Source organism: Paenibacillus xylanilyticus (assembly GCF_013359935.1).
Lineage (GTDB): Bacteria > Bacillota > Bacilli > Paenibacillales > Paenibacillaceae > Paenibacillus > Paenibacillus xylanilyticus.
Window position 1 is genome coordinate 230,687 of the sequence record NZ_JABMCB010000192.1, and the last position, 57,671, is coordinate 288,357.

A 57,671-nucleotide genomic window follows, 5' to 3' on the forward strand; every position below is an offset into this window, starting at 1 on the left:
TACGATTGTGGAAGAAGTTCATGAATTGCTGCGCAAATCCGGTCAGCGCCCGCCTTACATTATGGTGGGTCACTCTCTGGGATCGCTGGAGACGGTTCGGTTTGCACAAATGTATCCGGATGAAGTGGCAGGCATGGTCATGATCGATGGAGGCAGTCCTGAATATTACAGTACGGTGGAGATGGATACGCCGGAATGGTATTTTGATTCAGCAAGGTTCCTGGTGAAAACAGGTATTGCGCGTACTTTGCTGCATTCGGATCGAATGATGGCAACGCTGGTCATTGACCCGGAGCTGGTTGCTGAACCGATGAAAAAAGCCGCCACCATCTCCACGCTGAAGCATGCGTACAATGACAACGTGATGGATGAGATTCGTCGTTCCAAGATCAACGCAGCCCGCGTGCTGGCGAACAAACAGGAGTTTTCTTTCCCGCTGACCATCCTGACGGCCGGTTCCGATCAACCCAGTGAGGGAAGCCGGGCATGGGAGGCAGACCAAGCAGATTTTGCCTCATGGTCCAAACAGGGAAACCAGCAAATTGTCCCTCATGCCCAGCATTATATTCATAACAGCCAACCGGATGTCGTAGCGGGTGCCATTCTGAAGATGGCTATGGCACCTGGCAGCCAATTAAAAACAGGACACCGGAAACATACGGCGAACAGGAGGCAGGATGGATGAGAAAATTGGGAATCGTAACGAAGTTCACTTCCTTGCTCCTGGCGAGCTGTCTACTCTCTTTCTTGATTTTAACCCTATCCTTCTTGTGCTTCACGTCCAGGGTGGATGCAGCACCTGTTACGCTTTTTGCTGAACAGTCGGATTATATAAAACATGCGCTCCATACATTTTTCTAGATTGGAAATAGGGATGAATGGCTCTTGCCTTGCATGAAAGCAGCCGATAGCTGCTATTCTTGCGAGGTATTTTTAGTTTCGACTGGAAACCTAACAGGTTACATGGTATGTTATATCTTTATACTAGAGTAGTAGGCAACTATAGAAGAAGACAGGAGAGGATCGAACATGGTTAAAGTTGGTATCGTAGGTTACGGAAATCTGGGTAAAGGCGTGGAGAAAGCCATTGTGCAAAACCCGGATATGGAGCTTGTTGCTGTATTTACACGGCGTAATCCGGAGCAGATGGTTGCAGAAGGTACAGAAGCTCGTTTTGAGCACATCTCTGCTGCCGAGCAATACATAGGCAAGATTGATGTCATGATTCTGTGCGGTGGTTCGGCAACGGATCTTCCGGAGCAGACACCTGCCATTGCCAAATTGTTCAATACGGTGGACAGCTTCGATACACATGCGAAAATTCCTGAATTCTACGCGGAAGTGAATGCTGCAGCAGAGCAAGGCGGTCATGTAAGTGTGATCTCCACAGGCTGGGACCCAGGCTTGTTCTCCATGAACCGGCTGCTCGCCCAATCCATCCTGCCAGAGGGTAAAGAGTACACATTCTGGGGTAAAGGGGTCAGCCAAGGCCACTCCGACGCGATCCGCCGCGTTCCGGGCGTGAAAGCAGGTGTTCAGTACACCGTACCTGTAGAAGAAGTCATCAACCGAATTCGTGCAGGAGAGACACCGGAATTGTCCACACGCGAGAAGCATTTGCGTCAATGTTTTGTGGTGGCTGAAGAAGGTGCCAATCAGGATGAAATTCGTGAAACGATTGTATCCATGCCGAACTATTTTGCAGATTACGATACAACAGTAACATTCATTACCGAAGAGCAGCTCAAGTCGGAACATGAAGGTATGCCGCACGGTGGATTTGTTATTCGCAGCGGTGTTACGGGTACAGGGCAAAAGCAAATCGTGGAGTTTGGTCTGAAGCTCGACAGTAACCCTGAATTTACAGCAAGCGTACTGGTAGCATATGCGCGAGCTGCACAGCGTTTGAGCCTGGAAGGACATAAGGGTGCCAAGACGGTATTTGATATCCCACTCGGTCACCTGTCCCCGAAATCCGCTGAGGAACTTCGCCGCGATCTTCTGTAATATCTGAACGATAATCATTCTTTCATCGTAATAAAAAATAAGCAGCCCGTCCTTCGTTAACGAGGGACGGGCTGCTTGCTGTGCATTGCATGAATGCAGCTTGATTTTTTCTTACGACCAGTGCTCAGGGACATTAAGATGAGCGGGCAGTTTCGTACGCGCATTGCCCTTGGCTGCATTAAGCTGGGATTGCGTCAGAAAAATACTTCCGGTCAGATCTGCTCCGCCCAGATCCGCATCACGCAAGTCGGCACCGATCATATCGGCAAATCTTAAGTCGGCATTGCGCAGGTCACAAGCAATCATTAACGCGCCTCGAAAGCTGGCTCCCCGAAGGTCGGCTCCTCTCAGATTCGCTCCCAGGAAGTCTCTTCCTTTCAGTTTCTTGGTCTTGGACTTTCCTTGTTCATGATTCTTGGATGGCGCATGCGCACGAACCATTTCACTGGCCTGTAAGAGCAGTTCGTTCACGACCGCCCGATGAGCGGGAATATCCAGACACAAGATGGCGGAAGGCTCCAGATCAGTAAGGCGCTCCGTCTCCTGATATAAGCCACGGAGAGCCTCGTGAAGAGAAGTGGCCTCCGGACGCATGAGCATTTCGTTCATATAACTGAGCAGCTCATGAAGTTGTCTCATGACAGGCAGACAATCGAACATTTCGGATGCAGTTTCCGGATGATCCCGCCAATCTCTGCCTGCATAGGTCACTTGGGACAATTTCTGCCCTGCACCAAAGCAATCATAAACGGTGCAGCCTTTGAAGCCCTTTTGCCGGAGCTGTGTATGAATGCCGCAGCGATTGTCTGGACGCAGGTTGGGACAGGGGGTGCCACTGGATTTGTCAAAAGCGAAGTCGGATGATTTGCCATAGGGCAAGGCAACACAGCACAGGCCAAAACATTGCTCACAGTCTGTGTATAGATGTGGGCTCATCGTGCTGCTCAAGGGGTGGTTAGACAATGTGTACACTTCCTTTAATAAATGAAAAAACTGGCTATAGAATGTTAGTATCACTTTACCATTACACAAGAATTTGATCAATTCCTATAAAGAGTCATAAGGAGGGCTAAATAGGCAGCATAAATAGGAACTGGCATTGATAAGATAGATAGAGATAAAAAAATATATGCAAACTTTATGTAAGTTACTTGACTAAATAAATTAAATCACTTATCATCAATACTAAGCTAATCAACTAAACGGATGCAGGATGGTGTGAATATGGGATTTATGGATAAGTTATTTGGAAAAACTAGCAACAACACACAAGAGGAGGAAACAATCATGTCGAAATTGAACATTGGGATTATTCTTGGGAGCACACGTGAAGGGCGGTTAAGTCCGCAGGTCGGAGAATGGGTGAAACAGATTGCAGATGCGCGTGGAGATGCCAACTACGAAATCGTGGATATCGCTGATTACAAGCTGCCGTTATTGGGCGAAGCCGATGCAGCAGAACAGGCTGCTGCCTGGAACACGAAGCTGGCAAGCCTGGACGGGTTCGTGTTTATCGTGCAGGAATATAATCACAGCATCTCGGCATCGCTGAAGAATGCATTGGACTATGCCCGGGAGGCATGGAACGATAAAGCTGCAGGGATTGTCAGCTATGGCTCGGTAGGCGGTGCACGTGCTGCAGAACATCTGCGCGGCATTCTCGGAGAACTGTCGGTTGCGGACGTGCGTGTCCATCCGGCATTGTCGTTGTTTACGGATTTTGATAACGGAACGTTCAAACCGGCTGATCTGCATTTGACCAATCTGAACGGCATGTTGGATCAAGTGTTGTCCTGGAGCGGAGCGCTCAAAACTGTTCGTTCATAAGCCATATTGTCTTTAGATAGCCGCCGCCATTTAGGCGGCTTTTTTGCATTAGTAAGAACAAGATCACATTGTATCCACATGTCCTGTTGAACTTTAATACGTCTCTCTTCAGTTAAAAGAAAAATGAACAAAGGACAGCTCTCCTCATGGAGAACTGCCCTTCATCAATAAAGTTAAGATTCATTATGATGTACACATTCTTCGAGTAGAATGGCCCAATTTCTTGAACTTAGACTACGCCTTGAGCGAGCATGGCATCGGCAACTTTCAGGAAACCTGCAATGTTGGCTCCCGCCACGAGATTGCCTGTACAGCCGTATTGATCCGCTGCCTCTACACAGCTTGTGTAGATGTTCCGCATGATCTCATGCAGCTTCGTGTCCACTTCTTCAAATGACCAGGACAGCCGCATGCTGTTCTGGGACATTTCAAGGGCGGATACCGCTACTCCACCTGCGTTGGCCGCTTTTGCCGGACCGAACAGAACGCCTTCTTTTAAGAAAAGCTCAATTGCAGCCAGTGTGGAAGGCATGTTGGCTCCTTCACCGATGGCTTTGACTCCGTTTTGCACGAGCAGCGCTGCAGACTGTTCATCAATCTCATTTTGCGTTGCACAAGGCAACGCGATATCACATGGGATGGACCAAATGCCGGCACAGCCCTCCGTATACACCGCATGCGGGTGTTCTTTGACATACTCGCTGATCCGCAGACGATCCACTTCTTTTAATCGTTTTACGGTTTCCAGGTTGATTCCTTCCGCGTCATATATGTATCCTCCCGAGTCACTGCAAGCGACGACCTTGGCTCCAAGCTCCTGAGCTTTTTGAATGGCGTAGATCGATACATTGCCTGAACCGGAGACAACAACCGTGCTGTCCTGGAAGCTCAAGCCTTTGGATTTCAGCATCTCGTTCACGAAGTACACACAGCCGAATCCGGTGGCTTCCTTGCGTGCCAGACTTCCGCCGTACAGCAGGCCTTTACCGGTCAATACAGCTGCATCATGTCCGCTGCTAATGCGTTTATACTGTCCGAACATGTAACCGATTTCCCTCGCGCCTACACCAATATCGCCTGCAGGTACATCGGTATCTGAACCGATGTATTTATACAGCTCAGTCATGAAGCTCTGCGTGAAACGCATCACTTCGAGATCGGATTTCCCTTTGGGATCGAAGTCGGAACCGCCTTTACCGCCGCCGATCGGCAGTCCGGTCAACGCATTTTTAAAAATTTGCTCGAAGCCCAGGAACTTCACGATCCCCGAATAAACAGAAGGATGGAAGCGAAGTCCGCCCTTGTAAGGGCCGATGGCACTGTTGAATTGTACGCGGAATCCACGGTTCACCTGAACCTTGCCTTGGTCATCCACCCAAGGTACACGGAACGTAATGACACGTTCTGGCTCAACCAGCTGTTCGAGCAAGCTGTTGTTCATATATTTTGGATGAGCTTCAATGACAGGAATGAGTGAGTCCAGAATCTCTTTTACAGCCTGATGGAATTCATGTTCTTGCGGATTTCTGGCGATAACCGATTCATAAACGGAATGAACATATTCTGCAGCAGTGACTTGAGTTGATTCTTGAGTTATAGTGGACACTTTTTCGATGCACTCCTTTATTGTGTTAAAGTCTGTCGATGGGTATTTGCATAAATTGCATAAAAGTTTGTAGTTAAATATACAGGAAAGAAAATAAAAATACGAGATGAAAACCCATAAAATGTTTTTTATGACGTTATTAAAATGTTCTATAGACCTACCATACAGTGTAAAGATTTATTTTAATAATTGGATAATATAACTAATATGGAATTTAAAACGGGAAGTTAGATGAATACACTGGATTAAAAAATTAGTTTTGGTAAGATGGTATGAAGGCCCCGTTTTTCGGGGTTTTTATCTAATGAAGGAGGAAAATAGGATGATGAACAGAAACATGCGAATCAACGTGGAGAACAAAGCATGTATAGGAGGTGAGATCTATTATGAACCATAGGTCATCCCTTCACAATTGCAGAGAAATGTTGGTGAAACAGCTGATTACATTGGGTGAAGAGAAAAGGACATTTCTCGACGCCTATTTCGACGTGCGTGAACCCGAACGAATGCAGATGGACAAATTATTGTCCGTATACACCGAGTATCTTCAAAAGCTGCTACTTGGACCCGATGAACTTCTCCATTCGGTCGTCCTGATCGGGAGCGAGATTCGCTTCGATTATATTGATTTTCATACGTCCGATACATTTATGATTGTCATGCCTGACGACGCAGATCCGGATACCGGGCGAATCTCCTTTCTCTCACCTGTAGGACGCCAATTATTGCTCGCCAGCAAGGGGGAAGTGAGGTCGGTTACGATACCGGCGGGTTCCATGAGGGTACGCATAACGGAAATTGAATGGAAAAGTACGTCCTTAAACGGGATGTCTTCAGGCGGTGTGGATCATGCACTTTAAAGAGACGGATTTACCGGGAATTGGACGCAAGTATTGGCTGCATACCCGCAGCGGCGAGCATTTGGTCATTGTGATTCATAATGATGAACGGCGTGACCTGTTTCATATGGAATCCGGAGATGTACCCGATGAACTGGGAGATATGGTGTCTCTTGTGACCCTTGATGATGAAGAGGCTCGGGCGGTAGCTGCCATCGTGGGTGGCATGACATACAAACCCAAGTTCCAGGATGAACGGGAAGTCATGCTTGAAGGCCTGCTTATCGAATGGCTGCGAATAGAACCTCATTCCAAGAGCATTGGAAAGACAATTGGGGATTTGGATATCCGTCGAGCGACAGGGGCTGTCATTCTGGCGGTGGTGGAGAAGAACAGGGAAAAGCAGTTTAATCCTGGCCCGAATTATGCTTTTGCCGTAGGGTCTACCATTGTTGTTGCAGGTGAGCGTGACCAGATTAGACAATTAAAACGGTTGTTGTCCGATGGACGGCTCTAGCCTATGGATATGCTCATATTCGAAGTGGGAATTGCTGTTGCGCTAATTACACTTACGGGACTAATATCTGCACGATTACGATTCTCGGTCATTCCCTTCTATATTCTGATCGGAATGGCTGTTGGACCGCATGCACCACAGATCGGCATTGTGGATTTGCGTTTTATCGAAAGCTCGGCATTTATTGAATTTATGGGCAGGCTCGGCATTTTATTTCTTCTATTCTATCTGGGACTTGAATTTTCGGTCTCCCGGTTGCTGAAGTCCGGCAAAGCCATTCTGACCGGAGGCATATTCTATGTTGGACTCAATTTTGCATCCGGTCTGCTGCTTGGCTGGTTTATGGAACTGCCGTTAAAAGAGACGCTGGTGGTGTGCGGCATCATGACCAGTTCTTCTACAGCAATTGTGGCCAAAGTACTCGTTGACCTGAAGCGCACGGCGAATCCCGAAACAGAGATTATTATGGGCATGATCATGTTTGACGACCTGTTCATTGCCATTCATATTTCGATCCTGACGGGGCTCGTTCTTAGCGGGGCGACTTCATTCCTCAGCGTACTGCTGGTATCCTTGTCTGCCATGCTGTTTATTGTGCTGTTTCTGATCATAGGACGGAAAAGCATCAAGTATATTGACAAGGCATTGAACATCAAATCATCCGAACTGTTTCTGCTTACGGTGATGACGCTGCTCTTTTTGGTAGCTGGTTTTTCGGAAACGCTGCATGTTGCCGAGGCCATCGGTGCATTAATGATGGGACTGGTACTGGGGGAATCGAGACACGCGAGCCGAATTGAGCATCAGGTGATGCCGTTCAAGGATTTTTTTGGTGCCATTTTCTTTTTCAGCTTTGGGCTGACCATTGAGCCCTCTACCCTTGGGGGTGCAGTGGGTATGACGATCATAGCGGTCATCCTAACCATCGCCAGCAATTATGGCGCGGGCATGATTGCTGGCAGAATGTCCGGAATGACGCCCAAGGCTTCACTCAAGGTGGGATTTACTTTGGTTTCGCGAGGGGAGTTCTCCATCATAATGGCGAACATTGGCAAGGCAGGGGGACTGATGGTTTCCATCCAGTCATTTGCCGTGCTCTACGTGTTGATTCTGGCGGTGCTGGGTCCCATTCTGACGAAGGAAGCGCCGTGGATATATGGGCAATATGAGCGTCTGAGGAATCGATTACGAAGGAAAGAGACGGGTTAGATCAGAATTTAATAGCAGCGTCACACCACGTAGAGAAATTCATCTCTCAGGTGTGGCGCTTTTTTGTTTCTTTTGCTCTAGGAAAGATGAATTTGAATATTCTCTATATGCACGGCCACACCGCCGATCTGAACCTGGGTGATCTCGTTGGAATTGCCGAGCGATATTCTGCCCTGTATTTTAGAAGGTCGGTTCATCGTGTACCCTTGTTTGATCGTAAACGTCTGATCATGTGGAGCTGGAAGCTGTTCATACTTATGCAGGTAACACAGCAATGCCCCATTGGATGTACCCGTTGCGCTCTCTTCCGGGATGTCGTACAGAGGGGCAAAGTTCCGACATTCTGCCAAAGCTGCATTGTCCTGCGCTCCAATCGCAAACACGTGGTAGCCTACCACTTGATGAGCTTTACTGATGTCGGCAATAGCCCGAAGGTCAGGGTTAATGACTGCCAAAACATCAGGATGCCTAACCGGAATTAATATATCGCGCAGCCCGGTAGACACGATCTGAACAGGCAGTTCAGGGTGTAGATCCTGCAACAGAATCTGCAGGGAGTCTGCGATGTCCTGCCGGTTAACCAGCTCTCCGAACTGGGGAAGCGTCTGGGACAGATAGACCTCACCGCTTTTCTCAACGGTTACTTCAAGAATTCCTGCCAGTGTATCAAGCGTATATATACCCACGTCGACCATCTGCTCCGCCTTCATCAGATAGAATAGCGCCACCGTCGCATGTCCACATAAGTCAACTTCATGGTTTGGGGTAAAGAAACGTACTTTGTAATCGGCAAAATCCGAGGGCATAACGAATGCTGTTTCGGAAAATCCGACTTGTCTGGCAATCTCCTGCATCTGCACTGCGGACAAATGCTCTGCTTGTAGAACGACCCCAGCGGGGTTACCTCCCTCTGCTATATCAGAAAATGCATGTAAGGTAATGACCTCAATTTCCATTTTGTTTTCCCTCGCTTGTCAGTTAGTTCATGAAGAATGAGAATGTTCCTAATTATACCATGCTTAATAGCCAAATTGATGGAACGACGAAGACGGTAAGCAATTGTTGATCCGAGGTCAAGTGAACGTCTGCACAGGGTAATAGAGAAGAAGAGCACAACGATAAACCAATGGAAAGGCTGGGATTTTGAATGAAAGCTATTGTTATTGAACAGTTTGGTGGAGCGGAACAATTGAAGGAAAAGGAAGTGCCCAAGCCGGCATGTGGAACGAATCAGGTGATCATCCACATTCATGCTACATCGGTGAACCCGGTTGACTTCAAAGTCAGACAAGGGCATATGGAAAAGGCAGCTAACTCCTTTCCCTTGATATTGGGCGGAGATGCTGCGGGTATTGTGGCAGAGGTCGGTTCCAATGTCACGCAGTTCAGGGAGGGAGACCGCGTATTTGCCCGTCCCCGCAGCTTCGGAACATATGCGGAATATGTGGCAGTAGATGCTGACATTGTATCCCGCATTCCGGACAATCTGAGCTATGAGGAGGCAGCAGCCATACCACTTGCGGGCATGACAGCCTGGCAGGCACTTATTGATCATGCGCATCTTGCCAAGGGGCAAAAGGTATTGATTCACGCTGGAGCCGGTGGGGTGGGGACTTACGCGGTGCAGATTGCCAAATACATTGGTGCTGAAGTGGCAGCCACGGCGAGCGAGTCGAATGAAGAACTGCTTCGCTCCCTGGGCGTGGATCATTTTATCAATTATAAAAAGGAAGACTTCAAGGAAGTGCTCTCCGGGTATGATGTGGTGCTGGACACAATGGGCGGCGATATTCAGCGCAGCAGCTTCAAGGTATTGAAGCCTGGCGGGCATCTGGTATCCCTGGTGGAACAGCCGGATGAGAATCTCGCGAAGGAAGCAGGGGTAACCGCCAACGTATTCATGATGGAACCGAAAGGGGAGCAGTTGGACCAACTTGCGAAGCTCGCCTCAGAGGGGAAACTCAAACCTGTAATTGATGAGACTTATGATTTAAGCGAACAAGGACTCCGGGAAGCGCATGAAAAGAGCGAAACGCATCATACACGCGGGAAGCTCGTCATCCGTGCACAATAAGGTGTTAACACGCAAATAACAGTTATATTATAGTAAAATTCGGAGTCTGAAATGATGGCCATCTTCCGTTCGGGAAGGTGGCTGTTTCATTGTTGGTGGCGAGGACAGTACTGCATTCCCATATGTAGGGGATTAAGATATAATAGTAGAAATTTATTCCATTCTGCGTATGAGGTGATCCAGTTGTCCAATGAACTCATTCAAGCCATTCAACTGTTAAAAGAGAAAAAATGGGTTGACCTGACCCATACCTTTGGGCCGGAGTCTCCGCACTTCTCTGCTTTTGATGCAGCCCAGTTTGATACGTTGTTTAATCATGATCAAGGTTTCTTTGCTCAGAGCTTCAAATTCCCCGGTCAATATGGCACGCATCTGGATGCGCCGATTCACTTTGTCCGTGACACGCGTTACTTGGATGAACTGGGGCTGAAGGAACTTGTGCTGCCGCTTGTGGTCATTGACCAGTCTGCTGCTGTGGCGAGCAATCCGGATTTTACGCTGGATGTCGAACATATTCTGGCATTTGAGAAGGAACATGGGGTTATTGAAGAAGGCAGCTTCGTGGCACTTCGTACAGATTGGAGCAAACGCTGGCCCAGTCATGAAAAATTCGACAACAAGGATGCGGAAGGCAACAGCCATGCACCCGGATGGTCGGTTAGTGCACTGATGTTTTTGTTTGAGGAGCGCAAAATCAAGGCCATTGGCCATGAAACCTTCGATACCGATTCGGCGGTTGACTATCAAAAAAATGGCGCACTTCTGGCAGAATATTATGTTCTTGCTCAGGATACATATCAGGTAGAACTGTTGACCAATCTGGACCAGGTGCCAGCAAAAGGGGCTATTATTTTCAATATTGTACCCAAGGTTGAAAAGGCTTCCGGATTTCCGGTAAGGTCCTTTGCCATCTTGCCCTGAATCGGTAGATTCCAGGTGAGTTAAGTCAAGCTCTATGAAAGTAAATGACTATTAAACATCAGACACTATTGTTCAAGAGTAGTTTTCTCGTATGTAAACGCAAGGGAGGCATGTTCTGCCTCCTTTTTTATATCTTACTTTTGATCCGGGTGGGGATCCTGATTGAATCTTTGTGAGATTTTCTTCTCTGCTTTCTTGCGCCGAATCCAGCGCTTAAGTATGTTCTGTTGCTTTCTTTCTTCTAGTGTTTCTTTCATGCCTTGAATCATGAATTCGGATCTTCGTCTGTCATCCCGACTAATCTCGCGTAATTCCTTGATAAATTTGTCGTCCATATCTGCCTCTCGCTCATTCAGGATAACTCCATTATACCGAACGTACGTTCCATTATCAAGTTTTACCAGGATCCATTTTACCCGGGGCGGATTTTGTGAAAAAGAGCACAGGCTCAGTCTCCTTCATATGTGAAAATGGAATAGAAAAATTCAGTGATATCGGTACACTTGTCTGGAGGGTGAGGTATGGAAGCAGGTGAAGAGCGAATCAGGCGTGAACTGGGTCTGGGCAGGTTATCATGGGTACTCATTATATTGCAAGGATTTTTAGGCATTGGTGCGATCGTTGGAGGGGGAGCCCTTATTATCGATCCATCAGGAAGTCTCCTCAATATGCCAAATTCGTTGTTGGAGCATTCCCCGTTTGGCAATTTTTTGCTCCCGGGAATCATACTATTGTTAGTTCTTGGTGTAATGCCGATCGTGATTGCTATTTCGCTTATTGTTCCCTTTCATTGGGGAATTGGGGGAAAACTTAACCTCTATCCGGATCGATATTGGGCATGGACGTTCTCTTTGTATACGGGGTTCGCACTTCATATCTGGATTATGGTTCAGGTGTACTGGATACAGAATGTGACAGTCATTCATCTGATCTATTTTGCATGGGGCGTCGTAATTCAGGTCGTTACTCTGCTGCCTGGAGTGCAGCGAAGATATTCCAAGTAGACCATCCAACACTATTATATAATCTTCATCATATGAAACGAACGGCTGCTGACAGGACTATGGAGTGATCCTGTCAGCAGCCGTTTTGGGTTTCATTTTACTTGGATGCGTTGTAATTGCTTAAGAACTCTTTTACTTTCGCCGGATCAGACTTCAATTCATTGCCGGTCTGAACGAGCGGACTTACCGTTGAGTAGGCTTTGAGTTTGTTGTTCTTATAGAACTGCAAAATTTCATCCTGATTGATGGAGTACAGCACCGCTTTTCTCAGGTCACTGCTCTTCGCCACATCCCTATTCTTGGTGTTAAATAGCAGATAGGAAACGGCGTTGCTCGGAATACTTTGCAGCTTCAGCTTGTTGTCACTTTCAATGATGTCATATTTCGTTTCAGGTACCCCGTAATACAAATGAATTTCACTGCTGCGAAGGGCAGACAGGGCACTGTCGGCATCCGCGATAAAGCGCACGTTTACCTGTGAAATTTTCGGTGCATATTCGGAGCCTTTGCGGTATCCGGGATTTTGATAGAATACGCCCTCGTAGTCATTTTTGTAAGCCAGAATGTACGGACCGCTTGCATACAGTGTGTTGTTGTACGAAGCACCTTCTGTTACCGTGTTTTGGTCACCGTATGGAATATCCTTGTTTACATCAAAAGATGCCACGTCATAGGTGTTGATGCTCTCCACCTGCTTTTTGGACACAATCCCCGCAGACTGGTGAGCCAGATAGTTCAGAACCTGAGGGAAAGGTTCCGTTGTGGACAGTTTTACGACCTGATATTTCCCTGCACTGTTGTCCGCTTTGGTTTTATCGGAGACCAGTTCGGTAATTTTGGAATCGAGTCCTTGCTCCAGTGCATCTTTGATGGTTCCGTTACCGCCGGATGTCTGGATGGATTCCAGAGCACTCAGGTCGGTTACCAGCTCGGCCTCTTTGATATGCTCGTGCAGGCTGTATGTCCGGTGATCCGGTACGGAGTCTTTATTTTTGGCACGATCCAGAGAGAAGATGACATCATCAGCACCAACGCGCTCACCGGTATCTACTGCTTTTTTGTTTTCGATTTTCGCGAAATTGATGTCGTCTCTAAGAATGAAATAATAATCCGAATTTCCTTCGGCAATGCCGAAATTATGGGAAAGTGATCCTTCGGCTGTCAGCTGATCATCATCAGTGAGGTTCACCAGACGAACATACATGTTGGTGTTCAACTGGTTGATCGAACCGTCGTTTCCTTTGATCGGGTCAAGGGAAGTCAGTACAGACGCGCTTTGAGTCAAAATCAGCGGATCTTTTGTATTTTTGGACTTGTCCTTGAATTCAATCGGTTCCCAAGCCATGGCGCGGGATTTGGACAGGCGTACCGTATCCGGGTTCAGAATGTCCTGATTTACCGCCTGACTCTTCAGGGAAATGTACAATGGAGCAATGTAGGCTTGATCCGTTACCAGGCGATCCTCCAATTGTTTGTACGTATCCTTGTATTCTTCGGGCGTTTGGGTAGCTGCCTGGTCAATGAGTTTGTCGATTTCCTCATCCGCCAGAATGCTGTAGTCACCACCCGTTTTGAAAAGGGAACGAACGGCATAGTCCGGGTTACCGGTGACTGTTGTCCAGCTGGAGAGAGCAATATCATAGTTGCCCGCATCCTGCTGGGATTTGTAGCTGCCGTAATCCGGCTGCAAATTCAGCTTCACATTGAATCCGTTTTTGGTGAGCTGATCGCGGATAATGTTAACGTCATTTTCGGAAGAGCTCTGGGCGAGCAATTCAATGTCAACTGGAGCTTGATTCTGAGCGTTCTCTGCTGGTGAAGTCGGGGCCGTATCCGATTGGGATTCGGACTTGGTCTTCACGCTGCAACCGGAGATCACGATGACGAGAATGAGCAGCAATGAGATCAATGAACGTTTTTTCATGGTATTACCTCCTGATAAGTTTAAGTCGAATGAATGAGTGGAATCTGTACAAATTAAGCCTTTTCCAGTTTCGGATCGAGTGCGTCGCGCAGACCGTCACCGAGAAAGTTGAATGACAGAACAAGCAGGATAATTGCCAGACCTGGATAAATGGCCAGATAAGAGTGCGTTTCCAGATACGTGCTGCCCAGTTTGAGAATGTTGCCCCATTCCGGGATATGTGGTTCAACACCGAGTCCCAGGTAGCTCAGGCTGCTGGTGGCAATGACCGCCCCACCGATGGTAAGCGTGGATTTGATGATCATTGGAGCAAGCGAATTGGGAATGATGTGTTTGAAGATGATGGAACGGTTGTTATAACCCAGTGCGCGCGCAGCCTCCACGAATTCAAAAGTAGAGACATACAGGACGCTGGCTCTCATGGTCCGTGCATAGGTCGGAATGGAGCCCAGACTTAGTGCCAGAATCAGATTGACCGTATTGGCACCAAACGCAGCAATAATCGCAATGGCCAGCAAAATGCCTGGAATGGCATAGAGGACATCGAGCAGCCGCATGATGATATTATCCGTGTGTCTTCCATAGAATCCGGAGAAGGCCCCAAGAACCCCACCGATGATCACGGGAATAATGGTCGACAGGCAGCCTACGATCAGCGAGATGCGGGCACCAAATACGATTCTGGAGAACAGGCATCGCCCGAAATCATCCGTTCCCAAGGGATAAGCCAGAGATGGCGGCTGAAGCAGGGCGGAATAGTTGTTTTCAACCGCCATGCTGTAATCAAAGGTGAAGAAGCTGCAGATCGAGATGGAAAACAGGAAGATGATAAAAAACATACCGGACATCGCTGTTACGTTGGGAGCCAATCGGTCCCACAGGTCGTTCCAGAAGTTTGATTTTTGCTTCCCTTGTCTCCGGTAGCGTCCGATGATGGAAATGCCGAGCAGCAGTGCAAATACGTTTCCTGTGACCGAAGTCAGGATCAGTAGGATGCTGACACCCATCATCCAGCGCGGAATGATCGAAGCTGCAGTATATTGTGCAACAATGATCAATACGACCAGGTCAATGACCAGAATCAATAGCAGTGCTGCCATGGCTGGAAAAAAAGTATCGGAAACGTAAGGTTTAAACATATTGAGTGCCGAAACGCCAATAACGAACAGCTGCGTCAGCAGCATATACACCGCAAAGGTATACTCCACCTGTTTTGCTTTCTTGATCAGGTGGAACGCTGCTGTGACGATAAATATGTTCCCCGAGCAGATGGCCAGCAATTGAATCCAGGCCACTCTGCGGGTTGATGCTGAAACATGTCCGTGCCTGATCAAGTCTTTACGGATGAGCAGCATCAGGACGCTCTGAATAATGGTGAAAAATAGGTAGATGAACAGTGCAGTCAGCAGAAAGGGTCTGAACTCCTGACGGCCCAGATCATAGCTGTTGAACAGCAGCAATACCGTCAATAAGAGAGAGGTGACCCAAGCGAAACTGGCTTGGCTGTATTCTGATGAAGACTTAAGCCGGAAACGCGCTTCTTGTGTTAAGGAACCCGATTTTGTCATAATGCACCTGCTTTAATATTGTTTCATCTTGGAACGTACTCTCGGATCGATAAAGGCATACAACAGATCAACAATGACGTTAATGATGGAAATGGTAATCGCTGTATACACTACTCCGCCCATGATACTCGGAATATCAGGAATAAACTGCTTATCTACAATGTAACTGCCGAGTCCACTAATATTGAACACTTTCTCCGTTACGGCCGCTCCGCCGAGCATACCCCCGAATTGCAGTCCAACTACCGTTACGATGGGAATCAAGGCATTGCGTACCGCGTGTTTCAGCAGAACTTTTCGTTCGCTCAATCCTTTGGCGCGAGCCGTCATCACGTAATCCTCATGAATGACCTCCAATGTGGAAGAACGGGTCATCCGTGCCACGGCTGCTGTTAATCCCGTTCCCAGAACAATGGTTGGCATGATGATGGACAGCCAGTTCTGAGGATTAAATGTCGCGGGAAGCCACTGCATTTTGATCGAAAAGTTCAGGATGAAAATCAGTCCCTGCCAGAAGTTCGGAATCGACAATCCGATCAGGGCGATGAACATGAACGTGTAATCAAACAGCGAATTGGGCTTGATCGCCGAGATGATCCCGATCGGAAGTGCGATGACAAGGGCGAGCAGCAGGGAGATGACAGCCAGCGTTAATGTAATCGGAAACTTTCTGGCAATGGTCGCTGTCACATCTTCATTTCCCGAAAAAGACTTACCCAGGTCAAACAGTGCAATTCCCTTAATATTGTTCCATAGCTGAACGAGATAGGGCTGATCCAGGCCGTATACATGATTAAAGGCTGCAATCTGCTCCTGTGTTGCCGTCTCTCCGAGAATGTTCGCTGCCGGGTTGAACGGGGACAGGTATAAGATGGTGAATACCAGTGTAGCTACGCCGAGAATGACGAAAACTGTCATCAGTATTCTTTCGAATATGTACTTTAAATATGGATTGCCATAGACCAGCAGAATGATATACATCAGACAGCCCGGAATAATAGACAGGGTGAAAAACCAGGGTTTGTCTAATAGTGAATGGAACGTATCGGCCATGGTCAGGCGCTGTTCTCCTTGTTCCTGCAGCCTTCGTGACGTCCGTTCATTCAATTCTTTCCGGTAGGTCTCTTCCAGCCATTCCTCTGCCTGACGCTTGAATTCAATTTCACTGACCTGCTGCTGAAAGAAGCGATGTTTACGCCTCAGCTGTTCTTCTACTATTGCTCGAAGCTTATCCCGGTAAGAAGAGGCAAGCATCTCCTGTTCTACCGCTCGCTCAGCGGATTGCCAGCCATCCTTTTGCCGTCTGGATTGCCACACGAGAAGCACAACCAGGTTGATCGGCAGACCCAGAATAAACAGAACATATCGATAGGAGGGATGAAGCAGCATTTTGCCATAAATAAAACTTACATACTGTACAAACCGTGACGTTTTGCTGCCTACTGCAAGATTCAAACCAAGCAAACCTCCTTTCATTCAGGTTTAAATTGCATTATTCCGATGGATATAGTATATATTATTTAGGGTCTAGTTAATTGTCAAGGTATGGAATTGTATACATATACAGATGCGCCGTAAATATGGATGAAAGCAGGTGTTTACATGCAGCCTTTGCTAAAAGTAAGTGATTTGTCCGTTTCTTTTCATTCCGGAGAGAGTGAATTTCAGGCGGTGCGGGACGTTAGTTTTGAAGTTCGAAAAGGGGAGACGCTGGGTATTGTTGGAGAGTCAGGGAGCGGCAAAAGCGTAACTGCCCGTTCCATAATGAGGCTGCTTGCTTCCCCTCCATCTCAAATGAAGAAGGGCGAAATCCTGTTTCGTGGGGTCAATCTGGCGAATAAAACGCAAAAAGAGATGGAAAGCATTCGCGGCCGTGACATCGGCATGATCTTTCAGGATCCCATGAGCTCTCTTAATCCGACCATTAAAGTTGGAAAACAAATCTCGGAAAGCCTGATCAAGCATCAAAAGCTGTCCCGCAGGGAAGCGAAGAAGCAGGCCATTGCCATGCTCGAACTGGTCGGCATATCGCAGAGCGAGGCACGTTATAATCAGTATCCGCACGAGTTCTCGGGAGGCATGCGTCAAAGGGTCATGATTGCCATTGCGCTCGCTTGTCGTCCTGAGCTTCTTATTGCGGATGAACCAACGACTGCTCTGGACGTGACCATTCAGGCCCAGATTCTGAATCTGATGAAAGATATGCAGGAACAGCTGGGGACTTCCATCATCCTGATTACACATGACCTGGGGGTCGTTGCCGGGATGTGTGACCGTGTTGTTGTCATGAAAGAAGGACAGATTGTGGAATACGGGACAACAGCCGAGATCTTTGCGAATCCGAAACACGAATATACATCCAGACTATTGAACGCCTTGCCGCGATTGGATGAGAAGAAGAAACCCAAGCCGGTTTCATTGGTCCCTAGGGATCTGCAGGACGATCAGCCCCTGCTTGAGGTGAAATCCTTGCGGCAGCATTTTAATCTCGGTAAAGGCAATACACTGAAGGCAGTGAATGATATCAGTTTTTATATCCGTCAAGGCGAGACACTGGGAGTCGTAGGAGAGTCTGGAAGCGGAAAATCCACGACAGGGCGTGCCATTTTGAGACTGCATGAGCCTACAGGTGGGGATGTTTTATTCAAAGGTGTACCGCTGAATCGTCTGTCTGCCTCGGAAATGAAAACGATGAGACGGCATATGCAGATCATCTTCCAGGACCCCTATGCTTCGTTGAATCCGAAATTGAGAATTATGGACATTATCGGTGAAGCTCTTGATATTCACCAGCTGACCAAGAGTGCAGCGGAAAGAGAGAAGCGTGTGGAAGAACTGCTGGAGATGGTGGGTCTAGATCCATCACATGCCTTACGATACCCTCATGAGTTCTCCGGTGGTCAGAGACAAAGGATCGGCATTGCCCGGGCACTGGCTGTGGAACCTGAGTTCATTGTGTGCGATGAGCCGCTGTCTGCACTCGATGTGTCCATTCAGGCACAGATTGTACAGCTGCTTGAGGAATTGCAGCAGCGCCTTGGTCTGACCTATCTGTTTATTGCACACGACTTGTCCATGGTCAAACATATCAGTGATCGTGTCGCTGTGATGTACAACGGCAAAATTGTGGAGCTCGCTGAAAGTGAAGAGCTGTATTCCAATCCTCAGCATGCCTATACGAAGTCGCTTCTCTCGGCAATTCCGGTTCCTGATCCGGCTGTGGAAGCGAAGAAAAAACGGATTGTTTCAGAAGAAAGCGGCAGGGAGCAGCTTGCGGATCGTTACAATCTGGAGCAGTCCAAGTGGGTCGAGGTTACGGAAGGGCACTGGGTGGCTGTTTCGGGTTAGAGTCGAATAACAGTACTGAATCATACTGGTATAAAAAAGAACCCCGGCAATGATCTCTGCAAGATCAACTGCTCGGGGTTCAATCATGTGAAGTGCTCATTTACTTAAACGAACTGCTTATTTAAATTGTACGGATTTCTTGATGTTGTCGATTTCGGCTTTGCTTGCATCATCCAAATAAGTGAAGATGAAGTTGAATGCATAACCGTCAATAATGGTGCTGTAGTAATCTTGCGTGATGGTTGTTCCGTCACCAGCATCCATCGTGATTTGCATAACATCCATCTCTTTTCCGCCGATGGTTTCGGTTGTGATTTCTTTATAATCATAAGGGAACTGGCTGTCGACCATGAATTTCTTGGTTGCTTCCAGATAGTCTTTACCTGTACGAATACCTTGCAGCAGGCTGACTTTTTCAGCAATGGCCATAGCGGAAGGACCAACTTCCTGACCACCCAGCGGCAATTCGGAAGCCATCAACAGGTTCAATGTTTTGGCTTGGGACAGTTCAAGCTGTTTTTTCTTCGTATCGTCGTCGCCGGCAATGGCATCAGAAGAAGCACTTGTCAGCTCGTTCATTCCTTCTGCATCCTGGAACTCCCATTCTTCAGGGAATTTCAAGGATACGCCGAAGTAGTCATTCGTGTAGGAACCTTTTTCGGTTGTACCCAGTTCAACATTTTGGGAATTATCTTCTTCATCCGCTGCTGGTTCTGTAGACGCTTCCGTGTTTTCTTTATCCTCAGTCTTCGTTGCATCCGTGTCCGCAGCGGCAGCCGTTTCTGTCTTGGTGGTGTCTTCCGTTTGTGCGTTGTTATCTGCCTTGTCACCGCAAGCGGCTGCAACCAGCATAACCATGATTAACATTGCAAATAGTGATGTTCTTTTTGTGATAGACATAAAACCCTCCTGAAATAAATGTGTGTGTGTTCTCTCTCTGTAATGTTGCGTACAATAAAATTGTAGCACAAGCGTTCTTCTTTACCACCTATAGGAAACTATAGGGGTTCCTCTATAAATAAGACAATCGGCTCGCAATTGAAACAGCTTCTGTACTTGATTGCACACCTAATTTGTTGAAGATCACTTTTTTGTGATGATTTACAGTACATTCTTTGATTTTTAGCTTCAAAGCAATGGCCTTGACGGTTAACCCTTTTGAGATCATCTCAAGGATGGTTAACTGGCGCTCGGTGAACTCCACGGATGGTTTCTGAGAAGGAGCTGCGCACATCAGGCTCTGGTAGCTGTTCTGCATATGGGCAGGAATAAGCTTGGCGATGGCAATCAATTCGCTCTGCATGTCTGCGTTAATAGTGGACACATCCAGATAGCCTGAATGGTGAAGTCCAACAGACAAGGGCGTGGCGTAACAGTGCCATTGTTGAAAAAGCGGGCTCTCATGCTGCTCTGGCGGCAGCAATACCGGTTCATTCTTTTCCATCGTTGCCGATATGGCATTGACTCCGCAGCTCTGCGCAGTGAAAACCATGCCTGGACGGATCGGTGACAGCTTCACTTCATCCTCCAGATCAAGGCTGTAATCCATGGCAAGCAGCACGCCATCCGCGTCCGTGAGCAGAAACAGATAGGTGCTGGATAGATTCTCCCGGATGTCCGAGAGACTCCGCTGGAAGGCGCTGATTAGAAAATGATTGATTTTGCGCAATCTTTCCAGGCTGGTTCTGGAGATGTATTTAATATGTGCGATGCTGGGTTTAGGTGTCCTGATGTCGGACCAATGTTCCAGCAAGGCAGATGTACTGACAGACATGGTTTACCTCCTTACGATTAACCTATCGTTTCTACGACTTGACCTTCCTGGTCAGTAATTTCGGTTCGGACAATCCGGAAAAGCATGCCGCGAAGTGATGGAATCTCGAACGTCATTTCCGAAGGTTTCAGATTTGCTGCAAGTTCGTTGACCGCCTCCGCATTCACTGTTACGGTAACTTGATTTTCTTCCTCATGAAAAGAGGGGGTTTCCCCGGCCTCGAAGGTGACGTTTACACCTGAACCGATGAGTGATAACGGAGCACCTTTTGCAATACGGCTGCGCAGTATTTTTCCGATCAGAACAGCCTGCTTGGCTCCAAACTGAAGTTCGGCTGGAACGTTTTTTTGCAGCATTCTTTTGCGAGAGGGCGTCCAAGCCAGTTGTTGTATGAATAAAAAGGCCGTGCTGGACCCTTCAAGCTCAATTCCACGCTGTACCGCCTGTGCCACCGAAGGAATATCCACATAGGAATTACGCATGAGATCCGTAACATATTTGGGCATAAATGCTTCGCATGCACGAAGGAATCCACGTGTGTTCCACGTCTGCATCATTTCCATTTCCCGACCGGTAATACCAACCATTTGAATGAAATCCACTGTGCCATTAGGAGTGGACAGCTGTTCCAGGTCCGGATCTTCCATGAAGGAAAGGGCAGTTAGCAGCGTATCTGAGCCCAGACAGATCGGTCCATTGGCATCCAAGTAGTCACCTGCGCGAAATACGTTTCCACTATTAAAGACATAACGCCCCATATTCTGTAACAAGTTAAGGGCCCATGCGGGCGGTTCGGTTTCATCTTCTGTTCGGGTCAGACGAAATGTCAGTTCGAATCCATATCCGCTGTGCGCCGGATCATTGGTTTCTTTGTCATACAGCTCGGAAAAACCGTACGTAACAAAGTGCCAGTGAGGCGTTGGGTGTTCCACTTTATAGGCACTGATTCCATCCAGAGGGTCAGGTCCTCCGAGTGCATAAGGGATGGCCGTGCCATAATGTTTAGGTTCCTGTTCCCCGTAAAGTTCACTAAATGCTGTATCAATTGCATCCCAGCCGGCTGTGCTTGCTTCATCAGTCATAATGGGTTCCTCCTTCACTATCCAATCTCCCAAAAAACATTTAAAATTAAGTTTACCTTTCTCAGGTATCGTTTCAAGCGGCTTTAGGCTGAATTATGTCAGATAGGACTTCGGGGTATTAAACCGCATTTCAGGGAGGTAATTTACATGAGTATGAAAGATATCTTTCTTGCCGAATTCAAGCAGGAGAGTTGGGACTCATCTGTTGTGAGCTTTGCAGATCGCTTGCTGCAGAATGATCCGAAACTGGTGGAAAGTGCGAGGCAGCAGGGAATTCCGGCAGACATAAGCCACGTGCTTCTATGCGAAATGGGGGAGTGTGCACTGGACTGGATGAGCAAAGATGTGCCAGCTTTAGGCGACCAAAGTCCTGCAAGCTTTCTGGGTCTCGCAGGTGGTGGAAATGCATTAAGGGCAGCCATTATGCGTATGCCGCGTTGAAGTTCTTCTATATATAATAAGCCTGTTGCATACTAAAGTTGATTTTGAAAAACAGATATGTTACGCTTACATCACTGAGGAAAACAACAGAATAATCAATACATCGTTTGATGGATTGTTACTGCGAAGACAGGCAAAACCTAAACTGATGGTGAAATGAAAGCTCCTTTTTTGGGCGCTATTTTACCTTGAGTTTAGGTTTTTCTTGTTTTCTGGCCTGTTTTGGGTCAATGGATCAGGAACAACCTCAACGAGATTTACTGATTATCGTGTGGGTTTGCTCGAAACAGGACATTCTATCTTTCTGACTTGTCATTACCAAATAAATTGTTGAAAAGAGGTTGTTGTTCATGACCACAGCAAAAAAAGGATTCCCCGAAAACTTCCTGTGGGGTGGCGCTACAGCGGCCAACCAATTGGAAGGTGCATTCGATAAGGACGGCAAAGGACTCTCCACAGCAGATATGATTGCGCATGTTCCAAAAGAGAAGCGTACAGGCGGGCATGCCATGGAAATTTCCTCATCCCGAATCGAAGAAATTCTGTCAGGCAAAATCGAAGAGCGTTTCCCTAAACGTTTCGGTATTGATTTCTACCATCGTTTCAAGGAAGATATCGCCTTGTTTGCCGAAATGGGCTTCAAAGTATTCCGTTTGTCCATTCACTGGGCTCGTATTTTCCCGAACGGTTACGATCAGGAGCCGAACGAAGCAGGTCTGAAATTCTATGACGAAGTCTTCGACGAACTGTTGAAATACGGCATTGAGCCGCTGGTTACCTTGTCTCACTACGAGACTCCGCTCGGTCTGACACAGAAATACAATGGCTGGGCTGGCCGTGAAGTCATTCAACACTATGTGAGATATGCAGAGACGGTATTCAACCGTTATAAAAACAAAGTGAAATACTGGCTGACTTTCAATGAAATCAACGTAATGCTATTCAGCCCGTACACTGGCGGCGGCATTCTGATCGATAAAGTGGACAACCAACTGCAAACGACCTATCAAGCATTGCATCACCAATTTGTAGCAAGTGCCATGGTAACGAAGCTTGCGCATGAGATTATTCCTGGTTCCCAAGTGGGCTGTATGCTCGCCCGCATGGAGACGTATCCGGCGACTTGTAACCCGGTAGATGTTCGTCTGGCTCAACACGAGAATCAGATTAACCTCTTCTTCACAGACATGCATGCTCGTGGTAAATACCCGAACTACATGGGCCGTTATTTCGAAGAGAATAACGTTGTAATTCACAAGGAGCCAGGTGATGACGAAATCCTGCTCAACAACACCGTGGATTTCATCTCCTTCAGTTACTACATGTCTGTGACCAAATCAGCTTCTGCTGACCTGGAAGAAACAACAGGGAACCTGACTGGCGGCGTGAAAAACCCTTATCTCGAAGCCTCCGACTGGGGTTGGGAGATCGACCCAATCGGATTGCGCATAACGCTGAACAACTTCTGGGATCGTTATCAAAAACCACTTTTCATCGTTGAAAATGGACTTGGAGCCTATGACAAGGTAGAGGAAGATGGTTCGATCCATGACTCCTACCGTGTGGATTACCTGAAAAAACACATTGAGCAAATGAAGGAAGCCATAAAGGATGGTGTGGATCTGATCGGATTCACGGCTTGGGGTCCAATTGACCTCGTGAGCATGTCCACTTCCGAAATGTCCAAACGTTATGGCTTCATCTATGTGGATCTAGATGACGAAGGTAACGGAACGCTTGAACGTTCGAAGAAAGATTCATTTGACTGGTACAAAAACGTAATTGCAAGCAATGGTGAGCAGCTGTAATTCGGGCCTGATTCGGATAGCACGATCGCTTTTGACAAAGAATGAAAAGATGACGATAAGAGAGGAATGATTGAGATGACAACACCATTTCCGAAGGACTTTCTGTGGGGCGGCGCTGTAGCTGCCAACCAGCTTGAAGGAGCTTATAATACAGATGGTAAGGGCTTGTCTGTTCAAGATGTAATGCCGCACGGGATTACAACGCCGAGAACGGAAGGACCGACTGAAGATAATCTGAAACTGATTGGTATCGATTTCTACAACCGTTACAAAGAGGACGTTAAACTGTTTGCCGAAATGGGCTTTAAAGTGTTCCGTACTTCTATTGCCTGGTCACGGATCTTCCCTAAAGGGGACGAGCTTGAGCCGAACGAGAAAGGTCTGCAATTCTATGATGATCTGTTCGATGAGTGCCACAAATACGGGATTGAACCACTTGTAACGATCTCTCACTATGAGACACCGCTGCATCTGTCCAAAACGTATGACGGCTGGGTTAACCGTAAAATGATCGAGTTCTACGAGCGTTATGTAACGGTCCTGTTTAATCGCTTCAAAGGTAAAGTGAAATACTGGTTGACCTTTAATGAAATCAACTCCATTTTGGAGGAGCCATTCATGAGCGGCGGGATCTACACGCCGAAAGACCAGTTGTCCAAGCAGGATCTGTATCAGGCAATTCACCATGAGTTGGTAGCAAGTGCACTCGCTGTCAAACTGGGTCATGAAATTATGCCGGAAGCCAAAATCGGCTGTATGGTACTGAGCATGCCTACGTATCCGCTGACTCCTAATCCGGATGATGTGGTTGCAGCGATGCATGCAGAACAGCGCAATGATATTTTTGCCGATATTCACGCACGTGGTTATTATCCAAAATACATTAATCGTTAGTTCAAAGCGAACAATATCAATATCAAGTTTGAAGACGGCGATGCAGAAATTCTGAAGCATACGGTAGACTTTATCTCGTTCAGTTACTATGTAAGTCTCTGTGAGACAGCTGATCCGGAGAAACGCGTTGAAGGCAAAGGGAACCTGTTTGCAGGGGTACAAAACCCTTACCTGAAAGCGAGCGAATGGGGCTGGCAGATTGACCCGCAAGGTCTTCGTGTAACGCTGAATAAATACTGGGATCGATATCAAAAACCGTTGTTTATCGTCGAGAACGGACTGGGTGCTGTGGATGAATTGATCACAGATGAGAACGGCAACAAAACGGTGAACGACGATTACCGTATTCAATATCTGAATGATCACCTGGTGCAGGTTGGTGAAGCGCTTGAAGATGGTGTCGAAGTTATGGGATACACTTCATGGGGCTGTATCGATCTGGTCAGCGCATCAACTGCAGAGATGAAGAAACGCTACGGGTTTATCTACGTGGATCGCAACAACGACGGAACTGGTTCTCTGGAACGATATAAGAAAAAATCATTCCATTGGTACAAAGAAGTCATTAGTACAAATGGTGCGAGTTTGAAGGGTGTTAACGAATAATAGTGGTTCAAAAGGCATGGTTGACAAGCATATTCTCGTGTCGTAATTAGTCACATTAACCGCTTTCACAAAAACATTGTCATATGGATGATTATATGGTAAGATGGGCCTAAGGCTAATGAATAACTGGATTGTTACTGTTCAATCAGGCAAAACCAGAAGCAGGGCATATTTCGTGACCTGCTTTGGTTTTGCCTTTTACTACTTTGACGGTGCAAGGTGATGTGAAGAAATGAAAATTGAGAAGGTGCTGAACAACAACGTAGTTACCGTGATTGATCCGGGTGGGAACGAACTGGTCGTCATGGGACGAGGAATTGCCTTCAAAAAGCATGCTGGTGAATCGATAGACGAAAGTCTCATCGAAAAAATATTCTCATTGGAAAGTAAGGAAGTATCGCAGAAACTGAAAACGCTTCTGTCCGATATTCCAGTTGAATATGTTGAATGCTCGGATGAAATTATCCGTTATGCGGAGACGGTGTTAGGTGAGAAGTTGCATGAGAGCATCTATATTTCCCTAACGGATCATATTCATTTTGCCATTGATCGACATCGTCAAGGATTGCAAATCCGTAACGCATTGTTTTGGGAAATCAAGCGCATGTACCGTAAGGAATATGCTATTGGGCTCAAAGCACTTCAGATTATTGAAGAAACTCTGGGAGTACTGCTGCCCGAAGACGAATGCGCATTCATTGCGATGCACCTGGTTAACGCTCAGATGAACGGTGAGATGCGAGAAACCATCAGCATTACGAATATTGTTAAGGATATACTCAACATTGTAAGGCGTAGTTTTGTTATTGAGCTGGATGAGGATTCGCTGAGCTATTATCGATTCTTAACCCATCTGAAGTTCTTTGCTCAACGTGTGCTGCAAGGTACAGCCATTGAAGACAAGGAAGAAGATAATCCGCTTCATGACCTGGTGAGTAAGCAATACCCTGAAGCGTATGCTTGTGCAGTCAAAATTAATGATTACACTCGGAAGATTTATAATCGGGTTTTATCCAAGGAAGAAATACTGTATCTAACGATTCACATTGAACGTGTTGTCAGAAATGAACAACCAATTGAATAAATTTGGGATTGTTACTGCTAAAAAAGGCAAAACCTAAACGTTGAATAATGATAAGCTGAAACTGCTTTGTCATTATTCAGTGTTTAGGTTTTTTTTAACTTTCATTACACTTTAAAGGAGCAAAACACAATGGATAAACAACAATTGTCCAAAGATATTTTGAAGCTGGTCGGTGGGGAAGAGAACATTAATCAAGTCACACACTGTATGACAAGACTCCGATTCAACCTTAATGACAACGGAAAAGCGGACAAAGCAACATTGAAAAATACACCGGGCGTTATGGGTGTCATGGAGAATGGTGGTCAATTCCAGGTCATTATCGGAAACGATGTGCCTGTTGTGTATAACGCGCTTGTGGGCAACATGTCCAAAGCTCCTACATCTGAGTCGGCAGGAGCTTCTACTGGAGAGAAGAAAAAGAGAAATCCGATAAGTGCCCTGTTTGACTTTATCTCGGGTATATTCACCCCAATTCTGCCTGCGATTACTGGCGCGGGGATGATTAAAGGAATTATCGCTATTCTGGTTGCTGTGGGATGGATGTCCGATACCAGCTCCACGTATATTATTTTGTCCGCTATTGGTGACGGCGCATTTTACTTCCTGCCAATCATTTTGGCGATTAGTGCTTCCCGCAAGCTGGGCAGCAACATGTATATTGGCGCAGCATTAGCTGCTGGTATCATGCATCCAACGATTACAGCACTGCTGGAACCAGGCAACAGCTCGTTTGCTGGTATTCCAGTCGTAGCAGCAACATATTCTTCTACGGTTATTCCAATCGTAATTGCAATATGGATTTCATCGTATGTAGAGAAAGCAGTTGACCGTGTAACACATGCTTCTTTGAAGCTGTTGGTGGTACCAACCGTAACATTGTTGATTATGGTTCCGTTGACGCTGATTGCAATCGGACCTCTGGGTTCCATTATTGGTAACGGATTGTCAGGTGGTATTTCATGGTTGTTTGACAATGTATCTATTCTGGCAAGTATCTTGATTGGTGGTACAATGTCACTGTTGATCATTACAGGTATGCACTATGCATTGCTGCCAATTATTGTTGCATCGATGACATCGCTTGGATATGACTTTATTATTCCATTAATGTTTGCGGCTAACTGGGCACAAGCGGGTAGCGCATTCGGTGTAGCATTGAGAGCAAAAAACGGACAAACGAAGTCCCTTGGATACTCTACCGGTTTAACAGCAGTTATGGGGATTACTGAACCTGCCATGTACGGGATTAACATGAAATTCAAAAAGCCGTTTATCGCAGCCCTCCTAGGGGGAGCTATCGGCGGTGCGTTTATGGGAATCTTCCAGGTTAAAGCCTTTGTAATGACAGGTCTGGTGGGTCTGCCAAGCATTGCAGCCTATATCAGTCCATCTATCAGTACATTGATCTATGCGATTGTCGGTGGTGCGCTTGCGCTCGTGGCAGCAGCAGTGATTACGTATATCCTTGGATTCCAGGAAGAAGCAGCACCAAAAGCAGCTGAAGCTCCGGCTCAACCGGCTGCTGAAGTAAACAACACTGCACCTGCAGCAATTGAAAGAGAAGAGGCAAAAGCACAAGATCAAGAAGTGTTCAGCCCGATTACAGGCGAAGTAAGACCACTGAGCGAAGTACCGGACCCAGCATTTGCAGAAGAAATTATGGGTAAAGGATTTGCGATTCAGCCGACCGAGGGTCGTGTCGTTTCTCCGATCAACGGAACCGTATTCTCCTTGTCCAAGAGTGGACATGCCATTGGTCTGGTTAGTGACAACGGCGCAGAGATGCTGATTCATATCGGTATTGATACCGTGAAGCTGAAAGGCCAATTCTTCTCACCTAAAGTTCAGGCAGGAGCGAAAGTTGCTGTTGGTGATGTGCTGATGGAATTCGACCGCTTGGAAATTGAAAAGGCCGGTTACACAACCATTACGCCAGTCATTATCACAAACATGCATCAGTATGAGTCAATCGTATCTGCAGGTCGTACTTCGATTAAAGAGCAAGAGCTGCTCTACACGGCAAAAGTCTAAACATATGAAAAGCAGCAGTGTTTCCGGAAGCACCGGAAACACTGCTGCTTTTTTGTTGTACACCACTGCAATGTCCCCGGTTACTTTTCTGTAGTTCAAGTCGGGGTTCTGTTGGTGCTCCTATGGAAGCATCTCCCTTACCAATTGCACGAATTGCTGGGCAGGCTTGGACAGGTACCGATGATGAAGCCAGACAAGTGCTGAACCGACGGTGGAGTTGGGGTCCAGGATCCGATATACATGGAATGATTGTTCGTGATGAAGCTGCAGTACCGTGCGCGGCACGATGGAACTCGCGAATCCGAGCCGGACCAGCTCAAGCAGCATGGCAACATCCGAGCATTCACCCATAATCGAAGGTTTCACCTGATGTTCACGGAACTTTTCGAGAATCAGTTCAAACATCCCGAGCCCTTCTGTACTGGGGAGCAAGAGAGGAATGTCTGCCAGCTGATTAAAATAAGTGCCGGTATCGACCGCAGTATTCAGCGGCACGGGAGAAATGTAGAAGAGCGGCTCTTGCGGCAGATGCAGCACTTCATAGTGTTCAGTCTTCACGGGCATGCGAACGCAGGCCAGTTCAATGAGTCCGTCATCCAGCAGACGGCATAATTGAGAGGATTCATTCTGCTGAATCTTATAGGTTACCTGCGGATGGCTTGTCCGAAACTGCTGGAGTGCTTGCGGGATCAGACTGTCGGATATGGTATTTATGCCTAGAGACAGCTTTCCCCGGATACCGTAACGGAAGCTTTGCATTTCCATGATGGCTTCTTCCATATATTTGGTCAAAGTGACAGCATAGTCGTAGAAGTTTCGACCCGCTTGGGTCAGTTCCATCATGCGCACTTTGCGTTCAAATAGCGCTACGCCAAGCTCTTCTTCCATCAGTTTCAACTGCTGACTGAGTGGAGGCTGGGCCATATGCAGCCTTCGGGCAGCAGCTGTAATTTGTTTTTCCTCGGCAATGGCAATAAAATAGCGACATTGTTTGATATCCACTTGTTTTCACCCTCGTTGCAAAGTATATGTATTTCGTATAGTAAGCCAACAAAACATGTATTTTTAATATACTATCATCCTATGTTAACATACATTAGATTTGCACACCTAGTTAACAAGATTCGATCTCTAAAATGAACTGTGCTCATGAGAAAGACGATGAATTGGAGGATGAAGCACGTTGGCGTTGGCTAAAAGGATACATGCCGCTGCTGAAGCTGGGCATACAGATGAAGTTATTCGGTTTATTACACAAGGAGCCGGATTGAATGAACGGGATGAGCTTGGGCGGACACCACTGATGGCTGCGGTGCATGGCAATAAGGTGCAGACCGTACGCATGTTGATCGATGCAGGAGCCGATATTAACCTTCAGGATGGGCGGTTGGATAATCCGTTGTTGTACGCGAGTGCCGAGGGCCTCAGAGAGATTGTTGAGTTAGCCATTGCAGCGGGGGCAGATACAAAATTAACGAATCGTTTTGGCGGAACAGCACTTATTCCTGCCGCAGATCGGGGTCATGTAGACATTGTGGAGCTCCTGCTGACAAGAACCGATGTGGACGTAAATCATATCAACAATCTGGGCTGGACAGCGCTGCTGGAGGCCGTCATTTTGGGGGACGGCGGTGCCAGGCATCAGCAGATCGTGGCATTGCTGTTGCAGTATGGTGCTGATGCCGAGATTCCCGATCGGGACGGAATTACACCGCTTACGCATGCCAGACGAAATCGATATATCGAAATGGAACGGCTGCTATCGAAGGATTGAATGAAGGTGGTCCATTCCATATGAAAGCGCGAAAGGAAATAAACTATTCATGAACAGACAGCAAGAGCATTTTATATCAAAATATATGAGCCAAACATCCTCGCTTGTTTTGGCAGGTATTCAGTGGTTCTTCTTCCTGTTTACCAATACTGTAGTGGTGCCCTTATCCATCGGACATAATTTTCAGCTGTCTCCGGATGCTATCGCAGCATCGATGCAGCACGCATTTCTACTTACCGGAGCCGTGTGCATTCTGCAGGCTGTCTTTGGACACCGCTATGCAGTTATGGACGGTCCTTCGGGTCTGTGGTGGGGATTAACCCTCAGCCTAACCGTTTCGGCATCTTCTGCCGGTATGAGTTTGGAGCGAATCGGGGGAGGGCTTGCTACCGGTTTCCTGTTAGCCGGTTTCACCATGATGGTCCTTGGCAGATTAGGTGCAGCCCATGTATTGCAGAAGCTGTTTACACCCATGGTCAAGAGTGCGATGCTGTTTCTCATGACGATCCAGCTGACCATGAATTTCTTCAAGGGTATGGTGGGCTATACCGAATTTGGTACATTCAACCTGCCTGTAGCCGCCTTATCGGTTGCAATTGCGTTTCTGGTCGCCTTGATCCAGCTGAAGGGCAGGGGCAGACTGGGCAATTACTCCATTCTCATTGGCATAGTGTCAGGATGGATTGCCTACAGTTTTGTGTTTCCAGGTCAACACGCAGGGCTATCGAGTGATTCTGGGAGGAGTTTGTTTTCTCTGTTTCCATGGGGGGCACCGACGTGGGAGCCGGGGATTGTCATTACGGCGTTCTTTGTCGGATTGGTCAATATGACGAATTCAATCACAACATTAAGCACGGTGGAAAAAATATACGGAACACAGACGACAGACCAACAATATAAACGCTCCTATATGCTGACAGGATTGTTTAGCATGCTCTCTGCATGTGTGGGCGTGCTGCCATTTGGTCTATTTGCATCGTCAATCGGTTTTCTGGAAAGTACACGTATTTTGAAACGTGCTGCTTTTATTATTGGGGCAAGCATGTTATGTATTTTGGGGCTAACCTCTTCAGTCACTGCCTTTTTTGCGCAAATACCGCCAAGTGTAGGCAGTGCCGTATTGTTTGTAGCCTACTTGCAAATGTTCGGAACAGCACTCAGAACCATTGAAGGGACAACGTTTAATTCCAAAACGATATACCGCGTAGCTCTGCCTGTTCTAACCGGGGTTGCCGTAATGAACATCCCTGCCGAAGCTTTTCAGGCATTGCCCATTTACCTCATTCCCATAATTAGCAATGGACTCGTGATCGGTGTTCTTGTCTCACTGATTCTGGAAAGAAGCGTGAACTGGTCCAAAATGGAGAATGCCTCCACCGCGAATAAAGCTGCTACTTCACCATGATCTTTCCCTGTCCGGCAAGCATGCGCATCTCTCTGGACAGGCGATCGTGATTGCCATCCGGAATCTCAAGCTGCACGCCGTAATGCCATGTTTCGTTCTCCTCTATGCCCCAGCGCAGTGTTCCTTCCAGATATAAGGGATCTTCAAAAAGAAGCAGATTCATTCCGATCCGGATTTCATTGGACTCGACATGCAGGCTTAGCGGAAACGAAAGCTGGCAGCCAGAGCGGCTGATATCAATCAATTCGGCCTGAATGGGTTTGTGTGGTGCAGATACACCGTTAATGCTGATGATGTAAATTTCAAACGTGATGGGTTCCTTCAATGTATAACGAAAGGGTTCTCTTCTAAGGTTGATTGACATAGTTTCCTCCACAAAGTTCAAAAAATTCATGTTATGGTTATATCGTCAATTTGCACCCGAAAATGAAGAGATACAGCCTGTTTACGTGGAGGAAACCGTCATAACCTCAGGTAAATGTGAACCCAATGCTTGCACTGGCAGACCGGGGATCATAGCTGGAATAGATCGCTCCCCATGGAAAGCTGTATTCCATGTAGGGATAGGGTTTGGAGCGTACAATTTGCGGTGTACCAGAAATCTGCTGCTTCAGCCATTCATCATGGGCCGCTTTGCGCTTCATCTCACCTGCCTCGGTCCAGTCATCCCATGAAGACGGAAATTCGCTGCCGTCCAGTGCCAGACTGGCATGAACTAGCCTGGACTGATAGAAACACAAGGCGAGGTAATATGTTTTTCCACCCGAAGAAGCGACTGATTTGAATCTGTACCACGTATATCCCGTAGTGAGCGTTTGAACTTCTGTGCTTTTCTCCTTATAAAAAAGACTTGCCTTCAATTCCTCCTCCGTGAGACCGGAATACAATTTTAGACTATCGTCAACCTGAATGACGCCGCTTTCCCATCCATCCATATTACAATCCCTCATTCATTGCATTTTTTCACAAGTATAGCATAAACAGATATAGCCCCTGGGTTCCTTTAACCCCGGTTCCCGGCTTGATATAATGGTTGGATATGGTTCTGATTCCTTACCTGGATCAGATGGGAAGGAGCGGGTGAACGTGCGTCAATTGTCTTCTGAGTTAAAGGAAGAACTCAATCAGCTGGGAACAGGAACTGTTCAGGAAACGGTGCAGCAACTTCGTCAGATTGGCCAGTCTGGAGTCTATGCCGCGATTCCGGTCATGTTACGAATGATGGATCATGAGTGTGCCGACATTCGTCGGGCAGCAGAGCAGGCGGTTACCCGTTTGCTTGCGGTATGTCCCGTATCCGAATTGGTTTGGCTGAACGAACATGTAAGGGAATGGCGTCCCTCTCCTGTGGATGGGAAGCGGGTAGTGGAACGTGAGATGCATACGCTGGATCAGGCCAGTCCCACACGTTTATCCATGCTGACGATGCACTGGAGTGGATACATAAGAGAGGCAGCAGTTAAAAGGATGATCCGGGATGATGAGGCAGATAGCTTTGCTTATTTGCTGCTTCGTTTGAATGATTGGGTGCCCGAAATTCGCAATCTGGCCAGAGCGGCACTTGAACTTAAACTGATGCCCGAGTATGCCAAGCTGTGGATGGAACATATCATGCTTGTGGAGCGACTTCGGATCTGTGGCCGGGATTCATTCGAGTCTTTCATTGAATCCGTGCATCACCTGCTGCGACAGAAGGAATGCCGATATGTCCTTCATACGGCACGGGTATCACCGGAGCCCGGCATCCGCCGATTGGCTTTTTAATATTTCGATGGAAGCAGAAGGAACGGATACGGAGATGCTTATGGAGCAAGCACTGCGTGATGAGGATCCTTCCATACGGCGCTGGGCAGCACAGAGAGTGGATCGCATGTTGTCCGGTCAGAAGCTGAGAGAGGTCCTTCTTCGCATGCAGCTGGATAGTGTGCCTTCAATCCGCCGGAAAAGTCTGGATGTGCTTGCCACCGTGTATCCCGCTGATGCGAGGGAGATTATAATCGATCGGCTCCTGGAATCGAACTTGCCTGTACGGGACACGGCGCGCAGGCACGGTAAGCTGTGGATGAAGATGAGTTATGCGGAGTGGTATCTTGACGCGATCTGGAGCGAAGGGCAAGACCATCTTGCTGCTGCCCTTGCCGGTCTTGGCGAGACGGGGGAAAAGGCAGACGCTGAGGTCCTGTTTGAATATGCGCAGCATCCATCCATTGCAGTACGGAAAGTAGTTATACGCGGGTTAATGCGGCTGGACGCTATATCCTATGGAAACTATTTTGTATGTTCGCTAAGGAGCCCGCAACCAGGCATCTCGCGGGAAGCCTGCCGGGCACTCATGCGCCATCCATATCTCATTAAACCTGATGAAGCCGCTGTTCTATTGTCGGGAGCCGATGTCTTGCCTCATGTTATTCGAAATGTGCTGCGCATCATCTCTGCCATGGGCAGATGGACTCAACTCGGATTGCTGCTGCAACAGCTCCCAACAGCCAAGCAGGAATGGGTGAAACGCACAATCCAGCGCCAATTGCACAACTGGGCCCAATTCCCGAATCGCAGCTACGGGGGCAGAATGTCCACGGCTGAACGGGAACGTCTTCATACGCAGCTGTCGTTATGCAGGCAGGAATTGGACAGCGATCTGCTGCAGCGCTTGGAGTGGCTGATACAATAAATGATTACAATCAGAGAGGAAGATGAAGGATGCGTGGGACATTTCAATTTGATACGGATACGGCAACGCTGTGTCTGTATGATCTGGCTTCGTTAAAACACCGTGTGGAAGAACCGTCGGACTGGTGGTCCCTTCCGGAAGATGAACTGGCTGAGGTGAACGCAGGTCATTGTCTCTTTTTCAATCTGGGAGCGGATGGATTGTATGAGGTAACGTGGAGTGTGGATATCTCGGACACAGCTAACGAAGTGCAAGAAACACAAGGAGTGCAAGTGTTTTATCTGCAAGTTCCCTCCGGCAATGTATTTCTGGGAGCGGCCGAGGACGTCAGTGGCGGAGATCTGGAGCCGGATGAGTCATGCGATGGGATAACCTTGCCGCTGCAGCCCGGAAACTATGCGTGCTTGGTCTCTAGAGAAGGCAATCACATTTCGATGTCTATAAAACCAAGTGCCCAGGGCCATAACATACTGGATAGTCTGATCCGTGTTTAGAATGTTTTTATGAATGGTACAGGAATGGGTAAGTCCTAAAGAACAGTAGACAGTATATCGGGAGGGTTTCACATGCTGAATTGGAATTTCACGTCGATAACGAATTCAGATACACTGCATCAACACATGCGCATACTTGCAGCGTTGGATATCATCATGTCAGAGGAAGAATGGCTCCGCGTACACCGTTATGAAGCCGAGCTGCAGCCTGGTGTGGCATGGGGGAGCATCGATAATGGTGCAGGTGATCACCTGCATGTGTTGTTTACCAGCTACGGTACGTTAATCAAGGGATTCGACCATGAATCACCCTTAAGTCCACATGCCCGAGAAGATGGAGAAGTCTACCCAGGCATGTATGACGAAGTGCCAGAAGCATTATTGACTATTTTGCGTGATCATGGGGAAGCGTTGGAATTGGAGGATGTTACCTTTTGTGTTTGGCAGGAAGGAAACGATCCACAATGGAAAGCTGGAAGCTGGATTCAGCAAGCGTTAAACGAGGAAAGCGAAGACGACGCCACAGGCGGTGCCGATTTTTTGCTGGGCTATATTGAGGAAACGCCAGAGGCATTTGCTGATTGGGCAGAAGGATATTATGACACACAGGAATTGTCCTTGTCTGCGTTAACTGAAGTATATGAGGGGAAACCAGTGACAGCCAGTCTAATCAGGGAGCTATGCCCCGCGCGCGATACAGAAGCAGCGCTGGATGAGTTGCTTCAACGTGGATACGTTGTGGAACGGAGTAGTTAGCAGAGCAGCGAAGGAGACGAGCGGATATGCATGAACAGCAGCTGAAACGCATACGCGAGAAGTTGAAAATTCTTCAAAGCCTGGACCCGGAGATGGACTTATTTGGCGCAGAGAACCATGAATATGAGATGGATCCCGTATGGACAACGGAAAGGATCGCAGTGTTCGAACAGAATTGGAAGATTAGGCTGCCTGAGGATTATCGCGCTTTCCTGCTGCATATTGGATCGGGTGGCGCAGGTCCATATTACGGGTTGGAGAGGCCGGACGACGGGGTGTATGCCGTGATTGGATATGATGATGAGCTGAATGCCATCTCGGATGCTTTTCAATTTGCCGAAGCTTGGAACTGGGACTATGACTGGTACGATGAGAGCAAGGAAGAAGAGGAGTGGGATGCGCTGGACCATGAATATCTCGATCCGAAATGGTCGGCAGGCCTGCTGCGTATTAGTGATTTTGGCTGCGGCATTTCCATGAATCTGGTCTTGAACGGACCATGCAGTGGAGAAATTTGGACCGATGATCGGGCGAATCGAAATGGGATTTATCCGGATCACTACTGGGGGAATACGGACCGGCTGCGTTTTCTGGAGTGGTATGAACTGTGGCTGGATCATTCCATCGGTGAATTGCATGAAGAATAGGGGATTCTTGATGGTGAAAAAAATGAGCTGGATTGCATTGTTGTTCGTGCTCATTTTATACTTCATTTCGTTTTACTCTTTATATTCCCATATGAATAATCAATGGTTAATCGTTCCGCCTACCTATGTGATGCTCGTTTGTTCTATTTTAGTGCTAGCTCTAGCTATACTTGGTTTTAAAGATCAGTCGGACAAGTTTGCGAAGCTAAGGAGCTGGATCTCGACGATTCTCTCTTCAGTCCTGATTTTCTTGCTTATTGTCGTTGTATCATTTACCACCATGTTTTCCGGATCAAAAGAATTACTTACGATTACTCATTCGCCAGATCAGCACTATACATTAAAATTTTATAAAACGGATGCTGGTGCAATGGGGACATTTGGTGTTGTAGGTGAATTACAGGGGCCGCTTTGGTTTAAAAAAGTTGTTTACTCGGAGCGAAAGGTAGATCAAGTCGACTTGGAATGGAGTAATAACCACACCATTTTAATTAATGATCACAGAGTGAATTTACAGCAAGGGGAAATCTGGAGCTTACAGTAATTTTTAATTGGGATAATAGAGAGGCTTATATGGATTGATGAAGATGATCTCTGTATTGAACAGGGGTCATTCTTTTTATACTTAGACTCAAAATATTTCCAGAGAGCCTTGAGTCTTCTTCAGAGTGTTTACTTTGTTTCGCAATTGGAGCTTTTTGATATGCAAGAAAATAATAAAAACCGTTTGGTGCATTCACCCGTCTTAAACCACAGAAAGAGAGAGAAGGAGGGATGCGGGGTGGAGACCAAAGCAGAGATGAAGAAGATCATGTTCGTGCAAACCGAAGACGAGACGGTGTTTGTTCAGTCCATCATGGAGCATCAGGATACCCTGATTTCCATTGCCTACAGTTATCTGCGTAACCGTCATGATGCTCTGGAAGCCGTGCAGGAAATGACATGCCGGGCCTGGACGAAGCGTCGGACGTTGAAAAATGAGAAGGCGTTTAAGTCATGGATCATTCGGATTCTGATCTATGTCTGTATTGACGAACAGAGACGCCGCAAGCGAACCGCGCCGCTGTCTAATGATGGTTGGGAGGAAGCTTTTGCGGATGCTGCGGTTGCTGGCCTGGATGATAACCGAATTGCCATGTGGTCGCTTTTGAAGAAAATAAAACCGAAGTATCGTCATGTATTACTGCTGAAGTATTATAACGACATGACGCTGAGCGACATAGCCTCGATCCTCGGAAAACCCGAAGGAACCATTAAAACCTGGCAGCACAAGGGGCTGGAGCAGTTACGGAAATTGATGAAGAACAGGGGGGATTGGCATGGAAACTAGTCCGGAGGAAAAGGCACTTCTTGCAGACGCATATCAGGTCGAACTGGAGAAAAAGCAACTGAATCCGGCAGATACGGCATTTGCCATCCAGCGAGGGCTTGCGATTGCAAGAGCGAGGCGAACGACAAGTGGTGTCCAGATCAAATGGCTTACTGCTGTGCTTATAACGGCAATGGCTGCAGGATGGTTTCTGCTCGGGCCATACCGAGGGGGCTTTGCCCCACAGACAACAGCCGTTGAACCCATTCAGGATTGGGGAGTTCTGGAGCCATTCCGGGACTTAGCTGCAAAGGACGTTGATGGGGAAACTCTTGTTTCTGCTATCAATAATGGCTATTTTCAACTCGTGGACCGTACGGTGAAATCCGGAATATATCAATTTACTGTCAATGCAGTGATGGCAGATGAAAACAGATTAATCGTTTTGTATACGGCAAAAACAGATGACTCTCAGGAGATCTATTCGGTCGTTAATACGAAAATGACAAATGCGCTGACCGGTAAGTTAATAGATAATGGAAATTCAGGGGGCTTGCATACCTCGAATGATAACCACACCATTTATGGTCGAAGCACCATAGAGCTTACACAAAAGCAACCCTTGCCTGAACAAGTCATGATTAATCTACAGATTTCATCCGTTGTTCCGAACCAGGGGACTGATTCAGATGCAGTCAAAAAGGAACGCAAGTATCAATTTTCAAAAAAAATGAACATCACTTTCAATCTGGACCCAAAATTCTCGGTTCCCAAAACGGAAGTCTTAGAACTGAATAAGCTATTCACAGTTGGTGGATATGAAGTGATGTTATCTGAAGTAGAAATATCACCTCTTGTGACTCGTGTCAGATTCATTTATGAACCTAGCGAAAAGATTGATTATGAAACCAAACTTTCCATCTACGATGCAGTTAGCCCTATTAAAATTGTATCTACAACCAAGGATGGAAGGCAGACAGAGCTATCCTTGGTAGGAGGGAATGGAACGGAAGACGGCATGATCTACTCCTTCAGCAGCAATCTGCTGGACGATCCGCAATCGCTTGTAATGAAGCTGCGTGGTGAACCTGGCAAAGTGTACGATGACCTTCAAGAAGCAGAGCGCAATATGATCAAGTTGAAAATTAAATAGGATTGGTTAGTAGACACCCTGATTCACTTGAATTAACCTGGCCTGCATGTACGTGAAAGCGTATAAGCAGGCTTTTTCCCGTTTGTCAATATGATATGGAAGCATATTATTTTATCGTTGCATATAAATTTTAAATTTAGAATACCGATATACATAATGTGGCGATTATTTCATGTTTATGAAGTTAATTTGTACTATGCTACGGCGCGAGGTATTTGCGGATTGCGTATATGCAGGACCATAGACCAATGGAATGTAGTACAGAGTTGCCCTACAAAAACCACATTTACCTAGATAAAGGACGGGGAACGGATGAGTCGGTACGATGAGATTATTTGGAAAAGGAACAAGCTGATCAATATTATTTTGTGGATTATAGTTGTTATTGGTCTGAGCATGCTCTTTCTGCTTCCTAAGCTGCTTGTTTCCAATGGACTAGCCATTTTGTTTGCGGGTTGGGTTACATATGCTAATGTGAAACGAAAACACATTCATTTAATTCCTTGGCTGGTCACACTGATCATTACAATATGTGGGGTCTACGTTGGTTGGGGGGCTGTCAATTTCTCGCTAAGTTTGGTCTTAACTGCAATATTGCTGCTGTATCCGAACAAGAAGTTTTTTATGATTGGATTTTTCATATCACTCGCAAATAGTGTCCTTCAATTATTTGTCATAAATACAGAAAATACGATTGATTTTATTGGAAACATTGTTAACGTGGGCATGTTTGCCCTTACCGGAGCGATCCTGATGATGGTCTCCCATTTGAATCAAAGACTCTTCCGTGAAAGCGAAGTACGCTGGCAAGAGGTGGAGAGCTCCAAAGAGAGAGTGGAAACCATGCTGGAACGGGTCAAAGAATCTGTGGAGGGCTTGTCCCGTTACACGGATCAACTGAAGCAAAAAGTGGAGGCAACTGGTTCCATTACTCATGAGGTGACGCTCGGATTCAGTGAAGTGGCCAAAGGCGTTGAGTTCCAGGCAACCAGTGTAGCCGAAATCTCGGAGTCTCTCTCCTTGTCGGATCATCATATCCGCGATGTTGCTTCCTATTCGTCTCAAATGAAAGAGCTGTCTGCCAGTATGGCGACCAGTACGGAAACGGGGAGTGCCCAGATGGACCATCTGAATATACAGATGCGGGAGCTCTATGAGACGATCAATACAACAGCTGCTGATATGAGAAAGTTCAACGAGGAAAGTGAGTCCATGTCCCTGATGCTGAACAGTATTTCGGACATTGCCAACCAGACCAACCTGCTTGCACTCAATGCTGCGATCGAGGCCGCTCGTGCAGGAGAACATGGTCGTGGGTTTGCAGTGGTATCGGAGGAAGTTCGCAAGCTGGCCGAGCATTCAGGTCAATCGGCAAGTGACATAGCTACCATTTTGACCCGGTTAAAAGGACAGACACAGGCGCTGACGGATCGCTTCGAGCGTATTCGCCTCGCTCTTCAAGAAGGAAGAGACAGCGTGCAGACGGCAGAAGTCGTGTTCCGTACCATTAATAACAATTCCCAGGAAGTGCTGAATCAGGCAACGGATATTGAAAGCAGTTCAGCAACGATGAAGGAATCCTCTACAAGAGTGGTGAATGAGGTTTCCGAGATTTCAAGTGTGACCCAGCAATCCAGTGCAGCTGCTGAAGAGATTCTTGCCAGTATGGAGGAGCAGCGCAGCCTGACTCAGAAGATGGTGGACAGCTTCGGCGAGCTGGAGCAGTTGATCTTGAACCTGAATGAGCTGGTGTCAGATCATCAGGCTTCCTCTGTTACCAGCGAAGAAAAGGTAGCTGATCGTCCTTCACCAGGTAGCGTGCCGATGGATACACTCTCGGCTTAGTGTCCAGGAGACCTTTAAAGGAAATGCTAAAAGCCCGTCCGTGCATGTTCATCGTGCTGGCCGGGCTTTTTTTGATCGCCTGCGCTATAACTTGAACACTAGGTATATCTCCTTTACAGTGTATTGTAGTGTATGAAGTACTTGGAGGAGGAGAATCAATGAACTGGCTGGAGATAAGCAAGTCCAAAGCCTGAAACAAGGCCTGTGCAGCAGTGAACATTCCGAGCATGTTCTGGACGCAACTAGAGATTTTTTTATATAGGCTAAAAAATGGCGATTCTAGACATGCACCTAGTCTGTCTCAATATTTATCGGTCCATGTTGGGACTGGAAAAAACGCATAGAGGACTGAATTGTCTCGTCTTCAATGGAGGAAACTTGAGTAAGATTGAATTCCAACAGCCTGAATAAATAACCATTGCTGTCTTCTGCGTAATAGGCGACACCTTCCTGATGGAATCCGTCCTTTGATGTCGTCACAAACAATGCTGTTCGGTGGTCATCCCCCTCCGATCCGACATCATTCCATTCGTCAAAAGCGATAGGCTTATAGACTGAGAAACCCTGTTCATCTGCCCAGTTGGCCTGATCGGGGAAATAGGTTCCAATGTTGTTTATAGCACAGCCCAGGCAGGCCCAGGCATTATCTGAATAATGCAGGGTCTCTTCTGTATCATCTGGATTCGTCAGCGTGAGCCCATATGAACCGTTCGCACCCACGGTTCCGGAAGCTTTCCAGCCAGCTGGTGCTAATAACAGGTAACCGCCTGGTATGTCTGGTCGATACACCAGTACTGCTTGCAGCTTGTCTTTCAGATCCGGTGAGAGTTCGTAACTTATCTCCGGGATTCGAGGAGGAGCAGATCTGATATAGCTTCTATCGCTGTCAATGCTGAGCTGTACTTCCGACAATTGCAGAGGCAATTTAATCTTACTGCCATCCATTCCTGGGAAAACGATGGTTTCCCCCGTCGATTGAACAGGTGCTGAATCCTGTGGAATACCTCCTTGCGCAGGTGCAGGAGCATAACTATTTCCCCAGGTGTTAAACCCCACATAAATTCCACATGTAAAAAGGGACGCGGCAGCGATTGCAGCGAACCATACTACTCTGCGACGGGGCTTGGCAGATAGGCGATGTTTCACATTTTTTTTCATTTCTTCCGCCGGATCATCCATGCTCGGCGAGCTGTATCTCGAAGCCGTCCGGGTCGGCAATGTAAATGAAGCGCAGGTGAGGATTGGACTGGATGGGGCCGCGTACAATAGGAATATCCAGCGCCGCCAGCCGTTCCATGGCTTCCTCCAGCGAGCTTACCTCATAGCCGATGGACACGCCAGCTTCTTTTTTAAGAATGGATTCGTTGCCCTCAATTAATTCCAGCATGGTTTCTTTTTCAGTGCCTAGCATGGCGATCTGCCGTCCACGGCTTTCGAATTGACGCTGAATTGGAAGCCCGAGCATACCGTGGTAGAACCCGAGTGAGGCTTTCAAATCGCGTACCCGAAGCGTGATCCAATTTAGTTTGATCAACATGGGTGAATCTCTCCTTTATTTATCTCCTATTATCAATGTCACGTTCATTATACGATAAGCGGGGACTGGAACCCACTCCTTGTAAAAAAACAACAAAATAGCTGCCGAAACATTCGGCAGCCAAATGGTTAAACCCTTGGTAAAGTTCTGTAAAAGTTCCTGCGCTCTCGTATTATGGCGCTTTTGGTTACAGGCGGACTGTCGAATTACTGGATCAAATCCACTGCACCTTGTGGTACAAAGGCTTCGACGCCGTTATATACGATTACGCCTTCCAGCTCAGTCTTTTTTCCGTTAACCAATGCGATATTTTTATAGATATGCAGTTCGAGCTTCGTGCTGCCTTTCGTTACTAGAATCTTCGGATTTTTGTTGTCTTTCAGATCCAGCTTGTAAGTTGCTCCTTTGGCTGTAAATGCTTGTTTGGCAGGAACAAATAATTGTTTGCTCACGCTGTCCAGATCCAGGTCCAGTACGCGTGCCATGTATTTAGCCACATCCGTGTTGTCGATCACGCCGAATGGACGGTCATTGTTCGGAGCATACGTATACAGCACCACATCTCCGCCTGTATGACCACCCGTCGTCCAGCCGATGCCCGCACGTTTGCTGATCATTGGCCCGATCGCGTAGTTAAGGCTGCCTGGCTCGGCTGCTTTGATTGTAGCGATCTCTTCGGAAGTCAGATCAGAAATGCCATAGTATTGTTTCATGACTGCTTTGATGTTGGTGCGTTTGGCATTCAGCTTCGCTTCCACGCCTTCACCTGTCAGCTTGGCCTTTTTCAACGGTCCGATAAATGTGGATAACGGTTCTTTGTCATAGGTTCCAGTTGTTGCATTATTACCAATGGTAAGTCCGCCGTTACCATGGTCAGTCACAGCCACAACAGCGGTCTCTCCATCTGCTTTGGCGAAATCCATCGCTGCTTTTACAGCATCATCAAATGCCAGTACGTCACTGATAATTCCAATCGGATCGTTGGCATGAGCCGCCCAGTCCACTTTGCTGCCTTCTACCATCAGGAAGAAGCCGTCTTCATCTTTGGACAGGACTTCAATGGCTTTGGATGTCATTTCAGCAAGGCTTGGCTGTTTCGCGGGATCGCGATCCATGTCATAGGACATGCCCGCAGGTGCGAACATTCCCCAGAGCTTGCCGGAGTCCGAAGCTTTCATTGCAGCCGGTGTTGTTACGTAATCGTAACCCAGTGCCTTGATGGAAGAGACCAGATTCTCGCCGTCTTGGCGGCCCGCTGGCTCCAGGTAACGGCTTCCCCCGCCCAAAACAACGTCCATACCGTTATATACTTGCTGTTTGCTGAGTGCATCGTAATTTTTGCGGTCCGGATAGTGAGCGGAGAAGTCGGCCGGTGTAGCGTGCATGATTTCGGAGGTAGCGATAATGCCGGTTGCCTTACCTGCCAGTTTGGATGCTTCCAGAACGGAAGCGATCGGTTTTTTTTCATCTCCAGGAGCGATGGCCTTTTGTCCAGGCATGGTTGCCTTATCCGGCAGTACGCCAACATATCCTGTATGTGATTTATAACCTGTAGCAAAAGCCGTTCCGGCAGGAGCCGAGTCCGCAATCGGCGCATCCGCGGAGTGTGTGCGAACCATACCGCTGGCCATGGAATCCAAAGTCAGGGAAGACCCTTTGTACCAGCGAGCAAGTGCAGTCGCATCGTTAGCCATGCCGTCCGGGATCAGGATAATGACATTTTTGATCGGTGATGCTGATGCAGATGTGGCGGTGTCTTCCACAGCCCACGCAGCACTGCTTCCTCCCAGCGTAGCTGTAACAACTGTCGTAACCGCAAGCATCATTTTGGCTGCACGGGCATTGAACCGGTTTAACATGAATGCATCCTCCTAGAAAATATGTATAGTTTGGTATCCAAGATCCAGTGTATACAACAATTGCTAAACGAGCGTAAGGAATGGATTAACTAAATGTAAAATTTACGATTAAATTGTATAATCAAAAATGAGAGGATGTTAGCCCTTTTGGACGAAGGATTCTGAATTCCATAAAGACCCCCAGTGGCTGTGGGAAACTGAAAGAGTTGAGGGAGGAGTAAAGGATATGATCGACATTATTGCGCTTCGCAGAGAGCTGCATCAATATCCCGAACTGGGATTCACTGAATTTCGCACCGCCACCAAAGTTGTACTGATGTTAACGGCGTTAGGTTACCGTGTCACGTATGGAAAAGATGCCATTGATGACATGTCCCGGCGGGGGCTGCCCCAACCGGAAGTGCTGGAGGATGCCTACCAGCGAGCGATCCGCGAGGGGGCAGATCCGGCCATAGTGGAGCACATGCGTGGTGGATTCACGGCTGTTGTAGCCGAGCTGGAAGGAATTCAGGAAGGACCGACAACTGCATTTCGCTTCGATATGGATGCCCTGCCGATTCGTGAAAGTGAGATGAACAAGCATACACCACAAGCCGGGGATTTCCGCTCAACCCATGAAGGAATCATGCATGCGTGTGCACATGATGGGCATACCAGTATCGGTCTTGCGCTAGCAGAACGGTTAAGCGACCGACAGTTTGCGGGGAAAGTGCGGCTGCTGTTCCAGCCTGCCGAAGAGGGAGTGCGCGGTGCATATGCCATGGTGGAAAAAGGCATGCTTGAACAGGTAGACCGCCTGTTCTGTATGCATCTGGGTACCGATGTGCCGTCCGGTCATGTCAAAGGGGCATCCGCCGGTTTCCTGGCAACGACCAAGCTGGAAGCACACTTTACGGGAGTATCCTCGCATGCGGGAGCTTCCCCTGAGGAAGGCCGAAATGCGCTGCTTGGTGCTGCAACAGCCATGCTCAATATTCATGCGCTGCCTCGGTTCAGTACAGCCGATACTCGGATTAATGTTGGAATCCTGGAAGGCGGGACCGGCGCGAACATCATCGCTGAACACGCTCGAATGGTGATCGAGACGCGTTCCACCAAGGAAGAAACGAATCTTGAACTGGAGCGACGGGTACGTCAGATCCTCGAACACAGTGCAGCCATGCATGAATTAAGTGTTACGATTGAGATTGTAGGTGGAGCCATTCCCATCCGTTGTGATATGGAACTTGCCGCACTTGCCGTGAAGCAGGCAGAGGGAATTTCCGGAATTCGGCATGCAGAAGCAATTTCGGACGGGGCTGCCCTGGGCAGCGAAGATGCCAGCTATATGATCAAACGTGTACAGGAGCAGGGCGGTCTCGCTACGTACATGATTGTTGGCAGCGATCTGCCCGCACCCCATCACCATCCGGAATTCGATATTGATGAAGCAGTCCTCGCTCCGGCGGTAGAATGGCTGGAGCGATTGGCTCGTAACGTTCAATGACGAATAACATGTGGGGGGGCATGATGATTCCTCATATAAACGCAGATAGCAAGAAAAGGACAAGAGAGCATCGATGCTCTCTTGTCCTTTTTAAGTTCATGTTATTCCAGTTCCATGTGCAGTTGCCTGCAGAGAACCTGAATTACTTTTTCTCAAAAAAGCTAAGTGTTCCCGTGCTCTCATCCGCACTTACAAATACGCTGCGTCCGTTAACACGGTGAATGCCTTCCGGTGACTCACCAGCTGTTGGAATCAAGCCCAGATAGGCCGGATTTACCGGGTCAGCAAGATCGAAGAACAAAATGGCATCGGCCCGTTCGGAAGCCACGGCAGCATAGGTTGTACCATCCACGGTGGATACCGTCAGATTCTCGACTTCACTGCCTTTGTTGGGACTGCGATCATCCGGGTACAAACCTGCCTTGGCGGTCGCTTCGTCAATGAGGTTTTGGCTGTCATACACACGCTTGCCCTGCAGATCCCAGACTGCGATATTGCGTCCGCCTGCTTTAATACCATTGTCGAATTCATCTTTGCCCAAGTCGCCTTCATTGGCAGTCAGCAGGTACTTGCCATCCGCAGAGAAAGCAATACCATCTGGTTCATAGCGAGCTGCCAGGCTTTCGGTGAACTGAACGATCCCGTCATCTTTCAGATCGGCTTGATGTGAAGTCGTACCAAGGGAGAACATGGAGCTGATCTGCTTTGTTTCCAGATCGATGATGGCAATGACGTTGTTCTCCTGTAATGTAACAGCCGCTGTTTTGCTGTCCGGGCTAATAGCGACATACTCCGGCTGCGGATCATGCGGATAGCTTGCTCCGTTCACATCTTCCAGGGATACAGGGAGGCTGGTTACCTCTCCTTCAAGTACGTTTCCGCCAGCAAAAGAGACAATCATGATGCTGCCTGGACGTTTTGCATTGGGGTAATCAATCTCATCCGCAGCTTTGTTAAGCTCCTCATCCTCAATGGCAATCACAGCGTGTAATCCATCCGGGGATAATGCGATGGAGTCTGGTCCAATGCCAAGTTCGTAGGTCTTCACTGTTTTATAGGTGGTAAGGTCAACAATCGCCAGCAATCCCTTGTTCGCTTCCGTATCTGTATCACCTGTACGAATAACGGCCAGGCCGTATTTGCCATCCTTGGATACGGTTACGCTGGTAACCTCCGCTTTGGCAGAGAGGTCATGGAAGCTAACGGTTTTCAGAACGTTTACGTTATTCAGATCAGCAATATCCAGAACGGAAATGCTGCCATTGTCGGCCTCGGTTACGAGCAAACGCTGGCCATCCGGAGTGGAAGCAGCAATTTCAGCTTTGCCACTTGGCATCTGGAAAGCCGCTGTCTGTTCAAAACCGGTTTTATTTTGGGTCAGAATCACTTGATCCGTAATCAACTTCAATGTTTGTGGAGATACATAAGTTGTTCCTTTGGTCACATAACTTTTGCTGTCCAGTGGAGTTTGCACACCGTTAATGGTAGCTGTGGCTGTTCCGACCGGAAGCTGCACCCGGATCTCTCCCAACTGGATGTCCGCACTTCGGGTGCTGCTGTCCCATGTAATGGTTCCCTGCATATTTTGGATGGCTGTTCGCAGTACGATATGATCATTCGCAGATTCCGTAGTGCTGGCCGCATTGACCATCGATGTATAGCTGGTTGCCCCTGCGCCAAGTATGGCAGTCATGGACAAAACGGCGAGCCATTGATTTCTCTTTTTCACAGTTCCAGATCCCCTTTACCGTTTCATGGTTGATGGTATGTACAATTGTTTCAGTATAGGGCCGAATTGTTAAGCTGAAGTAAGCGAAGTAGAGCGTTTGTGTAAAACATGTGGGTCATCCAAGCTCCAATGCAAAAAAAAAAGCCTATGGCAGAGATATGCTCTGTCAATAGGCTATGCTGTGTAATGGTTCCGTAGCAATACGGAACGTTACTCTGGATTAGAACCAACGGCTCAGGTCCGGATAACCGGTGGTTGCCCAAGCCCCATCCACGATCAGGCTGGAACCGGACACATATCCTGCATCCTCACTTGCGAGGAACAGGGCAGGTCCCGTCATTTCTTCCGGCTGTGCCGCGCGCTTCATTGGAATCCGCTCCATATAGGCTTCTTTGATATCTGCATTGGAGAGCAGTTCGGCAGTTAGCGGGGTATCGATGAGGCCGGGAAGAATGGCATTCACGCGGATACCGTTACGAGCCATTTCAAGTGCTCCGTTCTTGGTGAGCATTTCGACGCCAGCTTTGGCAGAGGCATAGGCCGATCCGGCATACATGGGTACCTGAGAGTTGAGGGAAGCCACGTTTACAATGGCTCCGCCACCATGTTTAGCTATCTCAATGGCTTCATGTTTCATGCTCAGGAAGACACCTTTCATACACAAATCCACGGTAAAGTCCCAATCTTTCTCGGAGAGTTCAGTGATTACGCCTGCACGTGAGGCTCCTGCCACATTAATGGCCAGATCGAGTTTTCCGAATTGTTTGACTGCCGCACCGACCATTTCTTCCACATCATTTTCAACGGTCACATTGGCTTTAACGCCGATAAAACGTTCCCCGAGTTCGCCCTGGATGATTTCCAGACGCTCCATATTCAAATCAGCGGCAAGTACAGAAGCCCCTTCTTGGACAAGTCGTCTCGCAATGGCATAACCGATACCGGATGCTGCACCTGTAACAATCGCCACTTTACCTGCAAATCGATTTTCAAATGTATTCATATGTAACACTCCTTCGTCTTATAAGAATAATGGTTTCGCTTACATTCATCTTCAATTCAAAGTATACTTAATTTTATGGTTCATGTATATTTAAGAAAAATACACTTGGCTTAAATTAAATTAATGTAAGAGGGTAGAGGTTTTCTATGAATCTGGAACAAATGATGTATGTGCTTGAAGTTGAAAAGACAAAATCAATCACAATCGCTGCTTTGGCCTTGTCGGTTACGCAATCCACCATCAGTCAGGCGATAACTCGTCTGGAGCATGAGCTGGGCATGCAGTTATTCAGCCGTTCCCGTAATGGTGCATATCTTCTGGAACACGCCAAGCCCATTTTGGACAAAATGAGATCTGTCGTGGATACGGTGCAAACCATCAAGGAGGATGCCCAGTATATCGGGGAATCGATCCATGGAGAGCTGCGATTGTCTGCCATACCTGGAGGAGTCCCGGGCATTATACCTACCATCGCGAGTATGAAAAAACGGTATCCGGATCTGAAATTTGAGCTATCCGAAAGTGCTGCGCGCAATATTATCAAAGATGTACGTCACAAACAAGTTGATCTCGGTCTAATCGCCTTGTACAGAGATGATATGGAGCAGCATCTGGAAGGACTCCGCTTTGTTCCGATTGATGAAGGGGTTATGCGTGCATGTGTAAATCATACCAATCGCTTGGCAGGCAGGAAATCGATCACGATGCGTGAGTTGAAAAATGAGACACTTGTGTTATTTAATGATGAACTTGTGGACCTGTTTGTGGGAGAACTCTCACAGGCGGTGGGAGAGGTGGATGTATTGTTTCGAACGAATAATTCCGAAGTTGTTTATGCGGCTCTGGCCCAATTAGATGCTGTGACGATTGGTCATGAATACTCGTTCACACACGACAGAAGTGTTCTGCACCATGACTTCTCCATCCTTGAGATTGAAGGTGTGCAGCGTGTCATTTCCATTGGTTGGGTTATGAGGGAGAGTAAATCTTCCAATCTCATTATCAGGCGTTTTTTGGATCGTTTTCAATATGAAGGGTAACATACACAACAATAGTCAGTAAAAGTCAGAAGGTCAAAAAAGGTCGAAATAAAAGAAAATAGGATCTATTTTGGAACAACAAGTTCTCGTGAGAAAAAATCGTCTGTTTTCAGCTTTTACGCATTTTGAGCATTTTCAACAAGGGGAATATAATAATTCATGTAAGGCAGCAACAAACCAATCACATATAAGGAGATGATGTTTATGTTTGATCTGATCCCGTTTCGTAAACGAAATGAAGACTTGTTCGGACACATGCTGAAATCCTTCAATGATATGGTTGACAGTTCATGGGTTTCTCCCTTTGGAACCGGCAGCCAGCCATTCCGGACGGATATCCGTGAGGAGGACGACAAGTACTTGATCGAGGCCGAGCTTCCAGGCATCGCCAAGCAAGATATCGATATTCAGGTTCAGGGCAATGAATTGATCATCCGTGCCAAACGCAATGAATTCCATGAACAGAAGGATGATTCCAATCGAATCATTCGGCAGGAGCGCCGATCAGGTGCATTCCTTCGACGTTTCTATGTGGAACAGATTGATGAGGAGCACATCAAGGCCAGATTGGAAGACGGCGTGCTGAAGCTTGAAATTCCAAAACGCCCAGGGGATGATCATACCCGCAGACGTATTCAGATTGACTAATCATTGCAAGTACAGTCTTAAATAGCTTTCCCTCACGGCAGCCAGCATGGAGCAGACATCCGGCCGATGTTTCCTCCATGCCATCCCATGGGGGATTTATTACATATTGGATTCTTTTATGATCTCTCTGCCGCAGCCTGCATGAGTTTATAGATCTGACGGGTCGTATTGACGTTTCTAACCGTCATATATTTGTAGATGGAGGAGCCCACGAGTTTGTTCATTCCGCTTTTGGTGGCATCTTCTCTGCTGACCGAATATAAAATGGCTCCTGTAACGTAAATCAATGTACCGACTTCGGGTTTGAGGGGCAGCTTGTCCAGAACCGAGACGTCGTTCACCTCATCCCAGAGAAACATGACATCACTCTTTGCCTGCTCATCATTGGTCCATTCCTCTGGCAGGGCCTGAAGCACGGTCTGCATTTCATCCATATTGCGCACCACAACCCGGATCTGCAATCCGAAGTCTGCGGCAATGGCTTGTTCGAGCATCTGGGATATCTCAACATTGGCATTGGGACGTTCCTGATGGTCGGCAAATATGATGTTGCCCGAATTAATGTAAGTCACAACATCCAGCATGCCAGCTTGTTCGAACGTTTCTTTTAACTGCTTCATATTAATTTTATTGTTCCCGCCTACATTAATGCCCCGAAGCAAAGCAACATAAATCATGATCGTCCCCCGTTTACAAAAAGTAAATTATATTTAGAATGTTACACATCGATCCAATTCCATACCGATCTTCCGATCATTAATATTCTATATTTCAGCAGTTTAACGAAGGGATAAATACTCGAATAAATGTTTCATATGCACCTCGCCCAGCAGATTATTCAATAAAGGTTCGACATGCTCCACATATTCGGGCTTGGTTTCATAGGTTTCCTCATCCTTTACTTCTCCGCCATAAGTGCGAGCTGCTTCAATCAGGATGGCGAGTGCAGTGAACAAGTCGGACAACGAATCCGCGATACACTTGGGTTCTCCACCTTCAAAGGCAGCATAGACGGGTGAGTTCGGTGCGCTCGTATCCACGATCAATGGATCATCATTGAAATTCGCAATAACAACATGACTTGTTATCCAGGAGGGAGATTCCTCATATGGCTCATGCATGCCGATCCAGCGGTAGCCCTGCTGCTGGCGGTGCAGGTGTTCAGGTGCAACAAAGGATAACAGGGCAGCATCACCAATTTCCACAGCCGCATTTTTCATTTTGAGTGTTCCTTCAGCATTTGCATCTCTCATCTCATAATGGGTGTACAAATACAGAAGCTCAGGTGAGAGTGGTATCCGCTTGTCCACTTCGGGTGGGTAAGGTTGTTGGCGAGGGCGCAGATCATGTTGTTTGAAAAGTCCGTAAGCTTCATTGTACAAATCCTGCTGTTCAACAAACCGCTCTAAGGCAGCGTTCAGTTTATGCATGGGTTTAATTCCTCCAGAAGGTGTGAATGTCATGCCTATGTATGTGATCCAGTTATCCTAAGAATTATAATATATCAAAATGGGAAAAGCTTACACCCTGTTGTTGACTTACTTCAGGCATACCGGAAAAAATAAAATTTAATGTGTTTACATCCTTTCATGAACATGCTAAATGCGACTTTATCTCCGAGGGGGATTCCCCGTCCTTCTTCTACCTGATTGATAACTGCGGAGTATGGAAGACCCTTCCTTCGGCGGCTGGGGTGGTCGATTCGGTGCCGTGAATGACAAGCTGTTTAGAAATAATGTGCTGGATTACGATCCTTATACGAAACGATATGAGGCCGAGTATTCCTTAAGGTATTGCTCATAGAAAGTTAAATAGCCTGTGCAGTTAAGCACAGACTCTTATTTTCTAGGATGTAAGGTTGGTTGTCTCATATGGACTCTTTAATGTTATCGGGGTGCAAGGTGGCCATATCCTTCTGCGGGCGATCCGGGCTGGAGGTTGAAGTCTTCGCCGGGCTCATCCATAAAGGCCGGGTTCACATACTGTGATTGAGCGTCATTACCAGAGTCCTTGATGTAGGCTGAGAAGCCGGAGTATCCTTTGTTTTTCCAGACCCACAGGGCATCTTCCTCTGAGATCGGGGTGTAGTACACATTTTGGTCAATTACATTCCCTGAATTGCTATTGTATTCATTGTAGATCAGGACGCCGGAACTGCCGGATACAACAATGTTGTGTGTAAACGTATTATTCTTCGTCATGGCCTGCACGAATAGCTGACCATTGCCTGCACCCAGGGTGTCATTCTTAAATAGTGTATTATACATAATCGTACTATGTTCAGTAGATCCTCGTTCCTCGTCATATCCTCCCATAGCAATGCCTGTCAGCCTGTTGTGATAGACCAGGTTATCCTGCAGCGTAATGCTGCTTGTCGAACGTCCCGCATGTTCTGATGCGATTTCTATCCCTATATCGTTGCGGTAGACCCGGTTCTGATCAATGATATGAGCTGTACCTCCATCTACATAGATGGCCCCAGCCGAATTACTGCCGTTCGGGAGGCTTGTTCCATAGGAAGGATTGAGATTGGAAGATATGTCGTAGACCTCGTTTCCCCGTACGATTCCATTGCGGGCCTGATCATACGTGTCGTCCTCAGAAGTACCCTCGTACCCAATCAGATCGATGCCGATGTTGTCCGAATCATGGATTGTATTATCCAATATGGAAAAGGTATCGACATTACCGTTAACAGCGAGTGACTCGCTTGAACCCAGCACGAGATCATACAATTCATTATCCTGGATCAGGATATTCCGCAATGCAACGGGGTGTTCGGTGCCATAAACGGCAATGCCGTGCGCATCCCTGCCGGTTAAATCAGGTCCTTCCGGCTGTACATTGCTCGCGATAGCGTGTACGGTGTTACCCGCGATTTGAATGTGTTCTCCTGCCCCATGCACGTAAATTCCTGTGGGTACCTGGTCTCCAATGGTAGTGGTGAAGTTGCGGATTTCGAAATTTTGGATCGTGACATAACTGGCATTCTCAAGTTCGATCAATCCTTCAATTCCACTTACAGACAGACCTGTACCATCAATAATGGCTTTTTCTCCAGGGTAGCTGGAAAAGACGGTAGGATCATCGGCGGAATGACCGTTCCGGGTGATTTTGAGTTTCTGGCGATACACACCCTCCCGCAAATAAACCGTACTTCCTGGCGTAACTTGATCCGCAGCATGCTGCATTGTTTTCCAGGGGGAGTGGATGGTCCCGCTGTTCGTATCGTCACCCTTGGGTGATATGTAATAGACTTCCTCATGATCGGATAGCTCAGTCGGAACGGGATTTGGTATGGATGAAGCCTGACCCTGGCAACCCGCTGCCAGCAGCGTCAGAGCCAGAAAACAAAATAAGACTGAACGAAGCAAAGTGTTTCCTCCTTATGAATAGCTGTGAAGTTTTGATTATAACAGATTTGAATGGTGAAATAAGCCATGATATGCTCATAGAAAGGTAGAATTCGCACGTGTAATGGAGGGTTACCCCGAGATGGGGAGTACCCGATTCTTGTCGCTCATTCCGGAAATCTGGGATATGAGGATTGCGCACATATGGCAGATTCGTTGCTTGAATTATGCAGGGGAACGGATGAGATTGAATTGTAGTTTGATCGGGGAGCGAAACAGATATCAGCACGGATCTGGACAGCGGGAACGGTGAAGTGGTGAAGGGTTACGGTGGCCTAAATGGACAAACAAAAGAGATGATAGGGATGGATGATGGATCCATATCCCGAAAGGAGAAGGACTTTGCATACATTATCTGCAGAAGAATTAGTTGATCGGGAGAATCACGCTTGGGAGGAATTAAAGGAGCTGTTGGACAGCGGACAAAATACATACGTGTACGTTCCTGCGCAGCGCAAGGATGCGGAAGATACGCTTTATCGTCTTCAAGTGAGCACCAGATCCTACCTGGGAGCCGTTGCTTATGAGACAGAAGGCATTGTGCTGGATCATGGATGGATCACGCTGCTGGGTGCAGGCGGAGAGAGCATATTTGGGAGTCTAACCAGCTGGAATGGTGTGAGCGACAAGCCCTGCGTACAGGCCTTGGAGGGCATGATGGTGGTTGCCTACGATGTGGCAGGCGGATTTTTCGCACTGGATACAGGCAAGTTTGGTCGTACTGGAGAGGTATACTATTTTGCACCGGATACACTGGAATGGGAATCGACGGAGCTTGCTTATTCGGGGTTTATAAACTGGCTGGCGAATGGCAATCTGGAACAGTTTTATCAGACCTTTCGCTGGAACGGATGGCAGAATGATCTGACGCAGATTCAAAGAGGACAAGTATTTGCCTATTACCCACCCCTTTGGACGCAAGAAGGCGGAGGGGAGAGCAGCAGCAAGGCACCTATTGCGGTGGAGGAAGCCTGGAAGGCTGCACTGGATGGGAAATAGTATGGGATACGAATTCCAAGGCTTGAATTAAACGGGGAAATTGAACGTACCTAAGCGGAAAAATAGCCTGCACTGTGTGCAGGCTGTTTGTGTGTTCTTTTTAGTTTAATTGATGATTCGAAAGCGTTGCATTACTTAGCCGCACTACCCTGTACAGCCCCGGAATGGGAAGTTTTGCTATGCCAAACCACGATAACAAGCGAAACCAGACAAATCAGGAGCAGGCATCCATATACAATATGATAGGCTTCTTCTACCGGGACGCCCGGAATACTGTGTAACAGCAGTCCGCAGACGGCTACGGACATCGAACCGCCGAAGAACTGAATCAACTGAAGCATGCCCATCCCTGATCCGATCTGCGCTTTGGGAAGGATGCGTGACGTTTCGTTATTCAGTGAAGCTATGGAGGCTGAAAGTGCAGGTGAGAAAAAGAGATAACCACCGGTAATGATCAGAGCAGACTGACTCAGTCCCAGCATAAACAGCGTGAGTACACCTGCAAGCAGCACATGTCCAATCATCAGAAAACGCATATTGCCGTAACGGTCAATCCAGCGCCCCACGAAACGGGTGCAGAAGGCCGCGACAATGGCTCCCGGGGCTATGAGCAAACCAATCGTGAGCGAAGAGCGTCCGAACAGATCGGCCAGAACAAGCGGCATCAGGAACAGATTGCCGAGATTGACCACCAGAACACAGAAGCCGATCACAATTAACCGGGTATACCCCGGCGTTCGGAACACATCCGGATTGACAAATGGAAGGCTTGCTTTGCGGATATACACGATATGCACCACAAGAGATAGGACACCGATGGCAAACCAGATCCAGGATTGCTGGGTAATCGCGACCAGAAGTGTGATTGCATTAATAACTGTCAACACTGCACCGATCATATCGAAGGTGTTGTCTGGATTGGCCGTTTCACGCGGGAGAAAATAGAGCAATACAGGCAGGGCAAACAGGACCAGCACCGTAATCGCAAAAAGTCCATTCCATCCCCAGTATTCGCTGATGACTCCGCCGACAATAGGGCCTAGCCCAAAAGCCATGGCACTTCCTGAAGAAATCAGGGCAATGGCGGCTCCGCGTCGTTCCAGCGGGATGTAACGGCTGGCGATGACAAGACCCAATCCGGCCATAACCCCGGCACCTGCGGATTGCAAAATGCGTGTCAGCAGCAGGATGGCAAAGCTATGCGCAAATAATCCGAGTAACGAAGACAAGCCCAGAATCAGCAGTCCAATCGTCAGCAGTTTGCGCACCGGGACCCGGTCGGATAGTCGACTGAATATTACGGTCGACAAAGCGTACCCGATCGAATAACTTGAGATGACCCAGGAGCCCAGATCAGAAGTAATGTGGAGATCGTTAATAATGACGGGCAGGGATACATTAAACATGGTGGTGTTCATTACAACAATGAACAGACAGCATGTCCAGAGAGGCATTACAATTTTATCTTTCACGTTACCATTCCTGTCTATGGATTCAGTTGAGCTATAATGAAAATCAATAAACCATTTTACGCTCAATCTGTACATATGGCAATAATGTCATAAAATTTGATCGATCTCTGAATTGACAAGAATGATGACGATTGTCCTGTTACAGACCAATACTTATAGCAAAAGGCACCCGTGTTAGGGGCGCCTTGTTGAGCATTTTGCATAAATCCAAACAGCAACTTCCAATCACCAATATATGAATCTTCTTCTTACGATGCAGTGACCGTTTTGCCGCGGTTGCGAATCCATTTGATGACGTCCATCAGAATGACGGCGAGGAGAGCAAGTCCTCCTGCAATCAGGAATTCGTTCCAGCCAAACGTATCCGGAATGGCGAAGATCCCACGCACACCCGGAATCAATGTGATTCCGTAGAGACAGAGACAAACCAGGATCGAGCCAAGAACCAATTTATTGGTGGTGAATCCTACCTGGAAAATGGTCTGAGTGTTGGAACGCGCTGCAAAGGTTTGCAGACTCCGTGCCAGAATCAGGGTCGTAAAGGCCATCGCTACACTCATTTCCTCAGAGATGCCAAGCCCGATATATTGAGACACAATAACTGCCGCACCAATCAGTACACCACGTGTAATGACGGCTTGAAGGGTACCCCCGGCAAAGATCCCTTCATTGATATCACGCGGTTTGCGCCGCATAACATCCGGTTCAGCTTTTTCTGTTCCTAGTGCAATGGCAGGCAGGGAGTCATTGACCAAGTTGATGAAGAGCAGCTGTAATGCCGTAAACGGATTAACCCAACCGATGACGAGTGCAAACAAAATGGCGATAATTGCCCCGAGGTTACCGGCAAACAGGTATGCTATGGCTTTTTTGATATTATCAAATACCATACGGCCCACACTGACTGCGTTAACGATGGATACAAAGTTATCATCCGTCAGAATCATGGCTGCCGCATCTTTGGCGACGTCTGTTCCGCTGCCCATCGCTACACCGATGTCGGCCTGCTTCAGTGCAGGAGCGTCATTGACGCCGTCTCCGGTCATGGCTGCAATTTTACCCTTGCGCTGCCATGCGCGCACGATTCGGATTTTATTTTCAGGGGATACCCGGGCATATACCGAGATGTGTTCGAGCTGTCGATCTAGCTCTTCATCCGACATTTTATCCAGCTCGGCGCCGGTAATGGCCAGGTCATCAGGTCCGGCAAGTCCAATATCCCGTCCAATTGCCTGGGCTGTTGTTTTGTGATCCCCTGTGATCATGATCGTGCGAATGCCGGCCTTCATGGACTCTTCAATGGAGCCGTATACAGCTTCACGCGGCGGATCGATCATGGCTGTCAGTCCAACGAGGATCAAATCATATTCGTCCTCGGGTGTGACCTGTTTTTTGTCATCAAACCTTTTGTAAGCATACGCCAGTACGCGGAAGGCCCGCTTGGAAAAGGCTTCGTTTTTCTCTTCAAATTGTGTACGAATTTCAGGTGTAAGCGGCTGAACCTCTCCGTTCATGAACACATGAGTACACCTGCTAAATAACACATCCGGGCCACCTTTGGTCAGCAAAGCTGTCTGTCCCTCAAACGTATGCACCGTACTCATCAGTTTCCGATCTGAGTCAAAAGGAAGCTCCGCTTCCCGCGGGAACTGGTCCCGGATTTCGTTATAGTCCTTGTTCACACGGTTACTGAAGGCAATGAGAGCGACCTCGGTGGGATCACCCAGTTCCTTGCCTTCCTGATTAATATTCGAATCATTGCAGAGCACTGCAATATGTAACAAACGTCGTTCCTCTTCAGACCACTGATCGGGGTCGTCGGGGAATTCCTCTTTGGTGCCATGGGGGATATAATAATCCACAA

53 protein-coding genes and 2 pseudogenes (2 of these 55 running past the window's edge) are annotated in these 57,671 nt (G+C 47.4%); 32 read left to right on the forward strand and 23 right to left on the reverse strand.

Annotation, left to right across the window (positions count from 1 at the left end; genetic code table 11):
* The 3 genes from HP552_RS20950 to HP552_RS20960 form a co-directional block, all read left to right on the forward strand.
* A protein-coding gene (locus HP552_RS20950; protein ID WP_175397331.1) for an alpha/beta fold hydrolase crosses the window boundary here: on the forward strand, positions 1-685 show its 3' portion. It extends 347 nt beyond the left edge of the window; only the last 685 of its 1,032 coding nucleotides appear in the window; its start codon lies beyond the left edge, outside the window; its stop codon occupies positions 683-685.
* The gene (locus tag HP552_RS20955) at positions 682-861 is read left to right on the forward strand and encodes a hypothetical protein (RefSeq protein WP_175397332.1); all 180 of its coding nucleotides are present in this window, start codon (positions 682-684) and stop codon (positions 859-861) included. Before HP552_RS20950 ends, HP552_RS20955 begins: the two co-directional genes overlap by 4 nt.
* Before the next feature lie 168 nt (positions 862-1,029).
* The gene (locus HP552_RS20960) at positions 1,030-2,007 is read left to right on the forward strand and encodes a diaminopimelate dehydrogenase (protein WP_175397333.1); all 978 of its coding nucleotides are present in this window, start codon (positions 1,030-1,032) and stop codon (positions 2,005-2,007) included.
* A 111-nt stretch (positions 2,008-2,118) separates the two neighbouring features.
* Here HP552_RS20960 and HP552_RS20965 read toward each other — a convergent pair whose 3' ends face one another.
* Positions 2,119-2,943, reverse strand: coding sequence for a pentapeptide repeat-containing protein (locus HP552_RS20965; protein WP_175397605.1), 825 nt, complete (start codon positions 2,941-2,943; stop codon positions 2,119-2,121).
* Positions 2,944-3,294: 351 nt separating this feature from the next.
* Between HP552_RS20965 and HP552_RS20970 the strand changes: the two genes are divergently transcribed.
* Complete coding sequence (locus tag HP552_RS20970) at positions 3,295-3,834, forward strand: NADPH-dependent FMN reductase (RefSeq protein ID WP_175397334.1); 540 nt, start codon at positions 3,295-3,297, stop codon at positions 3,832-3,834.
* Positions 3,835-4,063: 229 nt separating this feature from the next.
* Here HP552_RS20970 and gdhA read toward each other — a convergent pair whose 3' ends face one another.
* Positions 4,064-5,440, reverse strand: a complete 1,377-nt coding sequence (gene gdhA, locus HP552_RS20975) for an NADP-specific glutamate dehydrogenase (protein WP_175397335.1) — start codon at positions 5,438-5,440, stop codon at positions 4,064-4,066.
* Between the two features lie 386 nt (positions 5,441-5,826).
* Between gdhA and HP552_RS20980 the strand changes: the two genes are divergently transcribed.
* The 3 genes from HP552_RS20980 to HP552_RS20990 are packed head-to-tail and all read left to right on the forward strand — an operon-like array spanning position 5,827 to position 8,005.
* Positions 5,827-6,300 (forward strand): GreA/GreB family elongation factor, encoded by a 474-nt coding sequence (locus HP552_RS20980; RefSeq protein WP_175397336.1) that lies wholly within the window; start codon positions 5,827-5,829, stop codon positions 6,298-6,300.
* The gene (locus tag HP552_RS20985; protein WP_175397337.1) at positions 6,290-6,796 is read left to right on the forward strand and encodes a cation:proton antiporter regulatory subunit; all 507 of its coding nucleotides are present in this window, start codon (positions 6,290-6,292) and stop codon (positions 6,794-6,796) included. Before HP552_RS20980 ends, HP552_RS20985 begins: the two co-directional genes overlap by 11 nt.
* A gap of 3 nt (positions 6,797-6,799) precedes the next feature.
* Entirely contained in the window at positions 6,800-8,005 is a 1,206-nt protein-coding gene (locus tag HP552_RS20990) for a cation:proton antiporter (RefSeq protein ID WP_175397338.1), read from the forward strand.
* A gap of 77 nt (positions 8,006-8,082) precedes the next feature.
* Here HP552_RS20990 and HP552_RS20995 read toward each other — a convergent pair whose 3' ends face one another.
* The gene (locus HP552_RS20995; RefSeq protein ID WP_175397339.1) at positions 8,083-8,961 is read right to left on the reverse strand and encodes a PhzF family protein; all 879 of its coding nucleotides are present in this window, start codon (positions 8,959-8,961) and stop codon (positions 8,083-8,085) included.
* Positions 8,962-9,152: 191 nt separating this feature from the next.
* On the opposite strand from HP552_RS20995, the gene HP552_RS21000 reads away from it, so the two are divergent.
* Positions 9,153-10,079 carry an NADP-dependent oxidoreductase gene (locus tag HP552_RS21000; protein WP_175397340.1) on the forward strand — a complete coding sequence of 309 codons (927 nt, stop codon included), beginning with the start codon at positions 9,153-9,155 and terminating at the stop codon, positions 10,077-10,079.
* Positions 10,080-10,262: 183 nt separating this feature from the next.
* Entirely contained in the window at positions 10,263-11,000 is a 738-nt protein-coding gene (locus HP552_RS21005) for a cyclase family protein (protein WP_175397341.1), read from the forward strand.
* A gap of 134 nt (positions 11,001-11,134) precedes the next feature.
* Here the strand turns inward: HP552_RS21005 and HP552_RS21010 are convergent, their stop codons facing one another.
* Positions 11,135-11,335, reverse strand: coding sequence for a hypothetical protein (locus HP552_RS21010; RefSeq protein WP_175397342.1), 201 nt, complete (start codon positions 11,333-11,335; stop codon positions 11,135-11,137).
* 186 nt (positions 11,336-11,521) lie between these two features.
* Between HP552_RS21010 and HP552_RS21015 the strand changes: the two genes are divergently transcribed.
* On the forward strand, positions 11,522-12,004 hold the full coding sequence (locus HP552_RS21015) for a hypothetical protein (protein WP_175397343.1): 483 nt from the start codon (positions 11,522-11,524) through the stop codon (positions 12,002-12,004).
* Between the two features lie 97 nt (positions 12,005-12,101).
* Here the strand turns inward: HP552_RS21015 and HP552_RS21020 are convergent, their stop codons facing one another.
* The 3 genes from HP552_RS21020 to HP552_RS21030 are packed head-to-tail and all read right to left on the reverse strand — an operon-like array spanning position 12,102 to position 16,951.
* Positions 12,102-13,928, reverse strand: a complete 1,827-nt coding sequence (locus tag HP552_RS21020) for an ABC transporter substrate-binding protein (protein WP_175397344.1) — start codon at positions 13,926-13,928, stop codon at positions 12,102-12,104.
* A 53-nt stretch (positions 13,929-13,981) separates the two neighbouring features.
* Positions 13,982-15,496 carry an ABC transporter permease gene (locus HP552_RS21025; protein WP_175397345.1) on the reverse strand — a complete coding sequence of 505 codons (1,515 nt, stop codon included), beginning with the start codon at positions 15,494-15,496 and terminating at the stop codon, positions 13,982-13,984.
* 12 nt (positions 15,497-15,508) lie between these two features.
* Positions 15,509-16,951, reverse strand: coding sequence for an ABC transporter permease subunit (locus tag HP552_RS21030; RefSeq protein ID WP_376768971.1), 1,443 nt, complete (start codon positions 16,949-16,951; stop codon positions 15,509-15,511).
* A gap of 147 nt (positions 16,952-17,098) precedes the next feature.
* Between HP552_RS21030 and HP552_RS21035 the strand changes: the two genes are divergently transcribed.
* Positions 17,099-18,844, forward strand: a complete 1,746-nt coding sequence (locus HP552_RS21035) for an ABC transporter ATP-binding protein (RefSeq protein WP_175397347.1) — start codon at positions 17,099-17,101, stop codon at positions 18,842-18,844.
* Positions 18,845-18,961: 117 nt separating this feature from the next.
* Here HP552_RS21035 and HP552_RS21040 read toward each other — a convergent pair whose 3' ends face one another.
* The 3 genes from HP552_RS21040 to HP552_RS21050 all read right to left on the reverse strand — a co-directional run bounded on the left by HP552_RS21040 (position 18,962) and on the right by HP552_RS21050 (position 21,700).
* Positions 18,962-19,744, reverse strand: coding sequence for a hypothetical protein (locus HP552_RS21040; RefSeq protein WP_175397348.1), 783 nt, complete (start codon positions 19,742-19,744; stop codon positions 18,962-18,964).
* Between the two features lie 112 nt (positions 19,745-19,856).
* Positions 19,857-20,618, reverse strand: coding sequence for a LuxR C-terminal-related transcriptional regulator (locus HP552_RS21045; RefSeq protein WP_175397349.1), 762 nt, complete (start codon positions 20,616-20,618; stop codon positions 19,857-19,859).
* Positions 20,619-20,635: 17 nt separating this feature from the next.
* Positions 20,636-21,700, reverse strand: a complete 1,065-nt coding sequence (locus tag HP552_RS21050; protein ID WP_175397350.1) for a suppressor of fused domain protein — start codon at positions 21,698-21,700, stop codon at positions 20,636-20,638.
* Between the two features lie 147 nt (positions 21,701-21,847).
* Here HP552_RS21050 and HP552_RS21055 point away from each other — a divergent pair, with 147 nt between their 5' ends.
* The 5 genes and pseudogenes from HP552_RS21055 (at position 21,848) to HP552_RS21075 (ending at position 28,567) form a co-directional block, all read left to right on the forward strand.
* The gene (locus HP552_RS21055) at positions 21,848-22,141 is read left to right on the forward strand and encodes a hypothetical protein (RefSeq protein WP_175397351.1); all 294 of its coding nucleotides are present in this window, start codon (positions 21,848-21,850) and stop codon (positions 22,139-22,141) included.
* Between the two features lie 350 nt (positions 22,142-22,491).
* Positions 22,492-23,949, forward strand: coding sequence for a glycoside hydrolase family 1 protein (locus HP552_RS21060; protein ID WP_175397352.1), 1,458 nt, complete (start codon positions 22,492-22,494; stop codon positions 23,947-23,949).
* Positions 23,950-24,024: 75 nt separating this feature from the next.
* Positions 24,025-25,449, forward strand: a pseudogene (locus tag HP552_RS21065) (glycoside hydrolase family 1 protein).
* A 232-nt stretch (positions 25,450-25,681) separates the two neighbouring features.
* Positions 25,682-26,533, forward strand: a complete 852-nt coding sequence (gene licT / locus HP552_RS21070) for a BglG family transcription antiterminator LicT (protein WP_175397353.1) — start codon at positions 25,682-25,684, stop codon at positions 26,531-26,533.
* 129 nt (positions 26,534-26,662) lie between these two features.
* Entirely contained in the window at positions 26,663-28,567 is a 1,905-nt protein-coding gene (locus HP552_RS21075; protein WP_175397354.1) for a beta-glucoside-specific PTS transporter subunit IIABC, read from the forward strand.
* Between the two features lie 120 nt (positions 28,568-28,687).
* Here HP552_RS21075 and HP552_RS21080 read toward each other — a convergent pair whose 3' ends face one another.
* Positions 28,688-29,569 (reverse strand): LysR family transcriptional regulator, encoded by an 882-nt coding sequence (locus HP552_RS21080; protein WP_175397355.1) that lies wholly within the window; start codon positions 29,567-29,569, stop codon positions 28,688-28,690.
* Positions 29,570-29,750: 181 nt separating this feature from the next.
* On the opposite strand from HP552_RS21080, the gene HP552_RS21085 reads away from it, so the two are divergent.
* Both HP552_RS21085 and HP552_RS21090 read left to right on the forward strand, forming a co-directional pair.
* On the forward strand, positions 29,751-30,341 hold the full coding sequence (locus tag HP552_RS21085) for an ankyrin repeat domain-containing protein (RefSeq protein WP_312884324.1): 591 nt from the start codon (positions 29,751-29,753) through the stop codon (positions 30,339-30,341).
* 49 nt (positions 30,342-30,390) lie between these two features.
* Positions 30,391-31,746: a uracil/xanthine transporter gene (locus HP552_RS21090; RefSeq protein WP_246310991.1), complete on the forward strand. Its 1,356-nt coding sequence runs from the start codon at positions 30,391-30,393 to the stop codon at positions 31,744-31,746.
* Here HP552_RS21090 and HP552_RS21095 read toward each other — a convergent pair.
* Together HP552_RS21095 and HP552_RS21100 are read right to left on the reverse strand one after the other, a co-directional pair.
* Positions 31,733-32,110 (reverse strand): PilZ domain-containing protein, encoded by a 378-nt coding sequence (locus tag HP552_RS21095; RefSeq protein WP_175397356.1) that lies wholly within the window; start codon positions 32,108-32,110, stop codon positions 31,733-31,735. The genes HP552_RS21090 and HP552_RS21095 overlap by 14 nt on opposite strands.
* A gap of 106 nt (positions 32,111-32,216) precedes the next feature.
* Positions 32,217-32,681 carry a hypothetical protein gene (locus tag HP552_RS21100; RefSeq protein ID WP_175397357.1) on the reverse strand — a complete coding sequence of 155 codons (465 nt, stop codon included), beginning with the start codon at positions 32,679-32,681 and terminating at the stop codon, positions 32,217-32,219.
* Between the two features lie 151 nt (positions 32,682-32,832).
* On the opposite strand from HP552_RS21100, the gene HP552_RS21105 reads away from it, so the two are divergent.
* From HP552_RS21105 to HP552_RS21145, 9 genes are all read left to right on the forward strand, one after another.
* Positions 32,833-33,510: a hypothetical protein gene (locus HP552_RS21105; protein ID WP_175397358.1), complete on the forward strand. Its 678-nt coding sequence runs from the start codon at positions 32,833-32,835 to the stop codon at positions 33,508-33,510.
* On the forward strand, positions 33,452-34,417 hold the full coding sequence (locus tag HP552_RS21110; RefSeq protein ID WP_175397359.1) for a HEAT repeat domain-containing protein: 966 nt from the start codon (positions 33,452-33,454) through the stop codon (positions 34,415-34,417). Before HP552_RS21105 ends, HP552_RS21110 begins: the two co-directional genes overlap by 59 nt.
* A gap of 29 nt (positions 34,418-34,446) precedes the next feature.
* Positions 34,447-34,911, forward strand: coding sequence for a DUF6386 family protein (locus tag HP552_RS21115; RefSeq protein WP_175397360.1), 465 nt, complete (start codon positions 34,447-34,449; stop codon positions 34,909-34,911).
* A 72-nt stretch (positions 34,912-34,983) separates the two neighbouring features.
* Positions 34,984-35,667, forward strand: coding sequence for a hypothetical protein (locus HP552_RS21120; RefSeq protein WP_246310992.1), 684 nt, complete (start codon positions 34,984-34,986; stop codon positions 35,665-35,667).
* Between the two features lie 26 nt (positions 35,668-35,693).
* Positions 35,694-36,314 carry an SMI1/KNR4 family protein gene (locus HP552_RS21125; protein WP_175397361.1) on the forward strand — a complete coding sequence of 207 codons (621 nt, stop codon included), beginning with the start codon at positions 35,694-35,696 and terminating at the stop codon, positions 36,312-36,314.
* A 10-nt stretch (positions 36,315-36,324) separates the two neighbouring features.
* A complete protein-coding gene (locus HP552_RS21130) occupies positions 36,325-36,858 on the forward strand; it encodes a DUF5412 family protein (RefSeq protein ID WP_175397362.1) in 534 nt (177 codons plus the stop codon).
* Positions 36,859-37,095: 237 nt separating this feature from the next.
* Positions 37,096-37,644, forward strand: a complete 549-nt coding sequence (locus tag HP552_RS21135; protein ID WP_312884325.1) for an RNA polymerase sigma factor — start codon at positions 37,096-37,098, stop codon at positions 37,642-37,644.
* The gene (locus tag HP552_RS21140) at positions 37,634-38,776 is read left to right on the forward strand and encodes a DUF4179 domain-containing protein (RefSeq protein WP_175397363.1); all 1,143 of its coding nucleotides are present in this window, start codon (positions 37,634-37,636) and stop codon (positions 38,774-38,776) included. Before HP552_RS21135 ends, HP552_RS21140 begins: the two co-directional genes overlap by 11 nt.
* A gap of 312 nt (positions 38,777-39,088) precedes the next feature.
* Complete coding sequence (locus HP552_RS21145; protein ID WP_175397364.1) at positions 39,089-40,621, forward strand: methyl-accepting chemotaxis protein; 1,533 nt, start codon at positions 39,089-39,091, stop codon at positions 40,619-40,621.
* Between the two features lie 291 nt (positions 40,622-40,912).
* On the opposite strand, the gene HP552_RS21150 is transcribed toward HP552_RS21145, so the two are convergent.
* The 3 genes from HP552_RS21150 to HP552_RS21160 all read right to left on the reverse strand — a co-directional run bounded on the left by HP552_RS21150 (position 40,913) and on the right by HP552_RS21160 (position 44,017).
* Entirely contained in the window at positions 40,913-41,779 is an 867-nt protein-coding gene (locus HP552_RS21150; protein WP_175397365.1) for a DUF4850 domain-containing protein, read from the reverse strand.
* Between the two features lie 13 nt (positions 41,780-41,792).
* Complete coding sequence (locus HP552_RS21155; protein WP_175397366.1) at positions 41,793-42,158, reverse strand: VOC family protein; 366 nt, start codon at positions 42,156-42,158, stop codon at positions 41,793-41,795.
* Between the two features lie 206 nt (positions 42,159-42,364).
* Positions 42,365-44,017: an alkaline phosphatase gene (locus HP552_RS21160; protein ID WP_246310993.1), complete on the reverse strand. Its 1,653-nt coding sequence runs from the start codon at positions 44,015-44,017 to the stop codon at positions 42,365-42,367.
* A gap of 226 nt (positions 44,018-44,243) precedes the next feature.
* Here HP552_RS21160 and HP552_RS21165 point away from each other — a divergent pair, with 226 nt between their 5' ends.
* A complete protein-coding gene (locus HP552_RS21165; protein ID WP_175397367.1) occupies positions 44,244-45,503 on the forward strand; it encodes an amidohydrolase in 1,260 nt (419 codons plus the stop codon).
* Positions 45,504-45,645: 142 nt separating this feature from the next.
* On the opposite strand, the gene HP552_RS21170 is transcribed toward HP552_RS21165, so the two are convergent.
* Together HP552_RS21170 and HP552_RS21175 are read right to left on the reverse strand one after the other, a co-directional pair.
* Entirely contained in the window at positions 45,646-47,232 is a 1,587-nt protein-coding gene (locus HP552_RS21170; RefSeq protein ID WP_175397368.1) for a choice-of-anchor I domain-containing protein, read from the reverse strand.
* A gap of 220 nt (positions 47,233-47,452) precedes the next feature.
* Positions 47,453-48,235, reverse strand: a complete 783-nt coding sequence (locus HP552_RS21175) for an SDR family NAD(P)-dependent oxidoreductase (protein ID WP_175397369.1) — start codon at positions 48,233-48,235, stop codon at positions 47,453-47,455.
* 146 nt (positions 48,236-48,381) lie between these two features.
* Between HP552_RS21175 and HP552_RS21180 the strand changes: the two genes are divergently transcribed.
* On the forward strand, positions 48,382-49,275 hold the full coding sequence (locus HP552_RS21180; protein ID WP_175397370.1) for a LysR family transcriptional regulator: 894 nt from the start codon (positions 48,382-48,384) through the stop codon (positions 49,273-49,275).
* A gap of 204 nt (positions 49,276-49,479) precedes the next feature.
* Positions 49,480-49,923, forward strand: a complete 444-nt coding sequence (locus HP552_RS21185; RefSeq protein ID WP_175397371.1) for an Hsp20/alpha crystallin family protein — start codon at positions 49,480-49,482, stop codon at positions 49,921-49,923.
* Positions 49,924-50,039: 116 nt separating this feature from the next.
* Here the strand turns inward: HP552_RS21185 and HP552_RS21190 are convergent, their stop codons facing one another.
* Together HP552_RS21190 and HP552_RS21195 are read right to left on the reverse strand one after the other, a co-directional pair.
* Positions 50,040-50,600 (reverse strand): DUF1697 domain-containing protein, encoded by a 561-nt coding sequence (locus tag HP552_RS21190; RefSeq protein ID WP_175397372.1) that lies wholly within the window; start codon positions 50,598-50,600, stop codon positions 50,040-50,042.
* Between the two features lie 102 nt (positions 50,601-50,702).
* Positions 50,703-51,353 (reverse strand): hypothetical protein, encoded by a 651-nt coding sequence (locus HP552_RS21195; RefSeq protein ID WP_175397373.1) that lies wholly within the window; start codon positions 51,351-51,353, stop codon positions 50,703-50,705.
* Between the two features lie 161 nt (positions 51,354-51,514).
* Between HP552_RS21195 and HP552_RS35630 the strand changes: the two are divergent.
* Positions 51,515-51,711: pseudogene (locus HP552_RS35630) on the forward strand (nucleoside hydrolase-like domain-containing protein); the annotation flags it as partial.
* A gap of 98 nt (positions 51,712-51,809) precedes the next feature.
* On the opposite strand, the gene HP552_RS21200 reads toward HP552_RS35630, so the two are convergent.
* Entirely contained in the window at positions 51,810-53,297 is a 1,488-nt protein-coding gene (locus HP552_RS21200; RefSeq protein WP_175397374.1) for a right-handed parallel beta-helix repeat-containing protein, read from the reverse strand.
* A gap of 381 nt (positions 53,298-53,678) precedes the next feature.
* Here HP552_RS21200 and HP552_RS21205 point away from each other — a divergent pair, with 381 nt between their 5' ends.
* A complete protein-coding gene (locus HP552_RS21205) occupies positions 53,679-54,335 on the forward strand; it encodes a DUF2625 family protein (protein WP_175397375.1) in 657 nt (218 codons plus the stop codon).
* Between the two features lie 131 nt (positions 54,336-54,466).
* Here HP552_RS21205 and HP552_RS21210 read toward each other — a convergent pair whose 3' ends face one another.
* Together HP552_RS21210 and HP552_RS21215 are read right to left on the reverse strand one after the other, a co-directional pair.
* On the reverse strand, positions 54,467-55,807 hold the full coding sequence (locus tag HP552_RS21210; protein ID WP_175397376.1) for an MFS transporter: 1,341 nt from the start codon (positions 55,805-55,807) through the stop codon (positions 54,467-54,469).
* A gap of 248 nt (positions 55,808-56,055) precedes the next feature.
* On the reverse strand, positions 56,056-57,671 hold the 3' portion of the coding sequence (locus HP552_RS21215) for a cation-translocating P-type ATPase (protein ID WP_175397377.1). 1,036 nt of this gene lie beyond the right edge of the window; the window shows 1,616 of its 2,652 coding nt (coding positions 1,037-2,652); its start codon lies off the right edge, out of view; its stop codon occupies positions 56,056-56,058.

What these genes read in the sequence shown, in the direction of transcription:
- HP552_RS20955 (WP_175397332.1), top strand. Translation starts at nt 682, where the DNA reads ATGAGAAAATTGGGAATCGTAACGAAGTTCACTTCCTTGCTCCTGGCG.
- HP552_RS20960 (WP_175397333.1), top strand. Translation starts at nt 1,030, where the DNA reads ATGGTTAAAGTTGGTATCGTAGGTTACGGAAATCTGGGTAAAGGCGTG.
- HP552_RS20965 (WP_175397605.1), bottom strand. Translation starts at nt 2,943, where the DNA reads ATGAGCCCACATCTATACACAGACTGTGAGCAATGTTTTGGCCTGTGC.
- HP552_RS20970 (WP_175397334.1), top strand. Translation starts at nt 3,295, where the DNA reads ATGTCGAAATTGAACATTGGGATTATTCTTGGGAGCACACGTGAAGGG.
- HP552_RS20980 (WP_175397336.1), top strand. Translation starts at nt 5,827, where the DNA reads ATGAACCATAGGTCATCCCTTCACAATTGCAGAGAAATGTTGGTGAAA.
- HP552_RS20985 (WP_175397337.1), top strand. Translation starts at nt 6,290, where the DNA reads ATGCACTTTAAAGAGACGGATTTACCGGGAATTGGACGCAAGTATTGG.
- HP552_RS20990 (WP_175397338.1), top strand. Translation starts at nt 6,800, where the DNA reads ATGGATATGCTCATATTCGAAGTGGGAATTGCTGTTGCGCTAATTACA.
- HP552_RS20995 (WP_175397339.1), bottom strand. Translation starts at nt 8,961, where the DNA reads ATGGAAATTGAGGTCATTACCTTACATGCATTTTCTGATATAGCAGAG.
- HP552_RS21000 (WP_175397340.1), top strand. Translation starts at nt 9,153, where the DNA reads ATGAAAGCTATTGTTATTGAACAGTTTGGTGGAGCGGAACAATTGAAG.
- HP552_RS21010 (WP_175397342.1), bottom strand. Translation starts at nt 11,335, where the DNA reads ATGGACGACAAATTTATCAAGGAATTACGCGAGATTAGTCGGGATGAC.
- HP552_RS21015 (WP_175397343.1), top strand. Translation starts at nt 11,522, where the DNA reads ATGGAAGCAGGTGAAGAGCGAATCAGGCGTGAACTGGGTCTGGGCAGG.
- HP552_RS21020 (WP_175397344.1), bottom strand. Translation starts at nt 13,928, where the DNA reads ATGAAAAAACGTTCATTGATCTCATTGCTGCTCATTCTCGTCATCGTG.
- HP552_RS21025 (WP_175397345.1), bottom strand. Translation starts at nt 15,496, where the DNA reads ATGACAAAATCGGGTTCCTTAACACAAGAAGCGCGTTTCCGGCTTAAG.
- HP552_RS21035 (WP_175397347.1), top strand. Translation starts at nt 17,099, where the DNA reads ATGCAGCCTTTGCTAAAAGTAAGTGATTTGTCCGTTTCTTTTCATTCC.
- HP552_RS21040 (WP_175397348.1), bottom strand. Translation starts at nt 19,744, where the DNA reads ATGTCTATCACAAAAAGAACATCACTATTTGCAATGTTAATCATGGTT.
- HP552_RS21045 (WP_175397349.1), bottom strand. Translation starts at nt 20,618, where the DNA reads ATGTCTGTCAGTACATCTGCCTTGCTGGAACATTGGTCCGACATCAGG.
- HP552_RS21050 (WP_175397350.1), bottom strand. Translation starts at nt 21,700, where the DNA reads ATGACTGATGAAGCAAGCACAGCCGGCTGGGATGCAATTGATACAGCA.
- HP552_RS21055 (WP_175397351.1), top strand. Translation starts at nt 21,848, where the DNA reads ATGAGTATGAAAGATATCTTTCTTGCCGAATTCAAGCAGGAGAGTTGG.
- HP552_RS21060 (WP_175397352.1), top strand. Translation starts at nt 22,492, where the DNA reads ATGACCACAGCAAAAAAAGGATTCCCCGAAAACTTCCTGTGGGGTGGC.
- licT (WP_175397353.1), top strand. Translation starts at nt 25,682, where the DNA reads ATGAAAATTGAGAAGGTGCTGAACAACAACGTAGTTACCGTGATTGAT.
- HP552_RS21075 (WP_175397354.1), top strand. Translation starts at nt 26,663, where the DNA reads ATGGATAAACAACAATTGTCCAAAGATATTTTGAAGCTGGTCGGTGGG.
- HP552_RS21090 (WP_246310991.1), top strand. Translation starts at nt 30,391, where the DNA reads ATGAACAGACAGCAAGAGCATTTTATATCAAAATATATGAGCCAAACA.
- HP552_RS21095 (WP_175397356.1), bottom strand. Translation starts at nt 32,110, where the DNA reads ATGTCAATCAACCTTAGAAGAGAACCCTTTCGTTATACATTGAAGGAA.
- HP552_RS21100 (WP_175397357.1), bottom strand. Translation starts at nt 32,681, where the DNA reads ATGGATGGATGGGAAAGCGGCGTCATTCAGGTTGACGATAGTCTAAAA.
- HP552_RS21110 (WP_175397359.1), top strand. Translation starts at nt 33,452, where the DNA reads ATGTCCTTCATACGGCACGGGTATCACCGGAGCCCGGCATCCGCCGAT.
- HP552_RS21115 (WP_175397360.1), top strand. Translation starts at nt 34,447, where the DNA reads ATGCGTGGGACATTTCAATTTGATACGGATACGGCAACGCTGTGTCTG.
- HP552_RS21120 (WP_246310992.1), top strand. Translation starts at nt 34,984, where the DNA reads ATGCTGAATTGGAATTTCACGTCGATAACGAATTCAGATACACTGCAT.
- HP552_RS21125 (WP_175397361.1), top strand. Translation starts at nt 35,694, where the DNA reads ATGCATGAACAGCAGCTGAAACGCATACGCGAGAAGTTGAAAATTCTT.
- HP552_RS21130 (WP_175397362.1), top strand. Translation starts at nt 36,325, where the DNA reads ATGGTGAAAAAAATGAGCTGGATTGCATTGTTGTTCGTGCTCATTTTA.
- HP552_RS21140 (WP_175397363.1), top strand. Translation starts at nt 37,634, where the DNA reads ATGGAAACTAGTCCGGAGGAAAAGGCACTTCTTGCAGACGCATATCAG.
- HP552_RS21145 (WP_175397364.1), top strand. Translation starts at nt 39,089, where the DNA reads ATGAGTCGGTACGATGAGATTATTTGGAAAAGGAACAAGCTGATCAAT.
- HP552_RS21150 (WP_175397365.1), bottom strand. Translation starts at nt 41,779, where the DNA reads ATGAAAAAAAATGTGAAACATCGCCTATCTGCCAAGCCCCGTCGCAGA.
- HP552_RS21155 (WP_175397366.1), bottom strand. Translation starts at nt 42,158, where the DNA reads ATGTTGATCAAACTAAATTGGATCACGCTTCGGGTACGCGATTTGAAA.
- HP552_RS21160 (WP_246310993.1), bottom strand. Translation starts at nt 44,017, where the DNA reads ATGTTAAACCGGTTCAATGCCCGTGCAGCCAAAATGATGCTTGCGGTT.
- HP552_RS21165 (WP_175397367.1), top strand. Translation starts at nt 44,244, where the DNA reads ATGATCGACATTATTGCGCTTCGCAGAGAGCTGCATCAATATCCCGAA.
- HP552_RS21175 (WP_175397369.1), bottom strand. Translation starts at nt 48,235, where the DNA reads ATGAATACATTTGAAAATCGATTTGCAGGTAAAGTGGCGATTGTTACA.
- HP552_RS21180 (WP_175397370.1), top strand. Translation starts at nt 48,382, where the DNA reads ATGAATCTGGAACAAATGATGTATGTGCTTGAAGTTGAAAAGACAAAA.
- HP552_RS21185 (WP_175397371.1), top strand. Translation starts at nt 49,480, where the DNA reads ATGTTTGATCTGATCCCGTTTCGTAAACGAAATGAAGACTTGTTCGGA.
- HP552_RS21190 (WP_175397372.1), bottom strand. Translation starts at nt 50,600, where the DNA reads ATGATTTATGTTGCTTTGCTTCGGGGCATTAATGTAGGCGGGAACAAT.
- HP552_RS21195 (WP_175397373.1), bottom strand. Translation starts at nt 51,353, where the DNA reads ATGCATAAACTGAACGCTGCCTTAGAGCGGTTTGTTGAACAGCAGGAT.